Annotated in this window: 40 protein-coding genes (2 of these 40 cut by a window edge); 27 read left to right on the forward strand and 13 right to left on the reverse strand. The window is 47.2% G+C overall.

The annotated features are described in order from the left end of the window. From iglH to CWB98_RS06465, 9 genes are all read left to right on the forward strand, one after another. Nucleotides 1-475: the 3' end of a type VI secretion system baseplate subunit TssF/IglH gene (iglH, locus tag CWB98_RS06425; RefSeq protein WP_138544097.1), read on the forward strand. It extends 1070 nt beyond the left edge of the window; the window shows 475 of its 1545 coding nt (coding positions 1071-1545); the start codon falls outside the window, past its left edge; the stop codon is at nt 473-475. A gap of 3 nt (nt 476-478) precedes the next feature. After that, a complete protein-coding gene (locus CWB98_RS06430; RefSeq protein WP_138544098.1) occupies nt 479-718 on the forward strand; it encodes a hypothetical protein in 240 nt (79 codons plus the stop codon). Next, nucleotides 711-1556: a type VI secretion system baseplate subunit TssG gene (locus tag CWB98_RS06435; protein WP_138544099.1), complete on the forward strand. Its 846-nt coding sequence runs from the start codon at nt 711-713 to the stop codon at nt 1554-1556. Before CWB98_RS06430 ends, CWB98_RS06435 begins: the two co-directional genes overlap by 8 nt. Continuing rightward, on the forward strand, nt 1543-2601 hold the full coding sequence (locus tag CWB98_RS06440) for a type VI secretion system protein IglI family protein (protein WP_138544100.1): 1059 nt from the start codon (nt 1543-1545) through the stop codon (nt 2599-2601). The genes CWB98_RS06435 and CWB98_RS06440 overlap by 14 nt, the downstream gene beginning before the upstream one ends. Before the next feature lie 5 nt (nt 2602-2606). Continuing rightward, on the forward strand, nt 2607-4202 hold the full coding sequence (locus CWB98_RS06445) for a hypothetical protein (protein WP_138544101.1): 1596 nt from the start codon (nt 2607-2609) through the stop codon (nt 4200-4202). A gap of 2 nt (nt 4203-4204) precedes the next feature. Continuing rightward, on the forward strand, nt 4205-4594 hold the full coding sequence (locus tag CWB98_RS06450; protein ID WP_138544102.1) for a DUF4280 domain-containing protein: 390 nt from the start codon (nt 4205-4207) through the stop codon (nt 4592-4594). 84 nt (nt 4595-4678) lie between these two features. Further along, complete coding sequence (locus CWB98_RS06455) at nt 4679-5245, forward strand: hypothetical protein (protein ID WP_138544103.1); 567 nt, start codon at nt 4679-4681, stop codon at nt 5243-5245. 42 nt (nt 5246-5287) lie between these two features. Next, entirely contained in the window at nt 5288-6034 is a 747-nt protein-coding gene (locus CWB98_RS06460) for a hypothetical protein (RefSeq protein WP_138544104.1), read from the forward strand. 225 nt (nt 6035-6259) lie between these two features. Continuing rightward, nucleotides 6260-7750, forward strand: a complete 1491-nt coding sequence (locus tag CWB98_RS06465) for a hypothetical protein (RefSeq protein ID WP_138544105.1) — start codon at nt 6260-6262, stop codon at nt 7748-7750. Here CWB98_RS06465 and CWB98_RS06470 read toward each other — a convergent pair. Further along, complete coding sequence (locus CWB98_RS06470) at nt 7747-8484, reverse strand: AraC family transcriptional regulator (RefSeq protein ID WP_138544106.1); 738 nt, start codon at nt 8482-8484, stop codon at nt 7747-7749. The genes CWB98_RS06465 and CWB98_RS06470 overlap by 4 nt on opposite strands. Nucleotides 8485-9263: 779 nt before the next feature. On the opposite strand from CWB98_RS06470, the gene CWB98_RS06475 reads away from it, so the two are divergent. Beyond that, nucleotides 9264-10133 carry a PhzF family phenazine biosynthesis protein gene (locus tag CWB98_RS06475; protein ID WP_138544107.1) on the forward strand — a complete coding sequence of 290 codons (870 nt, stop codon included), beginning with the start codon at nt 9264-9266 and terminating at the stop codon, nt 10131-10133. A gap of 130 nt (nt 10134-10263) precedes the next feature. Next, entirely contained in the window at nt 10264-12165 is a 1902-nt protein-coding gene (locus CWB98_RS06480; protein ID WP_138544108.1) for a S9 family peptidase, read from the forward strand. A 276-nt stretch (nt 12166-12441) separates the two neighbouring features. Here the strand turns inward: CWB98_RS06480 and aroQ are convergent, their stop codons facing one another. Both aroQ and CWB98_RS06490 read right to left on the reverse strand, forming a co-directional pair. Then, nucleotides 12442-13644, reverse strand: a complete 1203-nt coding sequence (gene aroQ, locus CWB98_RS06485; RefSeq protein WP_249364626.1) for a gamma subclass chorismate mutase AroQ — start codon at nt 13642-13644, stop codon at nt 12442-12444. 315 nt (nt 13645-13959) lie between these two features. Beyond that, nucleotides 13960-15132, reverse strand: a complete 1173-nt coding sequence (locus tag CWB98_RS06490) for a LamG domain-containing protein (RefSeq protein ID WP_171045597.1) — start codon at nt 15130-15132, stop codon at nt 13960-13962. A 462-nt stretch (nt 15133-15594) separates the two neighbouring features. Between CWB98_RS06490 and CWB98_RS06495 the strand changes: the two genes are divergently transcribed. After that, nucleotides 15595-18099, forward strand: a complete 2505-nt coding sequence (locus CWB98_RS06495) for a serine protease (protein WP_138544110.1) — start codon at nt 15595-15597, stop codon at nt 18097-18099. A gap of 218 nt (nt 18100-18317) precedes the next feature. Here the strand turns inward: CWB98_RS06495 and CWB98_RS06500 are convergent, their stop codons facing one another. Continuing rightward, nucleotides 18318-22256, reverse strand: a complete 3939-nt coding sequence (locus CWB98_RS06500; protein WP_138544111.1) for a non-ribosomal peptide synthetase — start codon at nt 22254-22256, stop codon at nt 18318-18320. A gap of 424 nt (nt 22257-22680) precedes the next feature. Here CWB98_RS06500 and CWB98_RS06505 point away from each other — a divergent pair, with 424 nt between their 5' ends. Beyond that, on the forward strand, nt 22681-26727 hold the full coding sequence (locus tag CWB98_RS06505) for a hypothetical protein (RefSeq protein WP_138544112.1): 4047 nt from the start codon (nt 22681-22683) through the stop codon (nt 26725-26727). Nucleotides 26728-26806: 79 nt separating this feature from the next. Here CWB98_RS06505 and CWB98_RS06510 read toward each other — a convergent pair whose 3' ends face one another. Both CWB98_RS06510 and CWB98_RS06515 read right to left on the reverse strand, forming a co-directional pair. Then, nucleotides 26807-28444 (reverse strand): Na/Pi cotransporter family protein, encoded by a 1638-nt coding sequence (locus tag CWB98_RS06510; protein WP_138544195.1) that lies wholly within the window; start codon nt 28442-28444, stop codon nt 26807-26809. 176 nt (nt 28445-28620) lie between these two features. After that, on the reverse strand, nt 28621-29466 hold the full coding sequence (locus CWB98_RS06515; protein ID WP_138544113.1) for a DUF2306 domain-containing protein: 846 nt from the start codon (nt 29464-29466) through the stop codon (nt 28621-28623). Nucleotides 29467-29678: 212 nt separating this feature from the next. Between CWB98_RS06515 and CWB98_RS06520 the strand changes: the two genes are divergently transcribed. Beyond that, entirely contained in the window at nt 29679-30773 is a 1095-nt protein-coding gene (locus CWB98_RS06520; RefSeq protein ID WP_138544114.1) for a helix-turn-helix domain-containing protein, read from the forward strand. A gap of 321 nt (nt 30774-31094) precedes the next feature. Here CWB98_RS06520 and CWB98_RS06525 read toward each other — a convergent pair whose 3' ends face one another. Beyond that, nucleotides 31095-32270 carry a right-handed parallel beta-helix repeat-containing protein gene (locus CWB98_RS06525; RefSeq protein WP_171045598.1) on the reverse strand — a complete coding sequence of 392 codons (1176 nt, stop codon included), beginning with the start codon at nt 32268-32270 and terminating at the stop codon, nt 31095-31097. Nucleotides 32271-32554: 284 nt separating this feature from the next. Beyond that, nucleotides 32555-33517, reverse strand: coding sequence for an endonuclease/exonuclease/phosphatase family protein (locus tag CWB98_RS06530; protein ID WP_138544116.1), 963 nt, complete (start codon nt 33515-33517; stop codon nt 32555-32557). A gap of 147 nt (nt 33518-33664) precedes the next feature. Between CWB98_RS06530 and CWB98_RS06535 the strand changes: the two genes are divergently transcribed. Genes CWB98_RS06535 through CWB98_RS06550 form a run of 4 tightly spaced genes read left to right on the forward strand, consistent with a single transcriptional unit; the run spans nt 33665 to nt 37868 of the window. Beyond that, nucleotides 33665-34135: a CreA family protein gene (locus CWB98_RS06535; RefSeq protein WP_138544117.1), complete on the forward strand. Its 471-nt coding sequence runs from the start codon at nt 33665-33667 to the stop codon at nt 34133-34135. A 27-nt stretch (nt 34136-34162) separates the two neighbouring features. Beyond that, nucleotides 34163-36184 (forward strand): DUF3857 domain-containing protein, encoded by a 2022-nt coding sequence (locus CWB98_RS06540; protein ID WP_138544118.1) that lies wholly within the window; start codon nt 34163-34165, stop codon nt 36182-36184. Further along, on the forward strand, nt 36181-37260 hold the full coding sequence (locus CWB98_RS06545) for a hypothetical protein (protein ID WP_138544119.1): 1080 nt from the start codon (nt 36181-36183) through the stop codon (nt 37258-37260). The genes CWB98_RS06540 and CWB98_RS06545 overlap by 4 nt, the downstream gene beginning before the upstream one ends. Before the next feature lie 23 nt (nt 37261-37283). Then, on the forward strand, nt 37284-37868 hold the full coding sequence (locus CWB98_RS06550) for a GNAT family N-acetyltransferase (protein WP_138544120.1): 585 nt from the start codon (nt 37284-37286) through the stop codon (nt 37866-37868). On the opposite strand, the gene CWB98_RS06555 is transcribed toward CWB98_RS06550, so the two are convergent. After that, a complete protein-coding gene (locus tag CWB98_RS06555) occupies nt 37865-39568 on the reverse strand; it encodes a DUF4153 domain-containing protein (protein WP_138544121.1) in 1704 nt (567 codons plus the stop codon). The two genes, CWB98_RS06550 and CWB98_RS06555, sit on opposite strands and share 4 nt — an antisense overlap. A gap of 423 nt (nt 39569-39991) precedes the next feature. On the opposite strand from CWB98_RS06555, the gene CWB98_RS06560 reads away from it, so the two are divergent. From CWB98_RS06560 to CWB98_RS06570, 3 genes are all read left to right on the forward strand, one after another. Continuing rightward, nucleotides 39992-40606 carry an OB-fold-containig protein gene (locus tag CWB98_RS06560; protein ID WP_138544122.1) on the forward strand — a complete coding sequence of 205 codons (615 nt, stop codon included), beginning with the start codon at nt 39992-39994 and terminating at the stop codon, nt 40604-40606. 67 nt (nt 40607-40673) lie between these two features. Then, nucleotides 40674-42767, forward strand: coding sequence for a flotillin family protein (locus CWB98_RS06565; RefSeq protein WP_138544123.1), 2094 nt, complete (start codon nt 40674-40676; stop codon nt 42765-42767). 89 nt (nt 42768-42856) lie between these two features. Further along, entirely contained in the window at nt 42857-48640 is a 5784-nt protein-coding gene (locus CWB98_RS06570) for a DNA repair ATPase (protein WP_138544124.1), read from the forward strand. A 30-nt stretch (nt 48641-48670) separates the two neighbouring features. Here CWB98_RS06570 and yiaA read toward each other — a convergent pair whose 3' ends face one another. The 3 genes from yiaA to CWB98_RS06585 are packed head-to-tail and all read right to left on the reverse strand — an operon-like array spanning nt 48671 to nt 50291. Then, nucleotides 48671-49117 carry an inner membrane protein YiaA gene (yiaA, locus tag CWB98_RS06575; protein ID WP_138544125.1) on the reverse strand — a complete coding sequence of 149 codons (447 nt, stop codon included), beginning with the start codon at nt 49115-49117 and terminating at the stop codon, nt 48671-48673. An 11-nt stretch (nt 49118-49128) separates the two neighbouring features. Continuing rightward, complete coding sequence (locus CWB98_RS06580; protein WP_138544126.1) at nt 49129-49941, reverse strand: DUF2145 domain-containing protein; 813 nt, start codon at nt 49939-49941, stop codon at nt 49129-49131. Beyond that, nucleotides 49941-50291 carry a hypothetical protein gene (locus tag CWB98_RS06585; RefSeq protein ID WP_138544127.1) on the reverse strand — a complete coding sequence of 117 codons (351 nt, stop codon included), beginning with the start codon at nt 50289-50291 and terminating at the stop codon, nt 49941-49943. Before CWB98_RS06585 ends, CWB98_RS06580 begins: the two co-directional genes overlap by 1 nt. Before the next feature lie 133 nt (nt 50292-50424). Here CWB98_RS06585 and CWB98_RS06590 point away from each other — a divergent pair, with 133 nt between their 5' ends. From CWB98_RS06590 to CWB98_RS06615, 6 genes are all read left to right on the forward strand, one after another. Beyond that, the gene (locus CWB98_RS06590; RefSeq protein WP_138544128.1) at nt 50425-51162 is read left to right on the forward strand and encodes a helix-turn-helix domain-containing protein; all 738 of its coding nucleotides are present in this window, start codon (nt 50425-50427) and stop codon (nt 51160-51162) included. Nucleotides 51163-51544: 382 nt separating this feature from the next. Then, on the forward strand, nt 51545-52588 hold the full coding sequence (locus CWB98_RS06595) for a GGDEF domain-containing protein (RefSeq protein WP_138544129.1): 1044 nt from the start codon (nt 51545-51547) through the stop codon (nt 52586-52588). Between the two features lie 309 nt (nt 52589-52897). After that, nucleotides 52898-53959, forward strand: coding sequence for a hypothetical protein (locus CWB98_RS06600; RefSeq protein WP_138544130.1), 1062 nt, complete (start codon nt 52898-52900; stop codon nt 53957-53959). Between the two features lie 11 nt (nt 53960-53970). Continuing rightward, nucleotides 53971-55026 carry a hypothetical protein gene (locus CWB98_RS06605; protein ID WP_138544131.1) on the forward strand — a complete coding sequence of 352 codons (1056 nt, stop codon included), beginning with the start codon at nt 53971-53973 and terminating at the stop codon, nt 55024-55026. Between the two features lie 294 nt (nt 55027-55320). Continuing rightward, nucleotides 55321-55797, forward strand: coding sequence for a GNAT family N-acetyltransferase (locus CWB98_RS06610; RefSeq protein WP_138544132.1), 477 nt, complete (start codon nt 55321-55323; stop codon nt 55795-55797). Between the two features lie 24 nt (nt 55798-55821). Beyond that, a complete protein-coding gene (locus CWB98_RS06615; RefSeq protein ID WP_138544133.1) occupies nt 55822-56247 on the forward strand; it encodes a hypothetical protein in 426 nt (141 codons plus the stop codon). 38 nt (nt 56248-56285) lie between these two features. On the opposite strand, the gene CWB98_RS06620 is transcribed toward CWB98_RS06615, so the two are convergent. Further along, nucleotides 56286-57671: the 3' portion of a discoidin domain-containing protein gene (locus CWB98_RS06620; RefSeq protein WP_138544134.1), read on the reverse strand. 564 nt of this gene lie beyond the right edge of the window; only the last 1386 of its 1950 coding nucleotides appear in the window; its start codon lies off the right edge, out of view; its stop codon occupies nt 56286-56288.

Raw genomic sequence — 57671 nt, forward strand, 5'->3', positions numbered from 1 at the left:
TTTCGCCGAGCCGCGCACAGTCAGCATTCAGGCCAACGGACACAACCCGGCGTTTAGCCCCTGGCTGTGGCATAAGCTGACGGCAACACCGAATAAAATGGAACTTCCCGGCGTAACCTGGTCACTAAACGAAGCCCGACAGACCTGCGCTTTGGCCCATAAAAACAGCGCCTTACCACCTATGTCTTTGCTGGCTATTGGTGGCAACGAGGTGGTTACGGCAAAGCACCTGACTGAGCTTTTTTATGTCTTTGCCACGCAGCTGGCGCGCGAGTTTGACGTGATTGCACACGGATTCAGAGGGGTTGAAGCAACCTCAGATCCGGCGCACTTTACGATGGTCATCCGCTATGTGGATACCAGTGAGCTGACCGTTCGTCTGTTTATCCGGATATTTGAAATGGGGGTTAATCACTGGTTTGGGGTTCAGCACATTCGTTTAAACCTGCAACAGGCAAACCGCGGGGGAATGTAGAGTATGACTGCGCCCGTGCACGATGAAGCGCTGCTAACACAGCTTATTGGCCAGCTTCAACAAGATATCAGCGAACTGGATTATCCCCTGGAGCCTGCGCATGAAGCCTGCTTGGTGATGCTAAGCGCTCAGCTGCTTGAGTCGTCCCTCGGAGGCGCTGATCAGACAGAGCTGTTAGAGCAACTACAGCTGCTAGAGGATTTTCTGGATGTTTGTGTACTAAGGCAAGTGACCCATGGATAAAACAGCACAACAGATCAAAGACAATATTCAGCATTTTGACTTACTTGCGTTATTGCGATTACTCAGGCATCTGGGTTACAGCAACATCTGGTTTGCCAGTCACGACAGCCTTATCTCTGAACAGCGCATTGTAGAAGCGATTGAATTTACCCCAGATGCCGTGGTGATCAGTCTGAATCTGGGGTTGCTGAGCCCGCAAAGCCCGCTGCCTGGATATATTTTGCAATTGAGAGACACTCTGATGGACCGCGCTGACGAGTTCAGGCACTTTATTGGCTACTTTGATCACATTATATTGCAACAGCTGGTGCACAGTCTGTTCCCTGAGTTCAATCATAGTGCATTTGGTCACTGGCACAATTATCAGTCTCATGCGCTGGCACTGACCAACCTCAAGTCAGTGCGCACTATCCAGAGTGTGTTTGATTACATTTATCCTGAATACCACATACACACTCAACCCAACCACAAAATTAAAGTACAGCAGCTTGCCAGAACCCCGTTAGGTCAGGTCGTGACCGGCAGCCATTACTTACTGGGTGATACCGACTTTGTCAAAGAAGAAGGGATTGTTGTGACTTTGTTTGAGCAGCACAGGCATTTTGACATAGCGCAGCTACAGCAGCGGCTCCAGCAACACATTCTGCCTTTGCTAGCGCCTTTATCATTACATCTGGAAGTGCGGATCCAGGGCCGGCTGAGACCGTTAAAAACCGGCAATGCGGGCGTTGCCACCCCACTTGGTTTTCATGCTCTGGGCAGCACACAACAGGCGGGCAAAGTAACGCTGTTTTACGGGCAAACCCATGGCTACGGGAGGTCGGGTGAACAATCATAATCAAAACCACTTAAGCGCTCTGGCAGAGGGCATGGGAGAGCGGCAAGTCTACGCTGCGGTCTATGAGTCGTTACAAGTGTCTTACCCTTACCCTGATGATTTTGACCAGGCGGTTTTAGCGCCAATTGATGAACACATGCGCGTTCGGGCATTACCAGCGGTCACTCAAACTTGTTTGACGTTATTTTCTCAGGGATGCAGCGATATCAGGGTGATTTGCCTGTATTTGTATGCCAGTGACGTGTGGCTGACCCGAGAGGGAATGTGCGCTTTGCTTCCCTTACTGGCAGAGTTACTAACAGAACACCGCCATCAATTACTGCCACAAACGTTTAATGCGGATGCCGAACTTGCGGAAATTGACCTTAATCTGGCACTGCTATTTAAAAAAATTACCCGCAAACTAGGGTTTCAGCTCTCGCAAAGTGGTGCGACGTTACAACAGCTTGTTGATGACCTGGATACGGATACGCAAAGTGCACATCTGGAAGAAATCGAGGACTTTACGCAAGGGCTGCTACACCAGCTGGATGGCACTGAACTGAGCTCTGTCATGTACCTGAAAATGTATCAGGAAAAAATTGCGCTGTTAGACGTATCACCAGGTATGGTTGAGGCGCTTCACTCGGCGCCTGTCCCCGAGGATGAGTACGAGCAGGACCTTGAGCCAGCGAGTACAGAGTCCCGAGTCGATAGCGACTTGCCAGAGCAGAACAATTCATTTGCACAGCCCGAAACATCGCATGCTCTGGCATTGCTGCTCAAAAAAATGACCGTGTTTCAAAACTTGCTACAGCAACAGGATTATCTTAAAGCGGCCATCATCAAAGAAGACATAGCGCACATTATCGAAAACTTTGATCCGCGTCTTTATTTTCCAGCGCTATTCGGTCCTTATGTACATGCGCAAATCAGTCATGGTGAGGCCTTGATGGAAGCGCAGATGGCGCTGTCTCAACAAGCGAGTATTGATGCACTGAACGAGTTGTACCAGATGGATCTGGATGCCTTTATTGCGTTGGAACTCAGTTCTTTCTACGAGTAATCACCATGTTTACTGACAAAGCAGCGCTTACGCTGACACTCACAGTTAACCACCAAACCCACACGGTGGCCGGCGGCAACATAAAATTCTGTCAGCTTCATCTGGATAAACAAGGGTTTAACGGAGAAGTACATTTTTGGCTGTCGGATGAGTTGGGCAGTGACACCCTCATCGGTGACTTTACCAGCGAGCAGTTGATTGACCTGACATTGGGGTTGACCCAGGATTCGACCAATCCGGACAAAGACACGCTGACGCTGAAGGCGCTGGTGGCTGAGCGCTCCGTATACGAGCAGACCTTTATGGATGTAAAGGGCAACAGGGTGCTATATCGCAAATATCAGTGTCGCTTTTTTGATGCTGCACAGTTTTTGTGGCAACAGCATTTTCCGTGTGAACTGTACGTGGGTAAGTCCATGAAAGAGGTGATCAGCACCCAGGCAACCGATGCGTTTAGCATCCAGTTTGGCAGCAACGTATTAGAGCAAGTTCAGCCACTCATTTGCCTGTCGATGGGTGCAACGGGACAAAGCTTCTACCAGTTTGTTGTGAGCTATCTGAAACAGCAGGGCGTGTTCTGGCGCTATGATTATAAAAAGAATAGTTACACCATTACCGATGACAAGGTGCGCCCGGCACAAAACCAGGATTTACTTCCGGCCGACAAGCCGAGGTTTAAGCTCCATTACTCCAAAGTAGATATTCAGTCGCAAAACCTGCTGAATGCGAATAGTGCGCAGGCAAAAATCATTCCGCTGTCGCAGAACCCGCTTGTTCAGGGTATTAAAAATGACCGGCTAATGCGCAGCCCATTTACTGATACTGAAAATACGCAAAAGAAATTACAGCTTAGTCATAGCGCACCTAAGATGGCAAAGCTTCAGTTTACATTGCGTACGATACCGGTTAATCAGCTCTATCCCGGTGTGGGATTAGAGCTTAAACACCCAGGCTGGAGTAAAGTCTCGCTGGCCTATCAGCAACCCTATCAGGGAGTCAAAACCGGGATTAAGCTCACAGCCACCCGGCAAAACGCACCGGATGACCTTAATATGCCAGCGACTCAATATCAGTGTGAGTATCAGGGGATATTTGAACATCAACAAGACCACAGCAGCGATGGTGATGCTCAGTTACCTGAGCCGTGTTTTGCTGAAGGGGTGATCCTTTCAGAGCCAGGTGCTGACGAGGACAAAAGCTACCAGTATGCACAGGATGAGAGTACCAAACAAAACCAGTACCGTGTTCATATTCCGCTTTGGGATCAGGAGATTAAGCTATTATTCCGGCCAGATTTCTTGCCCCCTCATTTTTATTTTCCATTGTATAAAGGGTGCCGGGTACTGCTGGAAATAAGCTTATTTGAAGCGCGAGTCTGCCGGGTACTGGACTGGGGCGCTTCAGTTTTTCTGGAGCAGAACACCCAGGGGAATCATTTGCTGCTGGGTAATAATGACAAAGATCAGACTGCGATTAGACATGAATATCAGGACGACAAGCCTGTATTCAGTATCAAGCGGACTAAAGATAAAGACACAGAACTAATGCAGTGGCAGGACGGAAAAATCACCATTCAGACACAAGAAGCAGACGGAGACTAACCATGGCACAGGCCGTAGCAATGGGAGCAGTACTGCAATGTTCATGCGGTATGGCACCTTCAACCCTGATAGTGACACCAGAAAACAAGGTCATGCAAAACACCCCGATGGCCAATATTATGGACTACATTCCCTTTAAGAATATTCTGCCCTTTGGTATGTGTAACTCGCTTGCCAATCCTGCGGTGGCTGCTGCAACAGCCGCTGCATTTGGGGTACTCACCCCCATGCCCTGTGTGCCTTCGATACCTGCGCCCTGGATCCCCAGCGCACCAACGATTTTACTCGCCAATAAGCCTATATTAACCGACAGCTGCAAGTTGATGTGCATGTGGGCGGGCGTGATCAGCGTTACCAGCCCGGGCCAGATCCCTGTGCAGATAAAGGGATGATCATGCTCACACAGCAAGTAGCATTCACTGGCTCTTTAAATTCTTAGTAAAACAATCTGATTATAACTATCACCGGAGAAAAATATGGGAAAACGACATGATGATGATGATGATGAATGGCTTCCATCAGGTGGAAGAAGACAAGCGCTCATACCTAGCCACTCTTCCAGCCTGACAAGTCGATTAGGTTTAGCTGTACTGGAACGCTATGCCAAAGCAAAAAAAGCACGCTATCAGGGGCAGTTTTTAGAAAAGCCCACAGCGGTTCAATTGCGTGACTCTGGAAACTGGGAGGTATTAGCTAAAACAGGAGATTCTCACCGTGGCTGGATAGAACTAACCGACACTTATCAGTCAAAAAACTCTGGCCGCAGAATAAGAAAAATCCACTTAGGACATAAGCTATCCGCTGCGGAATTTTACGATAAAGGCCCCAAAAGCTATATCGAAAGAAGAATTAAAAACCTGCCAGATGACGAGAAAACAAAAAAGGAAAGGGAGCTATGGCTGCGGTTTAAGAACCGTAAAGAGGCCGGCAAAAAAATGCGCTTTGAACAGCGTAGAATCATAAATGAAGCCAGAAATATCCGGTTTGAACATTATTCATATAATACGAGCCATGGTGGGGATGGTCATAATTATATGAAATAAGAGTTTGAGAGTTTAATTTTTTAAAGCTAAATGGTGAAAAGAATGAGTTTGAGTTTAAATGATAGTGTAACAAGGTTCTACCTCGAGAAAGCTGAGTTTTATAAAGGCAAGTATGGCGATGTTTATAATCCTGAAGTAACTTTCTTTAAAAAAATGAAGGCGCCAATCAACAAGGTAACCTCCACTAAGTACTACGATAAATACAAAGTTGGTTCGTTGTTTCTCTATGCATTGTCAAAAATACCCGTTTTTACTTACCTATCCGACTTTATAAAGTTCGCTGGGAGTATCAGCGGGAAATTATCCAAGTCAAGCGGTGACAGACTCCCTTATGTCGAAACCTACACTCATGATTGCTTGAAGAACATAGATAAGTATTTATATCCAACGGGCAATGGAGAGCATGCAAAGAATATATCTCAGGCAATAAAAGATTATGGTTTTGCTTCATTGAATATGGCTATTACCTTAGCCCAGATGGATAGGATCCACTATTTACTGCATTTCTGTGATCAGCAAATAAATGAAAGGATAAGTAAAATTGGAAATATAAAGTGGGGGCCTAAAAAGCTTGCGAGCTTTATCGTAGATTGGGAAAGGCACAGTGACCTTTCCCGGTCAGACTTTAAAGACGGATTGACTTTGAGGTCTCACTTAAAAAGAGACATGGAACTTATGAATTCCATAGACAGAACGATAGTCGAACAAGCACTTGATATAGCGAGAGTGGAATATAGAAGACAAATCAATTCCAAGTTTGTTGAAAATAAAATGATGTTTTTTAGATAAATTCTCGCTAAATCGAAGGGCAAAGATTAAAGCGTATCGCTGCAGCGGCGTTAGCCCACAGGGAATAATTAAAGTCGTTTCTGAGAGGAAGATCAGACTAGGGAACTATTCAATTTTGACCTTACCTAGTGCATTGGCTCCATTTGTTAGGGGCCGAGTGCTATCGCTAATGCGTTACGCACTTTAATCACGAATGCATCTCCACCACTCAAATTGATAATGTGTATGCTAATAAATAAACGTATTGATGAACTCAACACGATACTCCGCTACGCCAGTATGCAGGGTATCGCGGTTAAACCCGAAACCAATGCCTTTCTCGCTGCTGTGACATGCAAGCAGCAAAATGGTGAGGGGTTATCAGAGCAAGACATTGCGCTGCTTGAGCAAACGCACAAGCAGCTTACTGGGTTGATAGCCCCGGCAAAACCTGACTGTATTCAGCTGATCCAGGCGCATGAAAACAGCCGTTTGAGGTTTTTAGGGGCAATCCCACTGGTACGCCGGTTACTTCTGGTACTACTGGTTTGTTTACTCAGTGTCGGCGTGCTGGCAATGTCACCTTATGTCACCAGTGCGACATTAAACCAAACGCTGTCCAGTTTATATGGCTGGCCACGGATAGCTAACTTTATGCTTTACCTGTGCGCTGCCGGCTGTGGGGCTGCGGCCATCAGCCGGGCAATTGCTGGGCACTATCTGAAAAGTATGCGTTTCCTTGGCGAGTTTACCTCCTGTTATTGGGTAAAACTGAGTATCGGCACGAGCTGTGGGTTTCTGTTATCTTCCTATCTGCCGATTGAGCGCTTGCATGGCATAAAGAGTCAAATCATTCTGGATATTGATAAACCATTGCTGGCCTGCCTGGGCGGCGCTGCAACGGTTTTACTGATTCATTTTATGGTAAAAGGGTTAAAGCGCCTGAGTGGCGCACTACAGGTTATTCGTAATCGTGTGGTCAAGCGCATTCAGGCATTGGGCTTGCTTCGGTCGAAAGACAACTCAGGTCAAACTCGGTCACATGAGCAGACACAAATAGAGCCCGCTATGCCTGATATGGAAGAAATTGATGCACCGGCACCATCAGTGCAGCCCGAGATTTACACGACCACTTCACCCAGTGAGTTTACCTGGTGGCAGGAACATACCCGCAAGGCTTGTTGCCAAAAAGGCGTTTTGTGCGCGCCGGGCGACAACGCCGGGCTGATACTGGTGAGAGGTTATGACTGTAAGGACCGCTCTGCTGAGCAGATCATTTATGATTTATCTCGAGCCGGATTAGATTTTGCCACGACCTGTGTGCTGGCTAAAGCAGCGGGTTTAGCAGGCGAAGACGTGAAACGTTTTATCCTGGTCGAGCAGTTATCTCAGCTCAGGCTGAGTATGCAAGTACAGCAAAATCTATTTGAGGTGGTCTGGCGCTCTGTTGAAGGGGACGTACAAAGCATTTGCGCCAAATCTGACTGTGTGGCGGCCTATGGCAAGGTAAACTGGCCTGCACTGGATAGCAAGATTAAAGCAATGGTGGGTGATTTACACTTTTGCGGGCACTATACACCACTCAGTCGTAAAGTGATCCAGGAGTACATAGTCAATAATGACCTGAGCGGCTTTACGCAGGCTTTATGCAACGCAGATTACTGGCCGTATGTACCAGCAGCACGCTTTGAGGCGCGCAGACAGTTTTTGCAATCAATACCTGCGGCGGTACATTAAAGGCTCAATCGGTTTATGCTATTTTTTCCATACAGCGCCGTGGCACTGCGTTGACGCGCTTTGCGATAGTTCAAAGGTGACATATTAAACTGTTTTTTGAACGCGGTAGAAAAATTATTGCCATCGGTATACCCCACACGCTCTGCAATCTGAACCACACTCAACGACGTTTCGGCCAGTAATTGTGCGCCTTTGAGCATCCGTTGCTCTCTCAGCCAGTTAAAAATCGATGTATTCATATGTGTTTTAAATGCTTCGGCCAGGGTATTTCTGTTCGTTGAAAGGGCCGCACTCAGCTCAGCCAAAGTGATATTCTCAGACAACCGGGCGCGCAAAATCTCAACCGCGTCGTTCGCCAGACGTGCTTTTTTATTCCCCAGATCTTTGCTATTTAATCCGCTACCCTGTTTAAAGGCCAGTATGTGTTTCAGACAGTTGAGCCGATGTAGTAGTTCTGCGGGAATTAAAGGGTAGCTCACGTAGTCCAGCGCGCCTCGCTCAAACAGCACCTGTTTATGTCCGCATGACTCGCTGACTATAGCTATTACAGGTACAAGAAAGCCAAATTTTTTTTGAATACCCTCGACTACCTTATCCAGCATAGCACTGGCGACGATCTTGGTTTTTGCAACAACATCAATTAAAAATGCCACGGGTGTCACAGTAAAGCTTTTTTGGCTAAATTCCTTATCACTGATATGCACAGTACTAAACCCTTGTGGTGATACCAACATGTTAATATCCCTGTGTGCTTTGATATTACAGTTAATCAGGCATATATTGGATTCTGCATTGTGGGTATACACCTTTTCCTCTCAACATGACCCGTACTTCCCGCTCTGTCTTGCTTTATTACAATCCAGGTAACTCAATTAGCAGAAAAAGACTGCACATTTTATCTTATGAGTTCGCTGATATTAACTCTGTTTAAGCCAGGTATACTCGATTTAATACTCATATCGAGTATATATCGATTGACTTAATTTTGTGCAACGTCGCGGTGGCAAAAGTAACGATTTAAACAGGCTTTCTAGTCTATTTTGTTAAAAACCCAACATCAATTACACGTTATTACAAACTTGATGGTAAGAATAAATGATTGGTTGGATGTCAACTATTCAGAATATAGCAAGAAAGTGGTGTGATTCGTCAGTTTATCTCAGTTCCGTTGAGTGTATAAAAAGCCATGGCGCTGGGTGTTTAATGAACGAATCGTATCGTATTTATATTATGTAGCCGTCGTAACCGATATCCAGGGTTATGGAATTATGCCATTATCGGTGGCAACATGGTTCTGCTGGCGATCTTATCTTATTCACCCCCCTGTACTTTTAACGGCTTTTTCTTGGCTGCTTCCTGGGCTGGTACCGATGGAGAGTTTTGTGCAGGGGTGTGCATGGTGATAGCAAGTTCTTTACTTTGCTGATAGGTTACCAGAGCATAGTTTAATAACTAAGTAACGGGGCTGCACAGAGTAAAGCCGTGTCTGTGCTAAAAATGAGGGAGAAGTCGATTGCATCAACTTAAAGTATATTTGGTTAATGCCTTTACAGAGCAAGGCACAGGGGGAAACCCAGCTGGCGTGGTACTTCAGGCCGATGGACTGACAGACGAGCAAAAGTTGGCCATCGCACAGTCTGTGGGTTTTTCAGAAACCGCCTTTGTGTCTGCAGCCAGCGACGCCGATTTCGCAGTGTCTTTTTTTACTCCAACAGCTGAAGTCGATTTTTGTGGTCACGCAACTGTGGCTGCGTTCTCTGTCATGTTTGAACAGGGCCTGATCACTCAGGGACATTACGAACAAAGTACCAAAGCGGGTCGGCTTGGTGTAACAATAGAGGCAGATGGACACATTGTGATGGCGCAAAATTTGCCGCAGTATATTAAGCGCTTTGACTATGCCGAAATATCAGTCTTAATCGGACTTGATACGTCTATATTAGCGTCGACCCAGTTACCTATTGAAGCTATTTCAACCGGCTTGGCGGATATGATTGTGCCTGTGCCTAAAGGGTACCTCGATAAGCTTAAGGTCAATGACACAGCGCTGAGCGATTTTTCTCGTCAGCATAACGTCATTGGCTTGCATGCGTTTGAGTTGAGCGCTCAGGGTGAGGCGTTCACAGCACGCTGTCGTAATTTTGCACCCTTATTTGGGATACCTGAAGAGTCTGCTACTGGCAGTGCCAGTGGGGCCCTTGCGTGCTATCTGACTCAATATGTTTTTCCTTGTCAGTCTAATCACTTTACCTTTGAACAAGGTCGGGAGATGGGATGTCCCTCGCGCATTACGGCATCGGTTGAGTCAGATAAGCAGAAGATATCTAAAGTATTTGTTGGTGGCTATGCGCAGATAGCAGGTAAAGAAATACTCTCAATATAGCCAGGTTGCCATATTTTGTGTTTTCCAGAATCATTGGCTGTTGTAGCGAGTGCCGCTTATCGCTATCCCTTTTAAGTTGCTGTTTATTTAGGTAGTCTACATCGGATTCAATTTTGGGAGGTGTGTCGCGATGAAGCGAATTCTTGTATGTGCTGGCCTGGGGCTGGCAGTAACGACCGGTGTTGCCGCCAAAGAGGTGATGACGCCGGAAAAACTCTGGCAAGTTAAACGTGTCAGTGCATTGGGTCTCAACAAAGATAAAACGCATGTTATTTATAAAGTGACAATGCCCAGTGTTGAGCAGAATAATTTTGCCAGCAAAGTTTATCAGGTGCCGTTAAACGGGGGCGCCTCTCAGCTTTTAGACGCCTATCAGGGGTTGTTGTCAGATGACAAAATCTCTCCTGATGGCAGTAAAAAGTTGTTCCACGAAGTGGTTGAAGTGGAAGCCGTACTGGCAAGCGACAGGCACAAAGCGCTCACTCAGGCAAATGCTTACGTGTTTGACGATTTGAACTATCGTCACTGGGACACCTGGAAAGATGGTAGCTATAAGCATGTTTTCTATCAGGATTTAAAAACTGAGCAGAAAGTCGACATCATGAAAGGGAAGCCCTTTGACAGTCCGACTTCACCATTTGGCGGTGCGAAGGACTACATCTGGGGCCCTAAAGGCGAAAATATCTATTATGTGAGCAAAAAGCTCACCGGCGCTGAGTATGTTGCCAGCACCAATACCGACATTTATCGTTACAATCTGGCCAGTCAAAAGACCACTAATCTGACTAAAGACAACCCTGGTTATGACAAATACCCGGCTTTCTCGCCAAAAGGCCACCTCGCCTGGTTACAAATGACCACACCGGGGTATGAAGCGGATAAGAATGACATCATCGTCAGAGTTAACAATAGAGATATTAATCTGACCAGACATTGGGATGGCACAGTAAACAGCTTTAAATGGAGTCACGACGGCAAGCATATCTACTTTGTGGCGCCAACCGATGGCACCATTCAGTTATTCCGGGTTTCAGTGACCACCAATCCTAAAGCCAGACCTGCCATTAAACAGCTCACCAAAGGTCAGTTCGATGTTAACGGCATTGTAGCAGCACTGGATAAGCAGCTAGTGGTAACGCGCAATAGCATGAACAAAGCGAAAGAAATCTATCGCTTTGATCTGAAGAGCGAAAAGTTAACCGCATTGACCAAAGTGAACGACGCGTTTTATGCGGGTCTGGATCTGCCAACGGTTAAAAAGCAGATGGTTAAGACAAAAGATGGCCAGGATATGCTGACCTGGGTTATCTATCCGCCAAACTTTGATGAATCCAAGAAGTACCCGACTTTACTGTATCTGCAAGGTGGCCCACAGTCTGCGCTGTCGCAGTTTTACTCTTTCCGCTGGAATTTTCAGGTCATGGCGTCACAAGGTTATATTGTGGTTGCACCAAACCGCCGTGGTATGCCAGGTCATGGTGTTAAATGGAATGAAGACATCACCCAGGACTGGGGTGGCAAAGTAATGCAGGATTATCTTGATGCCATTGATGAAGTAGCAAAAGCGTCTTATGTAGATAAAAAACGCATTGCTGCAGTGGGTGCCAGCTTCGGTGGCTACTCGGCATTTTATTTAGCCGGTAATCACGAGGGTCGTTTCAAATCATTTATTGCACACTGCGGTATTTTTGACTTACGCAGCATGTATGGCAGTACAGAAGAAGTGTTCTTCGTTGATCACGAATTCGGTGGTGCATACTGGGATAAAAACGCCGCAACTGATCTAACTTACGGTGCATTTAATCCAATCAGCTATGTAGATAAGTGGGACGCTCCTATGTTTGTTATCCACGGCGGTAAAGACTACCGTGTACCGCTGGAGCAAGGGATCCAGGCATTCCAGGCTGCGAAATTGCGTGGTCTGAAAAGCCGCTTCCTGTACTTCCCGGAAGAAAACCATTGGGTCCTGTCACCACAAAATGGCATTGTCTGGCAGCGTGAATTCTTCAAATGGCTGGATGATACACTCTAATTAGCCCCTCACAGGCCCGTTAATCGGGCCTGTAGAAGATAAAATCGCTTTCAGGATATATCAATTTGCTTCGTTAAGTGTTCTATTTTGAGGCGAGAAAATAGAGTAGATAGCACCGCTTCCGCGTCCTGCTACCGCTGAGGCACCTACATTCACATAGGCGAGGCAAAAATTTGTGGCCCGTATTTAAGATTTAGGCCCTCAATGAGCAACTTTTAACACCGTTAGCATCATAGTTGCTCCTTCAAATTGAGCTGATATTAAGTAAAAATGGTATTAGCCCGTAGCCTGACAATGCTCACTTCTGCGCACGCTTTGCAGTGCATTGTAGAGCTTTCGTTTATCCTTTTCGGTGAGGTTAGCTGTAACCAGCTCTGTATTAAATATCGGCCCCAGCTCCGGAGTGAGGTTGCCGTGCTGAGCAAGATGATGAGTCAGCACTTCAAGTATGGCTGCACCTAACTGATTGAGTGTGTTTCTCAGTTGGACCAGATCAGCGTCTTTATCTGGCACGCCCTCAGCAAGCCATTGCGCTCGGTATCTGTACTGAATGGCCTTGGCAGCGTCCATTTGTGCCTGGAAAAAGGCCTCCACGCTGGCAGTATCCAGGCATTGCTGACGCGCTTGTTCCAGCGCTTTTGAAAGTACCACGGCTTCTCGAGATAAATCTTCAATGGGTCTGTGTTTGTGCGCTTTAAACAGTGCTACGCTCTGCATCTGAGCGAGGCGCTGATTGATATGTGAGAACAGCACTTGTGCAGAGTCGGCCCGTGTTTTTACCTGTATATTGGCCTGCTTAACGACTTGTGCCAAAGCTGTACGCGCTTGGTCCTCGCTGATTTGCTCAGGCCTTTTTTCTACCTTCATCAGTGCAAATAATGTGTGATTGTCCGCGTTGTCCTGAACACCCACTTCGCGCAGTGTCAGCTCAGGGTAGACCGATTTGAGTGCGCAACTGCCCACAGCCACAGTACCTTGCTGAAACTGACCTTGTGCCAGCAAGCGAGCTGCTTCGTTGGTGCCTTTGGGCACGGGAATGGTTAGTAGTTGATGTGTGTTAAGCCATAGGCCAATTTGTTTCAGGGCGGCAGGGTGAGAAGCTGCATGTGTGATTGTACTTGTCTGGTCTACGCCAAAGACACACATTTCAATGGGCATGCGCACCGCCGCGCCGAGTTCGGTAACCTTGTAGTTGCGCATTGCATTAACAATGGCCGGGACCAGCTGTCCATCGATGGTTGAATTGGCCAACGCACTGAAGGCCCAGGTCGTTTCCTTTATTGCAGTGGCATAGGTCTTTTCTGGCGTGCCGGAGTACTGGCGTTGGTAGGTGCTATTCTGGCGGCTTTCAAGTAAATCGAGTGCGGCGTGATTAAAGCTACCTGGCCCAGCCTGAACATAGACGGGGGCGGCATGACCAGCAAACGTAAATAGCAACGTTAATAATGCAATCAGGCGAGATACAAATGGCAATTTCAAAGGCTTTTTCCAGTGGTTATGCAGGCAGGGCAACATCCTAGCAAAACCATTACTCTCTGTCTCGAAAAGCATGTTTTAGCCTATAAGCCTGATCATGCTGCGTCGTTCAATGGATATCATGTTATGTAATGGGGAATCTCAACCAACTGCCTGTTATAACGCTTAACAGGGCCGTGCGCAAAATCGCAAGATAAAGAGTAAAATCATGTCGAATCAAGCGTCATAAAACGGGAAGGACTGCAAGCTTTGAGAAATGCATGGTAAGTGTCCATCAGGATAAAGCCCAGCTACCAGACTGGGCTCAGGTTTATATCATCACTCGACGGCGTAATCTACCCGGATCACGCCATAGCGGATCCAGGAATCGCCAGTAAAAGGTTCGTGATAGCAGGTTAAAACGAGCGCATTATGCGGGTGGCCATTGTTATACCCTGTTTCCGAGCCCAGGTCTTCGTACACCCAGACATCTACGACCCCACCGTCTTTTGTCAGTGTCATTGCATTCGTATTTTGTGCAGTTGTGGCATAGGAAGCATGCATAAAGCCGACTCGGCATAGTTTACTGGCCATCTCGTGAGGGTTGTGGTCCAGCACTATTCGCTCGACAAACTTGCCTGGGTTAACAGGTAAAACGCAGGACATAGTGCTGCCACGTTGTACTTTATAGCTGCCACGATAAGCATGGGCGATAGGCGTTACAGCTTCATATTCCATATCACAATTGGATGCCGCTGGATAATAGTGTGAGGTGGTATTGGGTTCTGGCTGCCATGAAACAGGGTCTGCGGGGTATGGGTTAGCAAGTGAATCAATCTCTGTCTCGTTTAGCGCTCTATGATAAACGCGTACTTCATCCATTTTTCCGTGGAACATGTCGCCAGCATGTGCGGTGACACCATCTCTGTCCATAACCGCCCCCATTAGCAGAGCGGTTGCTGAGTTATTCATCATTGCGCCTGCGTTAGTCACGCTGGTATCTGCAACGCCATCGATGTAAAGCGTTGCGACGCCATTTTCACGAACAAGCGTAATGAGCTGCCATTGATTCAGTGCAATGGCGCGATTGGATGTCAGGCTAAAGGCACCTTTGGCAGAAAACGTCAGCTTGCTATTGTGGATATACATTTCCCAGGCTCGGTTGCTTCCTCCGTTCCACTGCCACTGCGTTAAAACACGCGTGTACTCTGAATTATAGGCATAAGGGTTAAGCCAAAAGCTGATCGTAAAGTCATGGTCTGCAAAGTGCCAGGCATCACTGTCTTCGATTCTGACGTGGCCGTTTACACCGTCAAAATAGAAGCCCATGCCATATTTACCAGCCTGAAAAGCGCTACCACCTTGCAGATAGGCGTAGTGATTGTTAACTGAGGCGTCGTTCCCAGTCGTACCTGGCCAGTAGGCGACGAGCCCACTTGAGCTCACATTGGCCAGTGCACTATTGGCCATAAACAGTAACACTAAACACAGATGTCGTGTGATTTGTTGCATTTTATCTATTCCTTTAATTAATGAGAAAGTACCCGTCACGGTTAACTGAGTAACCCTGTTGCATAGGGCTGTATACCCATTAGAAGTTTTACGAGACTCATTTTGGTAGCTTGAGGTATACAAAGTGAAGCAAAATAATAACATGAAAAGCTCAACTTTCGCGTTTTGACATAAAGTTTCTGGTCGTGTCTGCCGTGATGCCATTTACACTGTTTGCTGAATGAGAGCAAAAAGTTGAGTCAATGGTAGAGAGTTATACCTAACGAGGTGAAGTTGATACGAGTTAAAGTCTGTCGTTTTCAATCGTGGGTTGCGAGTATGGTCGATGTAGTGGGTGTTTTTTAAGCTGGCTAGATACGGGGATGCATTTTGTGTTAGATTTAGGGACTTTTTATGATAGTTTGTCTAAAGATAGACTTTAAGTAATAAGAAGTTTCAATTCAGGAAAACAGGAAAACTTGCATGGAATCGATAATCAAAAAAGTACTCCTAGTCACGTTAGCGTCAGCAACATTTAGTGGGGTTGCTGCTGATAAGGAAAAACAGCCTCTCCAACAGCGTGGTGCAAACAATGATATTCGGATCGTCGGCGGTGGGGAAACAACACCATTTGCTTACCCTTTTATGGGCAGTTTGCAGCTTTATGGTGGTCATCACTGTGGTTCATCTTTAATCGCGCCAAATAAAGTACTAACTGCAGCACACTGTGTTGAGTATTGGAGTACCGAGAATTTTACAGTCAAATTTGGAGGTCATGACCTCACAGTTGATGGCCAATGGCAGACCTATCAAGTTATCGATATTGTGATGCATGAGCAGTATCGCGATACTTACACTTACAACAATGACATTGCGATACTGACCCTTGAGAATCCAGTTCAGGGGATCGAGCCGATCCAGCTGGCTGATGATGCGCTGAAAGAAAGTTATGTCGTAGGCGAGAATTTTAAAGTAATGGGCTGGGGAGCCTTGCACTCTGGCGGCCCGTCGCCAGAGCAATTGCATGAAGTGGATGTCGCTTATATCTCAAACGAGATATGTAATGACGCCCAGCATTATAATGGCGGTATTTCTGAGAGTATGATTTGTGCCGGATTTGATGAAGGTGGCAAAGATTCCTGTCAGGGTGATAGTGGCGGTCCGCTCATCGTTAACCGCAACAATCAGTGGATTCAGGTGGGAGTCGTCAGCTGGGGCGAAGGGTGTGCTGCTCCAAATAAGCCGGGTGTATACGCTGATGTAGCAGTACTAAATAGTTGGGTAGGCCGGAACCAGCAATATGTAGGGCTTGGATCAGCTCAGACAATGATAGCGGATAAACCGGATGCTTCAGTGTCAGTTAGCTTAAGAAACATGTCGCAGAGCCCTGTGCAAATTACCGGTTTTCAGCTCACTGACCATTCTGCCGGAGTGTTTATTGGATCAGAAAATTGCACAACAGAGTTGGTAGAACCAGGCCAGCAATGTAGTGTGTCTATAATGGCATCGGACAGCACTGAAGAAGGTCAGTTCACATTGGTCGCGGAGCTGGCAAGCCAGGATATTCCATCGCGAAGCAGCACCTTTAATTACATGAAAGTACCAGCAAGCGATGCCGATGTTAATGCACATATGTCTTCTGAACCCACTATTGAGTGGTACAGTGGCGGTGATGTACCTTGGTTGCTAGACGAATACGTTGCTGAGGGGGACATCAAAATACCACTTTTAGTCAGTGGTGACATTACAGACCAAGAAGAAAACCCCGACTTGACTGAGTCGTTTCAAAAGTCAATCTTGATGGCCGAAATTGACCATGGATTAGCATTAGGTATTGATTTTGAATACCTATTGTCGTCGGAGTATGGTTATGATTTTTTCAATGTCTATCTTAACGGAAAGAGAGTCTTGGAGAAGTCTGGTGAATACGTTGAATTTGAGAAAGCGTCTTTTGACCTAGATGAAGGTCTTAACACAGTCGTATTTGAGTACATTAAAGATTCTATCGTTAGCTCAGGTAACGATAATGTGGCGCTTAAAGCATTCAATGTCAAAATGCGTGAAAACCTGAGCCCGTCTATCAAACTGGCACAAACCAGTTTCAGGGTAAGAAGTGGGATGAGCATGGACTTTAATGCAACTGGGACAGTGGACCCTGAGGGGCATAGCTATACCCTGACCTGGACTGACACGACCGCACCAGACAGTGTATTGAGTACAGACGAAGTGTTTAAGGCTATCGCGCCAGTTGTAAGTGAGACGCAGACTCGCACTTATCAAGTAACCGCCACCGATCAGTATGGTGCGACCTCAAAACAAAGTATTACCGTAGTTATTGATGAAAACAAGCAGCCTGTACTTAACGTAGCACAAGCGAAATTCGATGTAAGAGGTGGGCTTGAGTTTACCTTAGATGCAAGCGGTACGACTGATCCTGAAGGCGATACCCTAACTTACACTTGGTTGAGACGCACAGGGGGTGAGCCAATCAACGTTGGTGAGACAGCCATTGTGAAGCTCAAGGCTGATAAAGCCAATATTGGGAAAACTTTTATCTATGAACTCGTTGTCGAAGATGCGCTGGGTGCTGAGTCCAGACGCCGCGTTGCTGTTGCATTTGTTGAAAACCAAGCGCCGCAGATCACATTAACAGCCGAGTCTAACTTTGTTGCACCGGGACAGAATATTGTACTTAACGCAGCTACGGTCGATCCTGAAGGGGACGAGTTAACATATCGCTGGGAGCAGGTATCAGGTAAAAATGTCAGTGTATCGAGCAGTAATGCACAACTGAGCGTCACGGCACCTTCAGTTAATCAGAACGAAGTGCTTGAATTTGCAGTTACCGTTACGGATTCTTTCGGTGCATCATCAACGGAAAACATCACAGTGAAAGTTAATCAGCCAGAAAAAGACAGTGGTTCGGTAGGCGCTTTTGCACTTATGCTAATGTCTTTGGTGTTGTTCACCCGTCGTGTAAAGAAGTAGCTTGCAAGGGAGTATATTTTCCCCAGCATAGTATGCAAACACCGCCATCCTGCATATGATGGCGGTGTTTTTTATGGCAGCTCTGTGCTGTTTCAGACAAAGTGCGTAAGCGATGTACCATACAGTCAGAGCCATAATTGCAAGCTCTTGTCTATTACAACTGGACTTTTACTGCGCTAGTAATCAAAGCCAATAGTCACTCTGCAGCCTCTGAACAGCTAGATGGTTGGGCTTATCGTCTGCTCTGAGGTGAGTTGACAAATATTCTGTAACTTTTCTACGAAGCCGAGGTCTGGTTCATTGATGAAGTAATGCCCACCTTGCTCTAGTTCAACTATATGATAATCATCGGCAAATTGCTTCCAGATTGAATTGTTATCCAAATAGCCCTCAGTTAAGGGGTCATCTTTTGCCAATATGTTGAAAACAGGCAAGGTTAATCTGTTATTCAGGTAGTGCGACAAATACACACGGCGGCACCATTCGGCCAACTGGGCATCGCGACGAAAGCGCTGGATGATGCTATCCCATTGTTCATTTGTAAATGGGTGTTGATTAGTTTGCAGCCCTGCACTGAGCAGCAGGCCCTTAATGGTGTCGTGGTCCAGAGGAAGCCCGTTCTCAGCGTCCGTATCTGTTTCGGGTAAATCTTGTTCAGACAAAGTAAAAGCGTTAACGATCAGCGCATTAACGTCTATGTTCTTCGCTATCATGGCCTGTGTTAACAGCATAGCAACGGCACCGCCGAGGCAGTGCCCCATCACCACTATTGGCAATGATATGCGTGCCTGAATATCAAGAATACACTGTGCAAAGTAGTCCTGATAGTCTTCACTGGAAGCCTCGGGGTAGGACAAAGTGTAAAGGGCTATCGACGGTGGCAGTTGCCCTGTCAGCGGCCTGTATATAAGGCCATCAGCGCCGGCATAGGGCAAACAGATCAACGCAATTTCAGCTTTGTTATCGTCACTTAGCAGATGAAGGTAATCGCTCACCTCACCGGGATTATCTGAGGTCGCAGTTCTTATCAGTTTTGCCATTTCAGTCAGTGTACTGTTGTTGAATAGCATCATAACGCTCAACTCGACCTGAAAAGTCTTTCTGATTCGGGCGCTGAGTTGGATCAACGATAGGGAGCTGCCACCCAGAGACAAAAAATTGTCGGTAAGCCCGATCCGATCGCGTTGCAGGATGTCTTGCCAAAGTAAAGCCAGAGTTCGTTCCAGCGAGCTAACCGGTGCCACGTAAGATTTACCTGTATCAGAAGTTGGTTCAGGTAACGCAGTCAGGTCAACTTTGCCATTGATGGTCAGTGGTATGCCTGTTAACTGTGTATAGCTATGTGGGAGCATGTACATCGGGAGCGAAGCCTGCATTTTTAGCGCTAAATCCGTTGAGCAAAAAGTCTGACCCGGATGAACGACAACATAGGCTGCCAGTTGAGGGTTGCACGAGTTTCCCCATGTGATGACAACGGCTTGCTTTACTCCTTCTATATCACACATGACGCGTTCTATTTCACCGAGCTCAATACGATGACCACGAATTTTAAGTTGGCTGTCTTTTCTGTGTAGATAAATTAACTCGCCTGAGGGTAACTGTCTGACCCAGTCTCCTGTTTTATATAGACGGGGTGTTACAGTGGCGTCAGGCAAGCCGGCATAAAAAGGATTCTCGATAAACCGTTGCGCAGTTAGCTCTGGTTGTCCTAGGTAGCCTCTGGCCAGTCCTGGACCGCTTATGTGTAACTCACCGGGGCTACCTGTCAGCACAGGATACCCGTGGCGATCCAGCACATAAATACTACAATGAGCTAGCGGCTTTCCGATATTTCCCGGGCAAATTTGATAGTGCTTATCGCATCGGTGCATGCTGGTCCAGACGCTGTTTTCGGTGGGGCCATACTCATTGTATAGTGCAACATTAGGTAACAGTGTCTGATGTTGTTGGTGAATGTCTATACTGAGCGTTTCGCCAGCAAGTATAACTGCCTGTATGTGTAACAGTGGCGCAATTTCGGCGATACTTTCAATGAGTACCTGATAAAGTGACGGTGTCATCAGTGTATGGGTTATATGGTGCTCATGCAGCAGAACTTGTACTGTGGCAGGATTGTGATTTGGACTAATCACGAGCATACCTCCACTACACAAGGTTCCAAATATCCCTGCGATGGCACTGTCGAACGCGTACTGGGAGACAAGTAAAAATGCTTGGTATTGACCATACGAGGAGACTCTGTACTGCGTTGAGTACACGATACTGGCGTGTTCAATCATCACCCCTTTAGGCTTACCGCTGGTCCCTGAGGTATATATTACATAAGCAAGATCAGTATGTTTACTATATGACGGCAGCGGTGTTGCTGAATGTTTTTGCGCACAATCCGTGGTGAGTATTAACGGTGGCGAAGGGAGCGTCTGAATAATGTTTGAGAGTGCGTCGCACAACAATTTGTGTGTAAGTACCAACTTAGATTCTGTGTCTTTTATAATATGAACGGAACGTGTATGAGGGTTCCTTGGTGAGATTGGAACATAGGCGCCGCCAGCCTTCAATACTGCGAGTTTAGCGATGACCATTTCAATACATGGTTCATAATACAAGGCAACCAGAAAACCAGGCTGAGGGCATGATTGTGTATCTAAGTTCACCTCTTGCCTTATCGCGCGTGCCAGGCGATTGGCCCTTTCATCAAGCGCTCTGTAGCTCAGCCTGTCCTGCTGATATACTACCGCAATATCGTCTGGGGTTTGCTGCGCCTGTTGCTCAAACAAGCCATGCAACGTGTCCTGATTGTTATTTCGGACTGGGCACAAAGTTTGTTTGTCAGCCGGCAGCTGCTGTTCATCAGTTAATTTTCCGAGCAGCTCAACGGCACTCAGATGAGAGGCGTGTGTGCCAAATTCCATTATCGCAAGCAGACGTTTTGAAAACTGTTTTGCTTCTTTTGCTGACAAGTACGCTCTGGAATAAATGACTTTAAGGATCAAGTTATCATTGAAGTCGAAGTCAAGCAGGCGTACTGCAAGCGGCTGGGCTTGTTGTTGGTTGCTTAATAAAAAGGACTGAGCTTTGGTATCCTGCTCCAGATTTTCGTGGTCATAGTGCTCGTAGCCAATGATCACGTCGGCCAGTCGCTCTGTAGTGAGCTCAAGTAACCGTGCCAGATGAGAAGAAGGGTATTTGTGGTGTCGAAATGCACTTGCCAGTGCCTGAGAAGCCTGTTCAGCGAGTGCCATAAATGAAAGCTGGCTGTTTGTCTCACACGTGATACAGGTTGTCTGCGCGAACATGCCAACGATTTGCTTTTCACTTTTTGTGCTACGCCCATGTACAGCAATGCCGAGGTCAACTTTGTCGTTATCAGTCATTTGTGCCAGTAAAATAGAGAGTGCCGCACTCATGACAGCCAATGGACTCAGGTTATGGTTTTGAGCTAGCTTCTGCATTTGCTGGTTTAAATCGGGACTTAAGGGCAGATTAATTTCACCGCTACCAGATTGTGTATAGTAGGCGGGTAAACGCATGACACTCCTTCCAGAAAATTGCTTTTTCCAATATTCCTGATCCTTAGTGTACCGTCGGCTACTAAGGTATCTGTGAGCATTTAGAACGCTGCTATGATATTGCGGAATGTCATGTAACCAATCTATACTTTGGTTCTGTGTCAGGCAATGATAAAGCTTGTGCCAATATTCTACCAGCCGATACCCTCCCATACCGTCAATTATGAAGTGATGAAATTGTACGAACAAAAAGCAGTTCTGCTCGCCCAGTTTGAGCAGGCAAGCTTCAGAGGTATTATTGTTCATTAACGACATGGGTCGAGCATTACGTTGGCGGATCCAATCCAGTGCTTGTTGCTCCGGAGAGCCAAGATGAGAAAAATCTTCGAAGGCGAGTGCGACTCGCTTATCATCTGCTATGCGCTGCTTAGGAAGACCATCCGGTTGTTCTATGATTTCTATTCTAAGTGCATCCAAGTGCTTGTGTAACAGTTGCCAGCATAGTTGCATTGTTGAGAAGTCCAAATCATATGTCAGCTTCTGATAACAAGCGACATTATATGATGGTTCATCCGGATAAAGCAGTTGATCGAGGTAAATGTTTTCCTGAGAAGGGTGCAAGGGTAACAGGTTTGTATGGCTGTCCACTGTATAACTCCGTTTTGTTCAGTGTAAAAGACGAGGGTAAGCGCCGTCAGTGTATTTATAGGGTACAGACAGGATGTTAAAATGATGTTGTCTGCGCTATTTGGCCCTGAAATTACAACATTTGCAAATGAATAATATTATACAGCTATGAGGGGGTCTGTTCTGATGTTCATTTATGGTCAATAAGCACATTAAATACACCGAGTTGGCTTCCACAGGTAGTCTACATTTACATTCATTTACTGAGTTATTTTATTGATTTTATTCTTTTTTGTGTCTTTGGTGATTTGTTGAGCAAGAGACTAATAAAACGTCATTGAGATTGGGATAGGTAATGCGTAGAATCCGCGCATTTACAAAAGTTGAGATCTGTGGATTTGGTATCCTGTTACCTCTTCAGATTATTATTTAGCGGAGAACTGCATTGATTAAACTCAGGTTAAAATGGCTGTGGTTTGGGCTTTTGGTCCTGACCTCTGGTTGTGGTGGAGGAGGTGATGCAACACCGACTGTGCCAGAAGAATCTGGTAGTACGGAAGTGGTGCAACCTGATTCAGGCCAGGATATGAGTAACTCAGGCACTGTGGGGACCTCTGGCAATGAGCTACCTGAAATCAGTATCTCAGGAGTAGAGCAGACTCAAGAACGTAAGACGATCGTTTTGTCTGTCAAGGCAAGTGATGAGTTTGACCAAGCAATTCAGTATCACTGGCAGGCAAGCTCTGAGCTTGATGTGAAACTGGATGGAATTGATAGTGCTGAGCTTAAGGTCACATCACCTGATATCCGCAATGATACGAATGTCACGTTCACAGCGACTGTGACAGGAGCTTCCGGGGCTGTCAGTCAGGCAGAGCACACTGTCATGTTCCTGCGTAATGAGCGAGTACTGAATATAACCGGGATGGTAACGGATAAACCCATAGCGAATGCGCATGTAGTGGCTCAGGTAGGTGATGAACGGTTTGAAACTCAGGCCAATCAGGAGGGGGTTTATCATCTGGAAGTCAGAGCTGATGAGGCCAGTGAACAGGCACTAGTACGACTTAGCGCAACAGGTGTCGGAGCTCAGGAAAAAGTTCAGTTTATTTCGCAAATGGATACGTTGGCGAGCCTGATCCAAGCTGCGGGTAATGACGCATTACTCGAATTCAGTGAGTTGTCTGATGTAAACGTAACCAATGTCACTACAGCAGAATTTGCGCAATTGCAAGCTATGAAAGGTGCGTTAGACTCAGCAGAACAGTTTCGGGCAGCTAAGAAAAATATCGATACGAATAAAAAGTATCAGCTGGCTACCCTGTTAAAGGTCATTGTTGATCACGACATGACGTTACTGCCAGACAACATGAGCTCTACTTTGGCCTTAGCTGAAAATACATTCATTAACGAGCGTCTATACTCTGAGATCTCAGCGAATGACGAATCTTTGGTAGCACAGATAAAAACAGCTCTCTTTGGCGATCCGATGCTTACCTCGGGCTCAAAACACAAGTTGAAAGGGGTTTACTATCTTTTTAACCCCGATGTTTTCGATGGTTTGCTTGTTCGTTTGACATTTAACGCAGATGGAACGGGTATATTATATGCTTGGCAGGAGGTCCCTTTTAGTTGGAAACAAGAAGGGAAAAAGGTTGAGCTCACATTGGGAACATCACCCCAGATCGGTCAGCAGGATTGGGCTACTTTTTCTTTAAATAGCTTTACGCTGACAATGCTCAATGATCGCGGCCCTTACACCGAAGTCGTTTCTGAGTTCGACTATACGATGGCATTTAGCTACTCGGATGACGAGAAGAATATCAAGGTAGAAGCATACAGCCAGCTAATACCGGAGAGTGAACTACCTGAACTGCCGAGTTCGGCCCTGACTGGAACATGGTACATTCAGCACTTTGGCTTTTCGCACGATATGAGCCAGCCTATCCAGTTTGAGTTTTCTGCAGATGGGCAAGCCATACAAGTTGCTACAAACAAAATATGGCATTGGCAATTCGCTGATAATGAGTTGATTATTTCTGATGGTGTGGAGTCGGTGCGACTATCGTTACTGCGACAGGCCGCGTATGGACTGAGATTTGCGGCATCCGGCACATTCACTTCAGCGCCTTTGTGGGGAGACAAAACCCCGCTAAATCACACTCTGTTTGTTAAACCGCAAGAGGTGAGCTTTGACCAAAGTGATTTTTCCAGTCAGTGGCAACAGGCTAACCAGTTTCATAATTATAACCAATACAACTTTTTAGCAGATAACACCGTTGTCGAGGGTCTGTCTGCTCCTAAGCTGTGGTCGCTTTCTGAGGGTAAAGTAAGCGTTAAGGAATATCATTGGTTTGGAGCATGGGTGTCAGAATGTGATGTTTCTCATCCATCTTGTGTGCTCAAAACGTCGGCTGAATACGAGCTGCTTGCGACCTGGCAAAACAAAATATTGGTTCGCAGTGCATACTCCAATATGCCCTGGTCGATGCACAGTGATGTCCCCAGATACAAGCTAGAAGTATATGCCTTGAACCAGGCAGATATGCAAACTGCACTGGATCCATTTGTGCAGTCTAGTGATATTATGTTGTATGGCCTGGAAACTGGCAGCTCTGTGAAGTTTCGCAGTTGGTATGATTGCTCGCAAAGTGCGTTTTGCGTTCCTACTGTTGCGTACAATGACCGCACATACACAGCACAAAGGTTGGGGCAGTCAGTTATATTGACTGATATACAAAGCAGCGAAAGATTCATACTGAACATTAGGATGGCGTCTGCCAATGAGTTTGACGTGTGCGTTCGTCAGTTTAATGGTGTTTGCAACGATACGAATACAAATAGGTACTTGAATGTTGCCCCTGTAATACAGCTGGATATAGACATTGAGGGGCAAGGCCAGCTTGTTGCTCACGGTGAACTGAGGTACCTGGACAACTTTGCTCTAAGTGTTGAGCCGGATGAGGGCTATGTTATTGCAGAGATCAGTGGATGTGGCGGGTTTTATGACGAGGCGAATAAGGCATACTATGTAAACAGTGCGCCGCGTATATGCGAAATAAAGGCGAAATTTATCAAGGACAATGGCTTTCTTGGAGAGTTCAACCTGCTGGATAACCGATATTATGCACCAAGAACCCTCCAATTTGATATCCAGGCATCAGGGAAAGGTAGACTCACCTCAGGCGGCCTTTACCCCAATGACTTTGATTGGCAGTCAAAGGACGATGGATTAACAGCTGTTCTGGGTGAGGGCTACCTTGTTGATACACGCTACACTATGGAGAATGGCAATGAGATTAAAGAAGAGCATTACCTGATTGGGTTTGAATTACAACCAGGGAAAAGCCCTGAAGTAGAATTGCTCTGGCACATTGAAACTCGTCGTGAACAACAAGCTTTTGAGACCTACACTCAGCTGTCTATTGTACATGATCAGCGAAAAATAAAGCCCGTTGGTATCGAGAACCCGGTGGGTACCTGGATCCTGGTTAACGGCGATGCTGGCAGCCTGTTTTCGCATGACCCTTATGATTCAGATATGCTCAATTCTCATCTGCAGCCATACCGGCTTGTGTTACAACCTGACGGAACTGCTTGGTATCAGAATTGGGAGGATAACGGTAGCGCCAGTGTGACTTTCCACTGGGAACAAAATGAAGGTGGTGTGTTGTTTACTGATATGTCGGGTACAAGCATCGACTTTCAGATGAATATGGCCCAAACGATCGAAGGCGGATATCGATACAACCTTGATTACAAGCGCGGTGGCCAAGATCGTCCGTTTATGACAGACGCCGGCTTTATTATCAAGCAACAAGACGAGCCATTACATGTCAGTCAATATCAAGGGGCGTGGCGGTTTGTCAGCGGTCCTGAGCGTACTGCTCTTGAAGGTCTGGAGCTCTATCCAAGTGGCACTGTGAACAGCAGTGCATCGACTGAGCTTTATCATTCAACCTATTCACCGGGTCAAGTGCTTTTGGAAAGTTATCGAAACGAAGACACTGGGTTGCAGGATCCGAGTTGCTCTAGCCATAATTCGCATTGTGTGTTTCAACGCGGTGTGAAACATGAGTTCATCGCCAGTGCACCGGGCAGACTTTATAGTGTGATGACAACAGCCTATTCAGAGGGCGAATATGCCTACCCTGTTTTTCGTATGATAGAGCACAAAGAAATCGCTGAATTGACACGTTTTGAACCTTACATGCTGTTTGGGCTTAGACTGTTTGAATACACGGATAGTGGGAAAGTCTATGACTGGTCCACGCCCGGGTACTATACGGGGTCTACTTCCCTATACATTGATTTTAACGTCTATCAGGTCATTTTGAATGAACAAGGTAAGTTGGAATACACCGACAACGGACTGACCTATTATGTTGAACTGGTCTCAGTCAGTGAGGAAGGGTTGCTGGTATGCCAATATTCGCAAAATGAACAGTGTGATATCTCAACACAAAAGTTGTTAAGGTATCGGCGGATTTAATCAGGCGGTATCATTTCATCTTACTGATAAAGCCGGAATTATCCGGCTTTATCAACCCTTTACATTAAAAACCATTCCCCTATGTTGTGCTACTATGTCGAGTGTCGGGGCTCAGCTGAGCATCAATCAGATATATCAGTAACATAGCTTTTTGCCATTGCTGTGTCAGCTGCCACATATCAGACAGGCCATTGATATTTATGACCATATTGTCTATCGGCAGGGTTGCATTGGTTCCGGCAAGGATGAGATCGTCTTTAACGTCGTCATGGAGTTGTTGTAGTTGATTAAGTTGGGCGTCTAACATGCTTTCACTCACCACCTCGGCTGCCAGACTGGTTTTCATAAAATACCCCAGTTGCGACTGATATTCCTGGAGCTGGGCGTGTAATTCAGGGTGTTCGGCCAATTGTTTTTGTGGCTGCAGATGAGCGAGCTTTTCAATACAGTGACTGCAGGTAAACAGGTAGTGCTCAACGCGCATCAGCTTTGCGAGCAGATCAGTGGTCTCCTTTGAGAGGGCTGACTGCTCCACGGTGACAATAAAGTTGCCAATATGCTGACAGAGCTTCTGAATGGTCTGGATTGCTTGTTCAATGGCCAGGCTGTCCAGAGGTTGACGGGACTTTTCATACTGCGCCAGTATTTTATCGGCAACTAACTTGGTTTCGAGCAACAGTGCGTTGGTTGCCAGGGCGGGGGTTTGTGCAATGGTTTTATCCAAAAACCGTGGCCGGGAGGCGGTTTCTTCGGCGCTGCAAAAGCGCTTCATTAAAAAGCCTGCCAGGCGGTTATTGAGTGGAAAGATCAGCAGCACGCCCAGCACGTTAAACAGAGTATGGAACAGCGCCAGTGACAGCGCCGGATCGGCGGTCAGATTGAAAAAGCCAGTGATCTCGGTGATCAGATAAAACAGCACAGGTAAAATGGCAAAGGCCACCGCAGCGGTCAGCGCGTTAAATATAATTTGTGCCGCGGCGACGCGCTTGGCGTTGGATGTGGCGCCAATGGCAGCGAGCATTGAGGTAGAGGTAGTGCCGATATTGGCTCCGATTACCATGGCGCCGGCCGCATACAGGCCAATCATGCCACTGGCTGCTGCCGTAATTGTTAGTGCGATGGACGCGCTGGATGACTGAGTCAGGGTGGTCATGACAATACCAACCAGTAAAAATGTCAGCATGCCAGTCAGCCCCGCGGCGGTGAATTGGCTTAAATCAAAAGCGGCGACGACATGTTCAAACGCGCCTTTGAGTATGTCGATGCCAATGAAAAACAGACCAAAGCCAACCAGCGCCAGACCTGCTGATGCCAGTCGGGATTGCGGGCGTAATAACTTCATCAGTGCACCTATGCCAATCAGCGGCAGAGCAATGGCCTGAATATTGAATTTAAAGCCAATCGCGGCAACCAGCCAGCCAGTGATGGTTGTGCCGACATTGGCACCATACACTATGCCCAGCGCCTGATGCATGGTGATCAGGCCCGCATTAACAAAGCCCAGCGAGGCAACGGTTACCGCACTTGACGATTGCACCAGTGCTGTCATGCAAAAACCCGAGGCAATGCCGCGTTGCGGGGTTTGAGTCCAGGTTGCCAGCACTTTACGCAGCGACGCGCCGGCAGCGAGTTTCAATCCATCTGTCATCATGCTGATGGCGACCAGGAAAATCCCCAGGCCGCCAAGCAAGCTACCTATTAGTTGCAGTGTATCCATCATACTCAATCCCATTGCAGTGGCACAGTACATTCAGGCCACTTTGTTATAGCGCCTAAAAAGTACCATGATTGCTAAAAAAGGCGTTGTCTGAGGTCAACTTTTTGAACGCTAACATATATTTAGGGATATAAGCAGAACCGGGTAAAGTCAAGTTACCCGGTTTAAGCCGGTTGTCAGAACAGGCTATTGAAAATCATCATGACTCGGGGGCTCCACATCATTATGGTCGCAGCACCCACGCCAATCAGAGTTATGACAGCAGCAATGCTAATAGCACCCGTGGCAAGCCATTTGGCTGTGTCTGTGCGGCGTTTTTTGGCCCAGAAATAGAGCTCTGCAATGAACATGGGTAACAGGTAACACAGAAACGACAAGGTGATATCCGCCGGGCCATCAAGGTTCCGGGTGTTACCGTTGGAACCCTGATTGATCATATACCAGCCCATCAGAAACAGGCGAAATGCCCATACACCGTTGACCAGAATAAAACTATGGACAGCCCAGCGCTGGTGCGCTGCAAATTGTTTGTTTACTGCACTGCGCCAGGCGAGCAGGATAAATACAGGTATCAACAGGCCATTGAGTGTGACGCCCATAGCGCCTATATCACTGAGGCGGATACCCACTCCCCAGGAAAGATATAAACCAGTCAGTGCACCACATAAACCGAAGAACAAGAACATTCGGCCATTATAGCGGTGAAAGCGAGGGTATTTTTTGCGCATGCCGGGAGAAAGCTGAAAAATACCACTGATGGCCATAAATGCCGCAGGAATGATATGGCCAAAGAACATGAAAGAGTTAAAACTACCAGTACTGTCAAACCCCTGGGTCGGAGAAACTTTGTCGGCTTGTTCTGCTGCCCCAATGAGCAAAGGAAGTGCATAAAGGCTGAGAATATAAATGGCAAAGGCCCACTGGCCGAGAAGCGCAATCACAATCCAGGTTTTGAGTGACCCCTGAAGGGCGTTATCCGCTGAAAGTAACGGCGATGATTGTTGTTTTAATAAGGTTAGCATTGTAGTCACCACAATTTAACTGTTTGATTTAAATGCTAATGTGGCATGTTATTCGTAAATCGTCGCACCGTATTTGAAAGTCGGCACAGGGTTTTGACTTATTTGCCGAAGTTTAAACATGTACTTTGTAATGTTTTCTTACAACCGCACATTGAAGCAAGTTGGTGAAGTAATTATGATCACCAAAGCGCACCAAATTGAGAATTTCATTTATGACCCTGGTTTCTTTTCATTATCTGGCACTTGCAATTTGTCTGGCTTGCCTGCTGATGCAACTGCGGGTTAAACATAAACAAACGGCCCATATACTGTTTGCTATATTTTGTGGTTCGCTGGCGATGATTGCCGCGAAGAAAATTACCGGCCATTCGGTCGGTGCCTACCAATATCTCATCGGCATGGGAGCGTGCGCAACATGTAACTGCTATTGGTTGCTGGCCCGCAGCATGTTTCGTAAACATCAGCCGATAGCGCTGGTCCATATCGCTGTGGCTGTTGTCATTGCGTTGCTGGTGGTGATTAAGCAGGGCTACTTGTTTGCCAATGCGCAATGGATGTCTGCTGATAACCGTTTCACCTTGCTGACGGGGGTGTTGTCTGAGCTCACAACGTTGCTTTCATCTTGCGTACTGGTACTGACTTTCTGGGAGGGGTGCAGGGGCTTTAATGATTGCACCAGAATTGAAAAGTCACAGCGTGTGTTATTTTTGGCCACTTTTGGCCTGGCCGTGGGGATTAGTAAATCGATGCAGCCATACTTTATTCAATCGCCGGAGTTAAAAGACTGGACTGTCTCAATCATTACCCTGTTTGTGCTTGTTAGCACGCAAGTTCAGTTGTTGTGGCGTTTTGGTTTTTCAGGTAAACACGCAAATTCTGGTTCAGCGCCAGCGTCTCGCGCTGTATCCAATACAGAGTCGGTAACTTGTAGCGACGACGGTGGCCCGCTACTTGAGGCGCTTAACAGGCTTATTCATGAGGAGCAGTTCTACTTGCAACCTAACCTGAAAGTTGCTGATTTGGCCAGAGCGCTTGATGTGCCGGAGTACAGGGTGAGCCGTGCACTTAAACCACAGCTAAAAGAAGCCAACTTTAACCAGTTCATTAACCGGTTACGTATAGAGTATGCGCAGAAACTGTTGCAGGACCCCAAAAATCAACATTGGCCGGTACTGGTGATCGGACTGGAAAGTGGGTTTGCTTCAGTTGGACCCTTCACCAGAGCCTTTAAATCCGTGACGGGAACGACTCCAAATCAATATCGCAAGCAGGTGCAGAAAAATGAACATGCAGCGACTTTTCAGTAAATAGAAGCTTTTTTAAGGTGTATTAACAGGCTTGTCAGTTTACACGCTTTAGTGGTCAGTGCAGAGCCTCTGCAGGCAAGCCTTTGTGAATCGCTTGCGCCTTTATCATAATTATCTCTTATCAGGTGAAGCCTTTGCTTTGCCCTCAGGCACTGAGCTGGCAGTGACCAATGGATGAGTATCGCGTCAGTTCACTCTTTGGTGATGTATCGACATTTCGCAACCACAAGCTTCATAGTGGAGTAGATCTGGTTGCTGAAAAAGCACTCCACTTTTAAAAAGTAGAGCATAGGAGATGCTCTACTTTTTGGAACTGATAGATTATTGCTCAACCACGTAATGGCGATTGTTCAGCTCTTGTCTGAGCACGTTATTGTTCAGGTAAGAGTAAGTCATCGGGCGGTTGGCCGCATCGACCTGACCGTGGTTCTCGACGGTATTTTCTTTGATCAGGTTCGGGGTTTGCGTGTTCGTTGCATACAATTTGATGCCATAACTGCCAGGATGGACTATCAGGTTTTCACTGTATACGTGTGCATCACCACCGCTTACAGTGCTGTCTTGCTGAGCTGGGTTACGAGCAAAAATACCATTTTCTCCGGCATACAGAATACGGTTATCATGGATTGTCAGACCATCACCATCTAGCATCATACCGTTACCACCGCTGCGATAGATCAGGTTACCCGTCACCGCTACATGGTCACCGCCAACCTGAATGCCGGTATTCTGATATTTAGGGTCAAACGGGCTGACGCCGGTACGGTAGATCTTGTTATTGCGGATTGTTGCATCACTTGCCACCGAGTTGAGCTGAATACCATCGGCACCAATGTTTTCCAGAGTATTGTTGTAAATGTCCACATCAGTCAACTTATGTGGATAGACAGTAGTGGCAACACCATCACACTCCAGCTTGCGGCTCTTCCCTGTATAGCCTATGTACATGCCTTCGCCTGTTTCAGTGTCATGAATATAGTTGTGGTGAACGCGCAGTCCACGCATGGTGAAATTTTCCTGCCAGGTAGCCGGGTCACAGGTTGGATCGGTTTTAATCAATAATCCGGCAAACCGTGCGCGATAAATTTCAAGATTGTCTATCTCAATGTATTCGCTTAGCCCACCAATTCCGACTGTGCCGCCAAGGCGCATACCGTAGCCAGCCTCATCCCGGCTACCGGTAATGCGCAGCTGAGATGATTTCTCAACGGCGATGCTATACTCGTATGGACGCGTTGTGACGGTGCCATTTTCATTGCGAAACACCACGGGCTTGCCTGCTTCCCCATGTACATTTCGAATGCGCAGCGGGCCGCGTTCACCGGCAGCTAAACAAACCGTATCTCCGGCAACAATACCAAGTGTGTCACCGTCCACCAAATGATGGCTTGAAGGAATGACGACGTCACATTGTTCAGCAGCAAGTACCTGAGGGATGTTACATAGCGCCAGTGCGCCCGAGATCAGAGTTAACGTGAAGGTTTTCGTGTTATTCATTGCTTCTTCCTTATTGAAGTCATCGTTACACTTATAATTGATTAACGAAAATATCATAACAAAATGCGTTAATATCCTGCCTGTTTGGGGGGGGCGATGCCACCTGTACCAAAAATACGCTGTTCGGCACCTTAACTGTAAACCGGTATTGGCACAATTTATTGCGTCATCGACAGTGTTCCACACCTCAAAGCTGGCTATGCTATTAAGCAGACGGGTATCATTCGTTAAAATGCATTGTGCTATTAAATGAAATACTTGTCTATTATTCAGGTAATATTGTATTACTTATTTTGGATTAGGTGATCCAGTATTGCTAATTCATTATTGGTATTTATCTGTACCCAAAGTGGAAAGTGATCACTCAGTTCATAGGTCCACTTGCTCTCGGGAATGCCACTGTCATCAAATAACGCAGCCATCAGACCGTTGGCGGCAAAGTCAATCACGCCACCTTTGTCGGCATAGCTAAAGGCCAGTCTGGCACGATGTAAAATCTGATCATAGCGTTTATTTCCTGCGCTTGCGGCGGTGTCATGGATGTCGGCCAGAGCCAGCGGCATCTGGAGTCCGCTTGACTGAGTCAGTGCCTGATAAAAGCGGTCGCCAATGCGGGGAATGTTGAAATCGCCCACTACAATGAGATCTTCATCGAATACGCTGTCGGCGTTATCGACCCAGCGACTTTTGATCCACTCAGCAAAGCTTGCCAGCTCTTGCTCCCGGCCAGGACGCGTTCCCCAACGCGCATGCATAGCCAGCATCACAAAATCAAAATTGCCCGCTTTGAAAGAGGCCATATAAGGCGCACGCCACCAGGATTGCTCGCTGATATATTGGCCCTCGATTTTCTGCCGGTCGGGCTGTGCCTCAGCCGCCAGGCCGGTAAACTGTACCATGCGTTTGTCGAATACGAAGGCGGTGCGCTCCCAGTTGCCACCAAAGTCACTTTGCCAGTCACTGATCACAAATTGCCAGTCAGGTCCTAGCAAACGCATCACCCGTTTAAAATCTGTTAAGTCGTCTCTGAGCTCTGTGATTGCAATTAAATCAAATTGATACAAAGTACGCGCTATAAGTGAAATCGCCAGCTCACTACGTGGTCGCTTTCCAAAATCACGAATATTCCAGGTTGCGATGTTAAGGGTTTCGTCCAACATTGATGGTGGAATATCGCTCTGCTCAATACGTTCTACGAGTAATTTGAGCTTTTTTGCGATACCTTTCGAGAGGGTTGTCAGTTCCATGGTTTACCTTGAACTATGATGAATAGATTCATAAAGTTAGACCAGTATTGGGTAAATACCAGTACATTTAAATCCGAGTGATATTTTTGATAGCAGGTTTGTGCAACAATGGTAAACTTTAGAAACACACACGTCTCAGGAAAGATGATGAAAAAAAGACTACTGTTGCTTCCTCTAATTACCTTGCTAGGCGCCTGCTCTGACAGCGAAGTCGGCGATGTATCCCTTGGTTTGTTTACGCTCAAAGACATCAAATTACACTCCATGACAGACCCGATTGTTACCGGGGTTACTTGCCACGTCGCCAGTGTTGAAGCCGATCTTAGTCTGTCGGACCCAAGCGATAGCTCCATTGCTTGTCGTCAGACTGGGGAGATTACACCGCAAATGATAGCGCAAATAGATAAGAGCAAATCTGGTGAAGTGGTGTTCAAACAGTCTAAAAGCGTGTTTTTCAAATCCATGAAGGTCAGACGGATTTATGATGCTGAGCATCAAACCCTGATGTACCTGTCATATACAACCAAAGAAACCTCGGGAAGTTTTAAACACAGTTTATCGACTGTGCCACTGTGGGGCACTCAGGCCTATTCAGAAAACCTTGTTAGTCAAAAGTAATTAATTTAAATACATAAGTTGAGTATTATGAAGCAGCTATTTACCATCCTGGCTATCATTTTGATGGTGTGGATTAGTCCTGTCCGGGCGTTGGGTGAACGCCCGGATGTAACCATCATGCCTGCACCTGACTGGGTCGAAACGCAAACACTGGCAAAATTACCCGTTACCCTGCACAAACCACTTCATTATCGGCTGGTGGACAAGCAGGTGAGTGATGTGACTGAGCAAACGTCTTTTTCTCATAATCGTTATGTATTTACTGACGCGGCAGGTGTTCAGGAAGGGAGCACCGTACGAGTGCGGTTTAACCCTGCGTTTCAGCAACTGGTGTTTCACAACGTCACGATATTACGAGAGGGGGAGGCGGTTTATCAGCTAAGTCAGCAAGACATTAAGGTGATCAACGCGGAAGATGATCAGCAAAACAATATGTATTCAGGCTTGTTTGATGCACTGATTTTGCTTCAGGATGTGCGCGTTGGTGACGAACTGGATGTGAGTTATAGTTTGTCTGGTACTAACCCGGTGCTGGGAGAGCGCTTCAGTTACTTTGATAATCTGGGGTGGCGTGTCGCTGTGGATTTACTGACCTTTAAGCTGACGCTGCCCGGAGATAAAAAAGTAGCGTATAAAGTGTTCGGCGACTCAAATGCTCAGGTGCAACACCAACAAAGCGATACCATGCAAACCTACACGGTGCGTGTGGAGAACAGCGTAGCGCATACAGTAGAGCACGAGCTTCCTGGCTGGTTTAGCCCTTTTCCCTATATTCAGTTTACTGAGTTCAATTCCTGGCTTGAAGTACAAGCCTGGGCGGCTGAGCTGTTCAAAGTAGATTCAGAGCTGAGCCCGGCGTTACAGGCGTATATTAATGAACTAAAAGCACTGCCTCAAGATCAGGCCATTGAGCAGGCGATTACGTTTGTTCAGGATGAAATCCGATATCTTGGCTTAGAGCTTGGTGTGAACTCGCATCAGCCTAATATGCCACATCAGGTTTATGAGAAACGTTTTGGTGACTGTAAAGACAAAACCCTGTTGCTGAACACCCTGCTTAAGGCACTTGAAATCGAAGCGCAACCTGCATTGGTATCTACCGAAAAGCGAGACTACATCAATGAGTTTTTACCGACGCATAGCGCGTTTAACCATGTCATTACTTATTTTACTCTGGACGGACAGGAGTTTTGGGTAGACCCGACAATTAGCTATCAGGGAAACAGTCTGAACGCTTTATATCAGCCCGATTACGGAAGGGCTTTGTTAGTCGATGCGCAATCTGGTGCTTTGAAAGAAGTTGAGGTTAAAGTGGCACGCCATGGTATCGACATCAATGAAATGATCATTGCCCCCGATTATGTTTCGCCAGTGCAATGGCGTATTGAGTCACAGTATTATGGTTGGCAAGCCGAGCGTCTGCGTTATCAGCTGGCCTCGTCGCAAAAGAAGCAATTTCAGGAACACTCGCTGAATTACTACGCGCAGTTTTATCCTGGGGTTCAGGTTAAAACCCCCATTACCTTTTCGGACAATCGCCGCGACAATGTGATCACGGTTGTTGAGTCTTACTGGGTGCCCGATTTCTGGCAATCAGGAGATGCCGGCGCTGTTGAGTTTTATCTTGGTGCAGGCAATGTCAGCCAGTATGTCAAATTACCTCAGACGGTTCGGCGCAAGCAACCGCTGGCAAAAGTATACCCAATGACAACGTCTCAACGGGTTACTTTGCTGATGCCTATGGACGTTGATTTTAGTGCCCTGGCTTATCAAAAGTCTTTCACCGACCCCTATATGCGTATTGACAGTGCAATGGAATATGATCGCCGTCGTGTGACCTTTCACAGCCAGTATGAGGCACTTGCAGAATATGTGCCGGTTGAAGCGGTGCCTGCTCACCTGAGTAAATTAAAACAAGCTAGTAAGTTCACTGGATTTGGCGGCTCGGTATCTGAGGTGACGACCAACCCGAATCACACCGTATTCAAAGAATTCGTGGAACAAATGGAACGTACGACTAAGATGAAGTTTGTTGGAGAGTCATTATGATGCGTTTAATTGGAACATTATTGCTGATCCTGATTACGTCCGGATGTGCATCAACCAAAAAAACGGTGCTACTTAACGACACTCAGTCTATTTATGATGCAAATAAAACGCTGGAATACGTGCTAAATGATCCCGACCCCCGCATGCTGTTCGACTTGATAGACAAAGAAGCCAGTGAAACCTATGCCAAAGATGAGATAGGCATTAGCGAGGAAGACTTTGCACTGAACAGCGCCATTGTCACGGTTGGTGCGCTGAAGGGCTTGAGTCGTTTTGATCATGTTGCCTACTCACATAGCCAGGCAAAAGGGAACTACTGGTACAGTCATTATATCTTTTCCAATAACAACGGCAGTTATGCTCTGGTAGATCTGGTTTTAACCAAGCAGGGCAAGAAACTGGTGGATGTTCACAACCATGTGTTCCGTTCCAGTGTCGTCAATTATCTGGGCGAATATGAACAACTGATTGAGCAAAAAGGATATGGTGACGCACTTACAAAAATAGAAGAGCAGGTTGAGAATGATGATCCTCAGTCAGCACTGGAACATTATCTGGCCTTGCCCGAAGAGGTGCGTATGCTTGGGATCGTACATGAATCTTTGTTTCGCTTTATTAAGCGTTGCAACGCAGAGGCGTATCAAGCATTTTGCAACCGCGTTTTATCGGACAGCCAGCATGAATACCAGGGCCTGCTAAGAGCAAACATGTACAGCAACCTCAACGAATATGACAAGGCTTTGTCTGAGTACGAGCAAGTGCCCGAAGCAATACGTAGCAGCGCGCCAATTTTAATGGAAGCGGCCGTTTTACAGGCCCGTCAAGGGAATAAGCAGGAGGGCTTTGCCCTGGCGCTTGATGCCTTATACCGAGCGTCGGGCCACTCTTATGGATACTTGATGTTACTACAGGTTTCTTTGTTCTCAGGTGAGCATGAGTTCTCGGCAGAGCTACTTTCTTTTATTAAGAAGACCTTTGAAATCCAATTTACCGAGCAGGAACTGGCAGATTTTAGTGGTGATAGTGGGTTTATTCAGTCTGAGCAATACGCGCAGCTTAAGCTGAGCTATTTTTAACCTAATTGAAAAAGGAGTAGATAATGTGGATTAAGAATACGCCGCTGGAAGGCCAGTACATCAGGCTTGAGCCCCTGGCTCTTGAGCATGTTGATGAGCTTAAAGAAGCTGTTGAGGATGGCCAAAGCTGGAAGCTCTGGTATGCAAATGTGCCGTCACCCCAACAGATGCAACAGTATGTCGAAAAAGCGTTAAGTAAGGTTGCTGAGGATCAGGTGACCTTCGTTGTAAGATCGATAGCAAGCGGGCACATTGTTGGTACTACCCGCTATTACGATATTAAGCCCGAGCACAAACGCGCTTCGATTGGTTATACCTGGTATAGCGCAGCGGTTAGGCGGACACCGGTCAACACGGAGGCAAAACTCTTGTTGATGGCAAACTTGTTTGAAACGTGTGGTGCGTTATCACTGGAATTCAAGACGCACTTTTTTAATCACCCGTCACGACAAGCAATCGAGCGTTTAGGGGCCAAATTGGATGGCGTACTCAGAAGTCATCAGATTTTGGCGGATGGCTCTGTTCGTGATACCGCCGTGTATTCCATTCTGGCCTCTGAGTGGCCAGCGGTTCGCAACCATCTTAAAGCAAAACTCACAGCCCGTTAAAACGGGCTGTGAAGCTCAAAGCGATGCTCACCAATCTGGATGTCCTTAAATCTGGGCTCTACAATCTCAAAGTTACCTGACTTGATGGTATCCATCAGGTCATCCGGCTGCTCACCATAGACTTTCTGATCCAGATAGCCTGTTTGCCAGCCTTGTACACCCTTTACAGTGCCCAGATAGAACACTCTGAGCTCAACTCTGCGCTGAGTCTTGGCAATGAACAAATATTCAGGTTCAGGTGTATTATCGAGCTCAATGGTGCGCAGCATTAGCGCTGAGACGTCGTCAAACAAATGGGTGTTGTGTCTGGCAAAAGTCTCCAGAGTGGTCACTAAATCCTCTGGTAGTGACTGTTTATCTTGTTCAGGCATTTCAATCAGATCCAATAAGGTTTGCGTCGTCAGTGGTTGTGTTTCCAGGGTCAGTGCAGTTTGGATCCGCCGCTTTAGTTGCTCGTCGCTGACTTCATGCAGTAGCGACTCGAGTGCCTTCAGACCTTTTCGCCCCAGCTCATTGACCAGGTAGCGAGGGTCGAAGTCCTCGGGCTGGGTAATCCCGGCATTGAGGCGGTTTATCTGAGCGTTAACACTCAGACCTCGAAAATCCAGCAATGGCGTTTGGGTCGTTATTAGCAGTCCAAACAAGCACAAAGCCAGCGGTCGATTAACCGCGCCCAATTGCTTGTGCCAGCTGGCTTTGTGAGCTGCGAGTTGCCACACATAACCAAGACAAACAGCCATGCTAACGCCTGCAATCAGTACCGCCCAAAGTCGTGCCAGGCTCAGGCCGTATTGATCGATTCTGAGGTATAACCCCCAGCCGCTGAACGCCAGATAGCAGGGCAGCAGGAGCAGGCCTATTGCAATGAAATGGCGATACCACAGGCGCTGAGTTAACGCGTCCCCCGACAGGTTTAAGCACAATACGATGGCCCCGACCAGCACAAAGATCAGGGCACTGCCGCCGTTGTGCCAGAGTGTGTCTAACTCACTGAATAACACAGCCACGAAAAACAGCATGGCCACAGTGACCAGTACAGGTAATAACAAGGTGGCAAAGTTTCGGCAAATGGCGAATAGCTGATTGGCGAAGTGGCTGCGACTGCGCGCCTGGATAACGCCAATGGCCTGGCTTAGTGTAATGGCTGGGTAGAAAAACCAGGGCTCAGAAAACAAATCGGTGAAAAACCCGATTTCAATCACTTCAAACAAGCTGGCCCACAACATTAACAACATCAGTACAGACAGCGTAAATAATTGCGCCGCGCCGAAAACCAATAAAAAGCGACCCAGCGAGATGCTTAGTATCTCGTAGCCGGGCAACCAGTTTGCTCGACTGTTTTGGGTTATCCATGGCACCAGTAATACAGAGGCCAGAAATACGATCAGTGGGTAAGGCCAGGCCTGAGAAGGCAAAGGTGCGCGTTCAGGAAGCAGCTGGCTGCCCAGATAAAAGCCACACAGAGTGAATATCAGTGCATAGAGCCCCAGCTGGACATAAAACGACGCTCTAAGCTGAGTAAAGCTTGAGAAAACCAGGGTTGAGGGCAGAAATATAATCAACGAATAGGCGGCAAACAGCCACTGTGGTGATTGTCCCGGCCAAAATTCGAAGTCGACAGATTGATGCAGGATGATCAGAAAAAAGCTTTGCAGTAGTGCGACCAATAGCAGTTTACGGCCAGCCAGCAATGGTTCCATAAGTCTCTCACAATATCAGTTCCTTGTTCCTGTCATTTAAACTTAACAGGGCTGAAATGCAAGTAAAAGAATGAAGAGGAGCGAGTCATATCTCTGAATTATGCAACAAAGAATTTGACATATTATGTCTTGCTGTGGCAGATTGACTGTGTGGTAAACAGACATCATTGGTGTTTGAACTTGTCAAATAAGTGCCTGAAGATTCTAGCTTAATTGGTGCGAAAGAATCTTCCCATGGTTAGGTATGCTGTTTGTAATTGGGCATATGGTATCCCATTCTCACATGCGCTATCTGGCGATTTAAAGCGGCGCTTTTTACGTTTGTTTACCAAGCTGGCGTTTAGCAGGTGTTATGATTGCCATTACCACGCTATGCTCCTTTCGTTTTTATAAACGCAATAATTGCCCGTGTAAGGAGGAAATATGGACTTTTTAAACACGGCCTTCACTTTTCCCACGGTGGTCTACTCTACATTACTGCTGATAGTACTGCTGTTTTGGCTGATTTCTCTGGCAGGCTTTGCCGACCCCGATATGCTCGACGGCGATGCCGATATCGAAGTTGAGGGCGGTGCTGACGGCGGCTCGTTGTGGCAAATGGGCTTTGGCGGTGTGCCTTTAACTGTGTCAATCAGTCTAATCGTTGCACTGAGCTGGGTGGTTAGCTTTTATGCCCAAAAGCTATTTGCGTACCTGCTTGGTGATGGTGTGATGTTTTACCTGACAGGCGGCGCCTTTATGCTGGGTAGCTTGTTCGTGGCATTGCCGTTGGCTGCAGCAGCAGTGCGACCCCTGCGTGGCGTATTTGATAGTCAGCAAACAAGCAGTAAAGACGCGTTAGTCGGACTGGAATGTGTGATTGCCACCGGAAAAGTCACCGCAACATTTGGCCAGGCGCGCGTTTCCCATGAGGGCAGCGAGCAGTTAGTCGAAGTCAGATGTGATGAAGAAAATACGTTTACTCAGGGTGATAAAGCACTGCTGATTGAACACAACACAACAACCCATAGCTATACAATCGTCACCAACCCCTGGTGACAGCTCAACTTTAAACGGCGTCGGATAAGCGCCCGGGAATAACTAATAAAACTAATCAGGAAGAAATATGGAATTTTTAAATAACCTTGGCCCAGTTTTGACCATAGTCGGCACTGCGATTGTCGTCATTTTTGCTGTTATTTTATTGATCGGTAAATTCTATCGAAAGGTGGAGCAGGGGCATGCCCTGATCATCAATAAAATGAAAAATGAACCTGATGTCACCACCACGGGCGGCATTGTTTATCCGGTGATCCACAAGATGGAAGTGATGGATATTTCCACTAAACGCATGGTGCTGGAGCGCCGCGACAGCAGTGGCTTGATCTGTAAAGACAATATCCGTGCTGATATTGCTATCACTTTTTATATCCGCGTAAACGAAAATAAAGAAGACATACTGCGGGTTGCCAAACAAGTGGGCTGTGCGCGCGCATCTGAGCCGGAAACGCTACAAGAGCTGTTTGAAGCTAAGTTCTCAGAAGCACTGAAAACTGTGGGTAAGCAGATGAACTTTGAGGAGCTGTTCACACACCGTAATGAGTTCCGCGACAGCATCAAAGAAGTGATTGGTCAGGACCTGTCGGGCTATACATTAGAAGATGTGGCGATTGACTATCTGGAACAAACCTCAATCCACAAGCTGGATGCAAGCAATATTCTCGATGCGGAAGGTATTCGCCGTATCACTGAAAAAACCGCAGCGCAAAACGTTGAAACCAACCAGTTAAAGTGTGACGAGCAGGCGCAAATCGAGATCCAGAATCAGGCAGCTCTGGAAAAAACGCTGGAAATTGAGCGCCAGAAAGAAGATGCCAAGGCGAAGCAAAAGCGTGAGATTGAAACCGTTCAGGCACGCGAAGAAGCCGAAGCTGAGCGCGTGAAGCAAGAAGAGCGCCTGAAGTCTGAAGAAGCGCGTCTCAAAGCCGATGAAGCAATCCAGATTGCAGAGCAGAACAGGCAGCGTGAAGTCGATATTGCTGAGCAAAATCGTCTGCGCGTGCTGGCCATTGAAGAAGAAAAAGTCGCCCGTTCGCGTGAAATTGAAGTCATTGAGCGTGAAAAAGAAACCGAGATCCTGCGCATTAACAAAGAAAAAGCGCTGGAAGTGGAGCGCAAAGAGATTGCTGACGTGCAACGTGACCGTGTTGCGGTTGAGAAAACCGTAGCCCAAGAGCAAGAGCGTATTAAAGACGTGCAGACACTGGCGGCTGCCGAGCGTGACAAGCAAGCCATTGTGATCCGTGCCCAGGCTGAAGCAGAGGAAGCTTTGGTGAAAGACATTGAAGCGGCAAAAGCACAAGAGCAGGCAGCTGATTTTAAAGCCCGTGAAATGGAAAAAATGGCTGAAGCTGAGCTGCGTATTGCAAACCAGCAAGCTGAGTCGAAGAAAATTCTGGCAGAGGCAATGCAGGTTGAAGCGGCTGCTTCAGGTCTGGCGGAAGCCGATGTGATCAAGGCAAAAGCACAAGCCAATGCATTGCAGGGTGAAACAGACGCCAAAGTACTACAGCAGAAGATGGAAGCAGAAGCGCACGGTAAGCGCGATATTGGCCTGGCAGATGCCGAAGTTCAAACTGCCATGGCAGAAGCCATGGAGAAACAGGGTGAAGCGGAAGCGATTAACCTTGAGCGCAGAATGTCAGCCGAAGCCAAAGGTCTGGAAGAGAAGCTACAGGCACTGAATGCTATGGATAAAGATGCCCGTGACTACGAAGGCTTTACACTGCAACTGAACCAGCAAAAAGAGTTGACGCTGGCACAGCTGGAAGCGAACAAAGAAATTGCAGCTCACCAGGCACAAGTGCTGGCTAAAGCACTGAGCGATGCAGACATTAACTTCATGGGGGGAGACGGTCAGTTCTTCAACCAGTTTATGAACGCCATCACACTGGGTAAATCCATCGATGGTTTGGTTAATGAAAGCCAGACAATGCAGACCGTGTTTAAAGACCACCTTAACGGTGAGCGGAATCTGATGGATGACCTCAAAGGCGTGCTGGCAGGTGCCAATGCTTCGTCTGAGACACTGAAGAACATTAATATGAGTAAGTTTTTCCAGCAATTGAGCAATACTTCAGATGCTGAAAAACAGCAATTGCTCAGCCTGCTTGGCAATTCACTGAACGGTAATTCAGCTAAAAACACAACACAGGATTAACCCCTGCGCCGGGGCGCTGCCCCAATGTTTTTTAAGGTGCGTGATAGCGAACCGGTATTGCGCACCGGATATGATTACAGGAAAGTGATATGACGGAACCAACAAGCCAGGACACTGCATCACACAGCGCGCTGGAGCAGGGCTCCTATCAACTGATAAAGCGCCGTCTGAGTAACTTTGGTAGTGAGCTACGCACTCAGGTGGATGACCTCAATGGCCAGCGTATTGACGCGTTTGGCAGCACTGAGCTGAAAGTTCAGGGTCGTGCCCGGGTTCGCACTGAGCATAATTGTATTCCCAGAGATATAGTTCTGATCGGTGATAAACTGATCTTTGCATACAACGTCTTTATGGGCCTCAAGCAAAGCACCCACGTCAGTGATGTATTCAGTGTGCAAAAGCTGGTGCAGCAGGATGACCACTATGAAGTTGAGTCTTACCCTTCAGAGACCAAGTTTCTGACCGATGCCCGCTTTTTGCGAGACTTTGAAGAGCTTTATACCTATTACAAAGAAACCCGTTTGCAGCATCTGTTTGTACAGGGCGGCAAGCTGTTTGCGCTGTTCCAGATTGGCGACAGGCTGAGCGATGTCAGGGTATTCCGCTGGCAAATTGCCGCAGACAATACGCTCGACTATATCGACAACCGTGGTGAGCGCGACATCTCAGCGCACAGCGGTTTTGATTTTGAATGGACCAAGACCGACCGTGCCCAGCATGAGGAAGGCCGACATCCGCACATTAATGTGCTCGACAAAGTGTTTGTCGAAACCGTTGGTGGCGACCTGACCATCAAAATAGAGAACAATACGGGAACTGGCGAAGGCATCTACAGCGAGCCGGTGGAAGACAGCAATCAGTCATTGGCAGACTGTGAATTGTATTATGCTCAGGTGGGGGAATTGATCCTCCTAAGGGTATTACCCTATCGTGAAAAGCAGTGGCGTTACTTTATCTACAATTGCCGCAGCCAACAGGTAATGAGACAGGATGCCATCGGTCAGGCATGTGTTCAGTTGCCTGAAGACCACGGTATTATTTTCCCGGGTGGCTATTATTTGCAATCCGGTCAGACGCGCTATTTTGAAGATAAAATAGAGGATTTGGAGTTTCATCGTCAGCTGAAATCACCTAATGGTGAAGACGTGCTGTACGTTTTTTATGAGCCTACCGAAGGTCGCTATGCGCTGTTTGCCTACAACATCATCGAAAAGAACCTGCAAAACCCCATTTATTGCCATGGCTATGGCATTTATGAAGACGGTTTAACGCTGACGTTTAAAGCGGAGCAGGAAGAAGCTGAGCGGGTTCATCCCATCCAGATCTGGCAAAGCCCCTTTTGTTCAGCAGAGTTTGCAGCCAATGCGCCGGCACCCACAAGCGGCCTTGGCCGGATAGGCAATCCGGATCTGGTCAGAGCTATCTCCGATTTATACAGCGTCTGTAAGGCCATCAGTGAACAAAACCCCAGTGTCTTTCATTACGAAGATCTGATCTCTCATACCCGTGGCATACTTGACCGTTACCACTGGCTGGCCGAAGCGGATTTCAGCACCATTAATTCGCAGCTGCATGACATCTTTGAAACCTCAGAGCAGGTACTGGATGAGTTTGAAAAAGTCAGCCAGATCCAGCAAAGTGCCCGACAGGCCGAAGCGGATATTGAACAGGAAAGCCATCAGGTACTGCGTGAGGTACGCCCCGATAGCTTTAAACTGGCCAGCGAGTTTGTGGCCAGTCTGGATGCGCTGAAACTGCTCAAAGGGAAAGTGATCAGTCTGGAGGAAGTGAAATACATTAATCTGGATGTACTCAGTACCATTCAAAGCAATATTGATGAGCAGACTCGCATACTCAGCCATGCCACGGCGACTTTCCTGCAGCAGGATAAAGCACTGGCGCCGTATCATGAGCAGTTGCAGGAGATCAATGAGAAAAGTGAGCAAAGCGACAGTGTCACTGAGCTCAAAGGGTATCTCGGCTCTCTGGAAACGCTGGGTGGCGAGCTGGATCTGCTCAACCACACTATGCTGGATCTGGAGATTGAAGACAGCCGGGTAAGGACCCAAATTCTTGAAGACGTGAGCGGCGTCTATGCGCTGGTTAACCGTGCTAAAGCGGCCGTCGAGATCCGCCGTAAAAGCCTCGGGAGTGTTGAGGCCAAGGCCGAGTTTGCCGCGCGCTTTAAGCTGTTCAGTCAGAGTATCACCAGTGCCCTGAGCGCCGCTAAAACGCCTGAACAATGTGACGAGCAGCTATCTCGGTTGCTAATACAACTTGAGGAGCTGGAGTCTCAGTTCAGTGAGTACGATGAGTTTCTGGGTGAGATCCTGGCAAAGCGGGATGATGTTTACGAAAGCTTTGAAGCGCATAAACAGCAGTTGATTGACGAACGCCAACGTCGGGCACTGAATCTGGCAACCGCAGCCGAGCGGATTTTACAGGGGGTAAGCCGGCGCACCCACAGCTTTACCGAGCTGGACCAGATAAACAGTTATTTTGCCTCTGATCCTATGATCAGTAAATTACGCAGTCTGACTCAGGAGCTAAAAGAGCTTGGCGATGAGGTTAAAGCAGATGACATTGCCGCTAAGCTCAAAGCCAGTAAAGATCAGGGGATCCGCTCGCTCAGAGATAAACAGGATATCTATAGCGATGGCGGCAAAACCGTCAAAATCGGCAAGCATGGCTTTAGTGTTAATAAACAGGTGCTGGACCTGACGTTGTTGCCTCGTGATGACGAGTTAATGCTGCACCTGACCGGTACCGAGTACTTCGATGTGATTCCTGATCAGCAAGCCCGTTCACAGTTGGCACAGGCCGCGGATTACTGGGCGCAAACCTTGCCTTCCGAAAGTGCAGAGATTTATCGCGGTGAGTTTTTGGCTGCGCAGATCCTGCGTGCGGCGCAACGAGGTGAGTCCGACTTGTCGATGGAACAGCTGCAGCGTGCACTGCAAGATGACTCGTTACTAACCTTAGTGCAAGCGTTTGCTGAGCCAAGATATCAGGAAGGCTATGAAAAAGGCATTCATGACTTTGATGCGACCCAGATCCTGAGTGTGTTACTGAAACAGAAAAGCGAGCTGGGGTTGTTGATCTATCCGGCCAGCTGCCGGGTGATGGCGCAGCTGTTTGTCTCTGCGTTAGAGCGTGAGAAATTACAACCGTTGCAGCAACAAGCCACTCAGGCGCAACTAATGGCCACGACGCTCAGCGATCCACGCTTTAACCAGTTACTGATTGGTGAGCTAAGTGAGCAGATTAGTGATTTTGCAGCGCAGCTGGGTGATTACACCACGAGTCTGGCACAGTATTCTGCGCAGCTGAGCGCTGAATATCTCATCCAAGTGTTGGCAAGCAGTAACAGCCTGCCACAGTTTGAAGTGCAGGCAGAGGCACGTAAACTGACGGAGCAGTTCCAGAGTATGGCTAAAGCCAAAGGCTTCTGGCAGACGCTGCAAGAGACCTTTGCTGAGTTAACCAGCTTGTCAGAAAAATGCCGTCTGGCTTCCGGCTGGCTGAGCGCTTATGGCGAGCAACACAATGCGAGCCTCGATTGTCAGATTGAAGCGGCGAGTTACCTGTTGCTGGTGGAACACCAGGCACTCAGTTATCAGGTACAGGATGTTCAGACGCAGACGCACGTATCCGGTCTAATGGGGCAACATCTGCGTATTGAGGAGCAGACTCTGACGCTTGATTATGCTGAGTTTTTGGCCCGGACCAGTGCTTACATTGAGCAGGCTTTACCTGCATATCAGCGCTATCAGCAGTTAAAAGCGGATGTGCTGCAGGCGCAAAAAGCGCGCCTGCAACTGGAAGAGTTTAAGCCCAGACCGCTGAGCTCATTTGTGCGTAACCAGCTCATTGATAAGGTCTATTTTCCAATCATTGGCGATAACCTGGCCAAGCAAATCGGTGCCTCAGGCAGTGCTAAGCGTACCGACTTAATGGGCATGTTGTTGCTGATCTCGCCGCCGGGATACGGTAAAACCACTTTGATTGAATATGTGGCAAACCGGCTGGGGCTGACCTTTGTTAAAGTGAACTGTCCGTCTATTGGTCATGATCAGGTCTCTTTAGACCCGTCGCAGGCAATCAATGCGACCGCCGCCAAAGAGATAGATAAGATCAACCAGAGCTTCGAAATGGGCAATAACGTAATGCTCTATCTGGATGACATTCAGCATACCAACCCGGAGTTTTTACAGAAGTTTATTTCGCTGTGTGACGGCTCACGACGCATTGACGGGGTATGGAATGGTAAGAGTAAAACCTACGACCTGCGTGGTAAAAAGTTTGCCGTAGTGATGGCGGGTAACCCGTATACCGAATCGGGTGAAAGCTTTAAGATCCCGGATATGCTGGCGAACCGGGCTGACATTTACAACCTGGGCGATACACTGGCCGGGTGTGAGCAAGAGTTTGCCATGAGCTTTGTGGAGAATGCACTTACTTCCAATGCTGTGCTGGCGCCACTGGCAAACCGCAATATGGCTGATTTGTACAAGCTGGTCCGAATTGCGCAAGGGGAAGACATTTCTCTGAACGAGCTGGAATATGGCTACTCTCAGGCCCAGGCGAATGAAATTACAGCGGTACTTCAGAAGCTGCTGGTCATTCGCGAAACCGTGCTTAAAGTAAACGCCCAATATATTGCCTCGGCTGCGCAGGACGATAATTATCGTACTGAGCCACCATTTAAGTTGCAGGGCAGTTACCGCAACATGAACAAGATGGCCGAAAAGGTAGTTGCCGCCATGAATCAGGAAGAACTGGAAAACCTGATCCAGGATCACTATCGGGGTGAAGCGCAAACACTGAGTAAGGGCAGTGAGGAAAACCTGCTTAAACTGGGGGAATTGCGCAATACCCTGACAGCACAGGAAAATGAGCGCTGGGCTCAGATCAAGGCGGACTATGCGCGCCTTCATCGGGCTAATGACGCGGGAAGTCCGGCATTGCTGGCGGTTGAGCAGTTAGCTGAAGTAAGCGGTGCGTTGTCACAGATAGCGTCTCGTCTGGATAAAACGCAGTTAAGTCACAATTACAGTGAGCAATTTGAAGGGTTGCGAGCCATTCTTGGTGAACAGGGCGTGACCGCACAGCTGCAACAACTGACCCGACAGGCTGAGCAGCCAGCCATCCTGACGGCGTTGGAGCAACTTGCTGAACAGCACATGACGCAAAACCAGCAATTACCGCACTGGCTGGAGACCATCACTGAGGCAATAAACTCGGCGGCGCAAAACAGTGACAGTGCCACTCGTCAGGGGCAGGCTGAGCTCAAAGAAGTGCTCGAAGTGCTGGTGGCTTATCAACAGTCAGGGCAAAGTGAGCTGGTGCAGACACTGAGCGAGACAGTTGGTCAGGCGTTGGCTCAAAGCGATAAGCTTGCTGCCAGCAATCAGGCAACGCTGCGATCCGCGCTGGACTCAGTGCTCAGGCAGCAGCAAACCAACATGTCGGCTCAGGCTCAGGATGTATCGAATGCACTGGCGCAGTCCGTTGCAGGGTTAGCACATCATCAAAACGCGCTGGATAACGTGCTGGCATCGCTGAGCAGTCAGCAACAGTCTGAACAGAGAAAGCAAAGTGATGCCCAGCAAGCACTGATTGGCGAATTAACCGCGCAGCTGGCACGCATTCAGTCGGCTAATGTACAGGTAGATAACTACAGTGATGATGCCAGTGCCCAGGCGTTAGCAGCGGTCACTGAGTTACTGAGCCAAATGCATCAGGCGTCGCAGCAGGGTAATGATGCGGGGTTGCGGGCGCAACTCACAGAGATCCTTGATAAGCTTGATAATTTGCAGCTGGCGCCTGCTGACAGTAATGAACCAAGAGGAGACAATCCTTATATGTTATAAGGCCGCACAGTGCGGCCTTATAATCTCTGCTTACTCCTCGCCCTCCGTACTATTCGCGGTTGGTGCAGGAGTATCTGACACTAAGCCCTGACTATCTCTGACGTTCTTTTGAACGGCAATAGCGGCATACAGGCTCATCAAATACGCGATACCATAAAAGCCCTTTTCACTGAGCAGTAGCTCGGCGCGCCACAGGGCAAATACCAGCAGTACTATGGCCAGAAGGGTGGAAGCCAGGCTCAAGACATAATACATGTTTGAGGTTGGGATTTGCTCCTGCCGATCGCGAATACACTTTTGCAGTGATACCGCAGAAAACAGACCATACAAGAGGGCTATCAGGTAATATCCTTTTTCATTTAATGCCATTTGTGCGTTGAACAGGCCAATCAGGTAACAGGCAATACCAATTAGCAGGGCTACCACAGAGGCTAGTTTAAAAGCGTTACTTGGTGCATATGGGGTTGAATGCGTCATAATCTTTTCTCCTAAAGCGGGTATTTCAATTCAACCGGACCATTCGGTGTCAGCACGGTACTGTGGGCCAGCAACTGATTGTTTTTTAGATATCGGGCAATAGAGGTAAAAGTGGTGGTTTTCACCTTACCCTGGTGATCACTACTGTCGATCCCATCGTTAAAGAACGAGCCCAGCGCCAGTTTAAAGCGGCTGACATTGAGTGTTTGCGGCTCAAAATAGGCCCGCGTATTCACTTTAAGCTGTGCCATGTCCGTGGTGTTATATAAAGCCGCGTTGATCACATTCAGTGTATGCTCGGTGCAATTTTGCTTCTGGTTATTAAATGGGTTGGCTACCACCGAGTAGCGCGGGTTATGGACCTTGGCAGGTACTCCCTGCGCAAACGCATCCAACAACTTTTGTTGTAATGCCTGCGTGGGTATTGCAATGGCCGCTTTGAGGTCATGCACTGACCAGAAAAAGTCTGTGGGGTAATCTACTATCAGCTGACTGGTGCCGGGGTCGTCGCTCAACTGATATAAATTATGAATGGCATAACCCTGCTTTTTCTCACCCTCTGTGGTCGTGAGCTCTGAGTAGACCGCCAGTGCGACATGGGTAAATTCTATGCCCTCAGGTAAGTCATTCTCGGGACGACCGACCCGGCCGATAACAAAGACATGTGCGCCTTGTTGTGCGCTGTAGCGCTCAACCTGTTTGGCAAACTGAGCAATCTGGTTAGCTTCAAAGCGGGCTTCACCACTGTTTTGGCTGCCTGCAATCGTATGTGTGCTGGCACATATTGCTGCGGCCACGCACAATCCTTGTATCCAATTCATCATTACAGCTCCTCGTTAAGGGCTTGTGAAGGTGCAGGTCCTGCGATTAATACATCGTCACAAATGGGCAAAGGTTTTGGACTGGCAGCGTCAGATAAGCCGGTCGCGGCCTGGGTACTGGCAATACCTACTGAAATGGCACTGAATCCTATTATTGCGACGGGGATGGCAACAGCTACCATAGACACTGTTGCACCTTCAACGGCGCTTTCACCAACGCTAAGTGCACTGTACTTACTGGCCTGGCTACCATGATGGCTTGCCTGTGATGCATGGCTGTCATTGGCTGCTGCCTGCGTACAAACCATACTTAATAGTGCTGTGCATAAAGCTGAACGAAGTAAGTGAGTCATATCTTTCCCTCCTGGTAAGCAAACCATGTGGTTTGCGTTGACTTGCTTTCCAATTTACCGGAGGGATTGAATTTGTATACTCAAAATTAATATGTATAGTAATTAGAGACTATAAGTATAGGAATTTAATACTTTGAGCCAGATCCCATTAATCACTTCAATGCTTAAACAGCTATTGAAGCAACACAAACTGACCTATAAAGAGGTTGCTAATGCACTGGATATGAGCGAGGCCAATGTGAAGCGGGTCTTTGCCAGCGAGCAGTTTAGCTTGCAGCGACTTGAGCAGATCTGTGATCTGATGCAATTGTCTTTGGCGGATTTGTTTGCACTTGGAGAGCAAAAGCAATCACTTATCAGCCAGCTCACGCAGGCGCAGGAGCAGGAGTTGATGGAGAATCCAAAGCTCTTTTTAGTGGCTGTGTGCGTGCGTGATGGCTGGCAGTTTGAAGACATCATTGCTCGGTATCAGATAGATGAACTGGAGTGTATCCGCTTGCTGGCGCGCTTAGATAACCTGAATATGATCCAGCTGTTGCCTAACAATCGCTATAAATCATTAGTAGCCCAGGATTTTCGCTGGATCCCCGGCGGCCCGCTTGAGCGGTTTATCGAACAGCAGGTGTTGACCAAGTTTTTACAGGGAGATTTTAACCGTGAGGATAGCTTTCGGTTTTATTTACGTGGAAGCTACAGTGATGCCACCATCAGTGTGGTACGGCGTCGTCTTGAGCAGCTCACCAAAGAGGTTGCTCAGCTTAACCAACAGGATGCACGGTTACCTCTGAACAAGCGTCAGAGTGTGGGGCTGTTTATGGCAATGCGCCCATGGCAACTGGGGCTATTTAATGACCTCAGACGGGATGATTAAAGACATACCTCTACTAGTTAAGCCGACGCAAGGTTTCTTTGTTGTTATGAAATAGGCACTTTGTTTATTGCGTTATCAGCACGATTAGTGTTGAGTAAGTGAAGATTCATTATATGGTAATAAGCAACAATTAAGGTTGGGGTGTTCCCTAATTAAATACATTTTGTCTACTTTATCTGGGGCGGCGAATAATATATTTCCTGAATCTAATTGCGAGAATACTTTATGTTTTAGAAAGGGTAACATGAATTTAATTGTAAATGACACGATATCATTGATTAATTTTTTCTAATTATTTAGTATTGCATTCGCTTGGCTCCAAAAGTAGAACAATAATTAAACAATAAAACATTGCCCTGACAATGTGGCTTTACGGACCTATATGGAATTTGAAACAACACTGACGCGCTCTGCACATTACCTGAAACAGGCTTTGCCGATCATGATCCGTTATCGGATCCCGCTGACTCCGTTAAATTATTCGATTTGCTATTGCTACGTCGTCGGCTCACAACCTGAATTGAATGTAGAGCTAGATCAGATCTTGGCGCGTTATCAAAGTTGTCCTCCTCATTTGGCCAGAGAGTTGTTTGATAAGTATCTTTCTCAGCAAGATTTGGCATTGTTTCATGAAATATCTCATTCATTTCAGGGCACCATAGATCAAGTTCAGAGTGAAATTTCGCAAACGCTGGAGACGTCACAGGATTTTTCAGCGTTTTTATCTGAGTGCCACTATGGATTGCACAATTTGAAAAGGCAGGGCTCTGAGCAGGATCCTCGTGCTTACGACGAAGTACTGGAGTATGTATCCAGATTGACTCGAGAAGCGGTCATGATGCAGCAAAATGCATTAGGCTTTCAGAATAAGCTGGAGGTGGCCTATGACGAAATCAAATTGCTCAAAGAAGCACTTTTTGCATCGCAACGAGAGGCCAACACGGATAAACTCACCGGCCTGCTTAATCGTGGTAAATTTGACGAAGATATTGTCAATTTTTGTACTCATCCGATGAGTAAGCAAAAGGTCTTGGTGTTTGTTGATATTGATCACTTTAAGCAATTTAATGACGACTTTGGCCATCAAAAAGGTGACGATATTCTTCGTAAAGTGGCCGAAAAATTGGCGCACCATGCGCAGGGTCGCGGTGATGCTTATCGCTACGGCGGTGAAGAATTTTGTCTGACATTGTCACTCAGCAGTGTCAGTGAAGCAGTCAGCTTTGCTAATATGATCCGCCAGGATATTCGAAAACTCTCGGTAAAAGACAAGAAAACGGGTAACCCCATCAGACAAATCACTGCCAGTTTTGGTATTGCACTGTACAAAGAAGGCGCACCCTGGCAAACGCTTATTGAGCTAGCTGACAGAGCCCTGTATCTGGCCAAATCTCATGGCCGTGACAGGGTAGAGGTAGCCGGTTAGCCGGCTCAGCACACTGTGCTTGTGTAACGATTTCAGCCAATAAAAAATACATCAACTTTCCTCATATATATTATTCCCCATATTACATACGTTAACAAAAGTTTAATCTTTATTCATTTTGTGGTTGATTTTTGATCATATACTCATTAGCTTAATATTCGCTTTACCAAAAGGTCAGACGTCAGATGAGTGTCATATTTGTGCAATTACGCCAGTAGGTAGTGTCGTGGTATGGCAGATTGCCAGCGGATAGAAATCTGAAGGCTGGTCACAGAACACAATGATTTTAATAGGATTAAAGAGGAAATTATGCAGCACAAAATCAAATACTATCTGCGCCTGTCTTGGCTTTTCCTGCTGAGTTCGGTGGCATTTAATACGTTTGCAAGTGGTTATAAAGTCGTACTTATTCATGGTCTTCAGACCAGTCAAGTGACCTCAGGTTACCCAATTGATGTAACGGGCGATGGTGAGTCATACTGGTCAGAATTCTGGGGTCAACACGCCGATGTTCGCATTGACTGGCCTGCATTAGAGCGCATTGAAGGCAAGATAGCCAGTGATTATGTCTGGCCAAAACTAAAGCAAATGTCACAACAGGGAACCTGTCAGCCGGGTTGTATTCTTGTCACGCATTCAACGGGTGATTTAGTTGCGCGCTATTTACTGGATAATCAGGCTAACTGGCTGGAAAATGCCGGTCTTACACCGCTGAATATTGTTGCCACCTTTGACATTGCCGGAGCCGGTGGTGGTAGTGAACTGGCCGACCTCGCTGTCAGTGTCGCACAGGGAACTGCGGGTCTGAACCCACTTCTTGAAGCGGCGATCAGAGCCTGGTTGGGTGGCTCTGTAGAAGGCCGGTTAGGTGTACTGAATGACCTGAAAGTGAACAATGCCAGACAAATAGCTGCGCTGCCTGAAGCAAGAACACCAAGACTGCGTTTTGTTGCGGATGGCACATTGTTTCTGGGCGCGACTAAGCTTTTCCTTAAAGGAACAGACGATAGTGTTGTTGCAACACACTCTGCGTGTGGGGCAAGTCGTGCCGACGATTTTGGCAGCTGTAGCACAAGTATCGCAACCAGCGGAAAAATCGCGTCTCAAAGTGATGCTGTTAGTGGGTTCATGCCATATCATTACCCAATGTTGATGAGCGATAACTACGACCATTTCTCTGTGATCAATGACCGTGCAGAAGGCAAAGTGACTGCCGCTCAGACTAGCAGACAGCTGCTTGACGGTAACACAGTAAACTTCAATACATACACCGAAGAAACGGGTGCCTGGTTCTGGAAGAGTACTTATCGTTATGTTGAGAACTCAGGGAACAACAGCCTGTCTCGCCTAATGCTTAATGCGATGCAATAGGAGAGAAAGGTATGAAGCCCCGGATGTTCATTATTCTGATGTTTGTGGCAGTCGGGCTTGGTTACTGGTGGCTCAGCGGTGACGCTGAGCCCGTTCAGGTTCAAACCGACACTAACAAAAACACGCTTGCTAAAGCGCCCCTTGTTATAAAAGCGAACGCCACTGCTGAGGTAGCGCCACAAACAACACCCCTGCAAAAACGAGACAGACATATTCCCGTGCAAATGACGGAAGCCGCAGAACACATTGCTCAGCATTATGAACAGCAATTGCAGTTTGCGCCTTATTCGCAGCCATTGACAGCGGCAGATGCTGACAGACTCACGCCTAATCATTTTTATCCTGTCACTATCCCGACGCAAAATATAGACGAGGTATTGACACTCAAACTCAGTCAATATCGTTTCGTATACCCAGAGCCGATAGAGTTAGTGCTGACGGGCAGCGATATATACAGCGCCACAGTAACGGTCAGCGAAGTCGACAGCAATAAAGTGCTGACTACCCAAAGTCTGATAGAGCAAGAAGGCAGCTACACATCACGTATTAAGGGAAAGAAAACGTTTCCCCGGGAACTGCAACTGACTGTTCGTGCTCACGTCAGAGGAGACGAAATTCCGCTGGTGGCGCAGATCCACTATATGAAACCCAGTGCCGAATTACTTAACCTGGAACAGCCGCAGGTACAGGGGAGTGATCTGCTTGTATATGCCAGGCTTAAAGTTCAGGAGGCCGGGATCTATCGGTTCAGGGCCAATCTGTTTTCGGGCGATCAGCCATTGTCTCATGTTGTGGCGAGAAAACGCCTGAGTGAAGGAACGCAATTATTGCCACTTAAGATCCACCAGAGCGTCCTGCCGCAACATGCTTCGGCACTCAAGCTGACAACCTTTGTAGTAGAGCGTATGTCTGGTTCGCCACAGGAGAAAGCCCGCTATGGCCGCAGTAACGTGGATGCCTATATGCTTGATGGCGTGGATCTATCTGAATTGAGCAGAGTGCCTTATACACCCACTGAACAGGAACGACAAAAACTGGCATTTCTGAAACAGTTGGGCGCTCAATAAGCTTAGATTGAAACGCAACATTCTCTTGTATACGTAACAAAACAAGGCAAATCTGCTGGTTGGTTTGTCGAGTGACCTGATAATCCGGGGTTAACGCACCCTGGTATAAGTCCACGAAGCCGGTTTGCCATTTCCGTCTAATTAAACCCATCGTATGATTCAGTGCTGTGTAAGTATGTAATGTTCAATCGTCCGTTTGCTTGATCTCTGAGCAATTGTTCGATACTGTTTTTGTTCCCAAATTGGTGTTGAATACACTTAGGACTGACAGGTCATAACGATAAAAGGATAGGTATGGTTGTCATTGAAAAATTGTCTCCATCACACATAGCTGATGTTAAAAAGATACAACTGGCACCAGAACAGATCCGTTTTGCAGGTACCTCAGATGAGTTTTTAGAAGACGAATGTGACACCACACACCGACATGTGATCAGGCGTGATGATACACTGATTGGTTACTTTAAGCTCGATTTGGCTTATGACAAAAAATATGAGTATTGCCCGGCTGGCGCTTTGGGGTTACGTGCATTTGTAATTGATAAAGAGTATCAGGGCAAAGGGCTGGGGACTGCGGCAGTAAAAGCGCTTCTGGCTTATCTGTCTGTCCACTATGCGTCATACCCATGGTTGTATTTGGGGGTTAATTGTCAAAATCTGGGGGCTCACACTTGTTATGTAAAAGCCGGGCTGACAGTGTGTGAAGATAAGTACTTAGGTGGACCTGCAGGGCCGCAGTACATTATGTATGGAAAAATTCCGTCCAGGTAAGTGTGATATATGAAAGGAAATCGAATGTCCGACAAACCCGTTGCCAAAAAGCTCTGTAATTTTTTGATTGAAAATGCTGCTGCAGATTTCAGACTGGCAGATGGCCTGACTTATCTTGAGGATATACACTTTGACGACTGGGCAGCAGAAACGGCGCTTAATAAGTACCGTAAAGCTCATCACGGGCTTTGGGTAGGAGGCGTTGTTCTGCTGACCCCGCACCATATCAAGTTCTCTCCCAACCTGCTAAATATACTTTTTCATAAAGGGGATTACTCATTGTCCATACCATTGTCACACATTATGGACATCAGTCTTGAGTCAGGTTTACTGACCAATATTATTGTGCTGACAACACCGTATGGCTTTTATCGTTTCCGCTGTTTTGGTGCGCGCGACTTTATGGCGGTCATACTCGCTCAGCTTCAGGGCGAACACCTTACCAGATAACCGGGGTTGTACCCCGGCGTAACTATAACGGCAGGTGCTTATTTCACATAGTAGAGCAGGGTATTTTGCTCCGCACCACTGTATACCCCACTGCTGTATGGCCAGAGGTCAAATTTTACATTGTGCTGGTACAAAGAAGCGCCGGCTCTTAGATATCCATCTCCCCGACTGGTCGATTTGGTACTCAGGCTGATAAATGAATAATCCAACCCTGAAAGGCTACAGCCCGTTCCTTCTTGCTGCCATAATACGCCAATATCATAGGGCACCTGTGGCTGAGTCAGGTCTGCAGTGTGTTGTACGGCCACACAATTTCCATTGGTCAGCTTTGATTTGCTGATTTGAGCTATTTTGGCATATTCATCTACGAACATCATTCCCGTGATCATACCTTGTTGGACTGCTTGCCATTGTTGGGCGGGGAGTGCACCAGTGTTGGCCGGAGTGACCGGGGTGGTTTCGGAAATTGTGTCTAAGCCGTCCTGATGGTGTGCAACCAGTGTCCAGCCCCCTCCATTTAAAGTCATCTCACAATGGGCATAAAAGGCAGGTGCGCCTTCGTTGCCGTCTGGGTCAATTTGGTACAAGCCGGTTGTGGCGTCAGGATGCTGCTGCTTGATGGTCGCGCAGGTCGTGCCGATAGTAGGTGTGGGGTCTTCTGGCGGTGTCACTGGATCATGAGAAACAAAGCCTCCGTAGTATTCCAATTCGCCGATCGCTCTGTAGCTGTGCCCCTGAGTGCTGGTTATCTTTAGTCGGATATACTTTCCAATCGCGGGCTCGGCCAGGGTCACGAGCTGGTCGAGGCTTTTTGCAAGTGAAAAAGACTCGTGGTCAACATAATTGATGTTGTCCTGAGACACTTGAAGCGTTACGTCCTTGACGCCCATACCTGGGTCCGATGCACCGGAATAGAGAAAAACCCGGAAAGAAGTAATATATGCCTGACGCTCAAAGGCGACCTGCAACCAGTGGTCTTGCGCATAAGTAGATAGCCAAATGCCGCGTTTAATTTTTGCGCCAGCATCAAGATTAATCTTGCTTGATGAGTTGTAGCCGTCAAAGGCACCAGCTGCACTATCCAGCCCGTAACTTTGACTGGCTGTGTAAGACGATTCTGTCAGTCCATTAGTACCAATTAAGGCGATATTACCATGCTGACCAGTGGCTTCACCCGGATCAATGGCAAATTCACTGCCAGTATCCAGGCGCAGAGCCATGGTGTCCTTACCATAATGGGTAATATCCTGGGCAAACAACTGGTTTTTGATTGACAAAAGATGAATAACTTCCAGTAAATGACTGGTTTCAGAGTCCTTAGACTGCTCTTCCTGTACGATTAGCTTACCATTGATAGTTTGAAAACCTTGCTGATTGACTGCTTGTTGAGTCAGGTTGTAAGCTTCACCCGTATCGGTCAATCC

Origin of the sequence: Pseudoalteromonas rubra, from assembly GCF_005887115.1 — a bacterium.
GTDB lineage: Bacteria > Pseudomonadota > Gammaproteobacteria > Enterobacterales > Alteromonadaceae > Pseudoalteromonas > Pseudoalteromonas rubra_F.

What these genes read in the sequence shown, in the direction of transcription:
- CWB98_RS06510 (WP_138544195.1), bottom strand. Translation starts at nt 28,444, where the DNA reads ATGGATACACTGCAACTAATAGGTAGCTTGCTTGGCGGCCTGGGGATT.
- CWB98_RS06450 (WP_138544102.1), top strand. Translation starts at nt 4,205, where the DNA reads ATGGCACAGGCCGTAGCAATGGGAGCAGTACTGCAATGTTCATGCGGT.
- CWB98_RS06585 (WP_138544127.1), bottom strand. Translation starts at nt 50,291, where the DNA reads ATGACTCACTTACTTCGTTCAGCTTTATGCACAGCACTATTAAGTATG.
- CWB98_RS06530 (WP_138544116.1), bottom strand. Translation starts at nt 33,517, where the DNA reads ATGGAACTGACAACCCTCTCGAAAGGTATCGCAAAAAAGCTCAAATTA.
- CWB98_RS06515 (WP_138544113.1), bottom strand. Translation starts at nt 29,466, where the DNA reads ATGCTAACCTTATTAAAACAACAATCATCGCCGTTACTTTCAGCGGAT.
- yiaA (WP_138544125.1), bottom strand. Translation starts at nt 49,117, where the DNA reads ATGACGCATTCAACCCCATATGCACCAAGTAACGCTTTTAAACTAGCC.
- CWB98_RS06435 (WP_138544099.1), top strand. Translation starts at nt 711, where the DNA reads ATGGATAAAACAGCACAACAGATCAAAGACAATATTCAGCATTTTGAC.
- CWB98_RS06460 (WP_138544104.1), top strand. Translation starts at nt 5,288, where the DNA reads ATGAGTTTGAGTTTAAATGATAGTGTAACAAGGTTCTACCTCGAGAAA.
- CWB98_RS06570 (WP_138544124.1), top strand. Translation starts at nt 42,857, where the DNA reads ATGACGGAACCAACAAGCCAGGACACTGCATCACACAGCGCGCTGGAG.
- CWB98_RS06535 (WP_138544117.1), top strand. Translation starts at nt 33,665, where the DNA reads ATGAAAAAAAGACTACTGTTGCTTCCTCTAATTACCTTGCTAGGCGCC.
- CWB98_RS06565 (WP_138544123.1), top strand. Translation starts at nt 40,674, where the DNA reads ATGGAATTTTTAAATAACCTTGGCCCAGTTTTGACCATAGTCGGCACT.
- CWB98_RS06520 (WP_138544114.1), top strand. Translation starts at nt 29,679, where the DNA reads ATGACCCTGGTTTCTTTTCATTATCTGGCACTTGCAATTTGTCTGGCT.
- CWB98_RS06600 (WP_138544130.1), top strand. Translation starts at nt 52,898, where the DNA reads ATGCAGCACAAAATCAAATACTATCTGCGCCTGTCTTGGCTTTTCCTG.
- CWB98_RS06550 (WP_138544120.1), top strand. Translation starts at nt 37,284, where the DNA reads ATGTGGATTAAGAATACGCCGCTGGAAGGCCAGTACATCAGGCTTGAG.
- CWB98_RS06430 (WP_138544098.1), top strand. Translation starts at nt 479, where the DNA reads ATGACTGCGCCCGTGCACGATGAAGCGCTGCTAACACAGCTTATTGGC.
- CWB98_RS06595 (WP_138544129.1), top strand. Translation starts at nt 51,545, where the DNA reads ATGGAATTTGAAACAACACTGACGCGCTCTGCACATTACCTGAAACAG.
- CWB98_RS06555 (WP_138544121.1), bottom strand. Translation starts at nt 39,568, where the DNA reads ATGGAACCATTGCTGGCTGGCCGTAAACTGCTATTGGTCGCACTACTG.
- CWB98_RS06545 (WP_138544119.1), top strand. Translation starts at nt 36,181, where the DNA reads ATGATGCGTTTAATTGGAACATTATTGCTGATCCTGATTACGTCCGGA.
- CWB98_RS06445 (WP_138544101.1), top strand. Translation starts at nt 2,607, where the DNA reads ATGTTTACTGACAAAGCAGCGCTTACGCTGACACTCACAGTTAACCAC.
- CWB98_RS06615 (WP_138544133.1), top strand. Translation starts at nt 55,822, where the DNA reads ATGTCCGACAAACCCGTTGCCAAAAAGCTCTGTAATTTTTTGATTGAA.
- CWB98_RS06465 (WP_138544105.1), top strand. Translation starts at nt 6,260, where the DNA reads ATGCTAATAAATAAACGTATTGATGAACTCAACACGATACTCCGCTAC.
- CWB98_RS06455 (WP_138544103.1), top strand. Translation starts at nt 4,679, where the DNA reads ATGGGAAAACGACATGATGATGATGATGATGAATGGCTTCCATCAGGT.
- CWB98_RS06490 (WP_171045597.1), bottom strand. Translation starts at nt 15,132, where the DNA reads ATGCAACAAATCACACGACATCTGTGTTTAGTGTTACTGTTTATGGCC.
- CWB98_RS06495 (WP_138544110.1), top strand. Translation starts at nt 15,595, where the DNA reads ATGGAATCGATAATCAAAAAAGTACTCCTAGTCACGTTAGCGTCAGCA.
- CWB98_RS06560 (WP_138544122.1), top strand. Translation starts at nt 39,992, where the DNA reads ATGGACTTTTTAAACACGGCCTTCACTTTTCCCACGGTGGTCTACTCT.
- CWB98_RS06540 (WP_138544118.1), top strand. Translation starts at nt 34,163, where the DNA reads ATGAAGCAGCTATTTACCATCCTGGCTATCATTTTGATGGTGTGGATT.
- CWB98_RS06580 (WP_138544126.1), bottom strand. Translation starts at nt 49,941, where the DNA reads ATGATGAATTGGATACAAGGATTGTGCGTGGCCGCAGCAATATGTGCC.
- CWB98_RS06605 (WP_138544131.1), top strand. Translation starts at nt 53,971, where the DNA reads ATGAAGCCCCGGATGTTCATTATTCTGATGTTTGTGGCAGTCGGGCTT.
- CWB98_RS06480 (WP_138544108.1), top strand. Translation starts at nt 10,264, where the DNA reads ATGAAGCGAATTCTTGTATGTGCTGGCCTGGGGCTGGCAGTAACGACC.
- CWB98_RS06470 (WP_138544106.1), bottom strand. Translation starts at nt 8,484, where the DNA reads ATGTTGGTATCACCACAAGGGTTTAGTACTGTGCATATCAGTGATAAG.
- CWB98_RS06610 (WP_138544132.1), top strand. Translation starts at nt 55,321, where the DNA reads ATGGTTGTCATTGAAAAATTGTCTCCATCACACATAGCTGATGTTAAA.
- CWB98_RS06525 (WP_171045598.1), bottom strand. Translation starts at nt 32,270, where the DNA reads ATGAATAACACGAAAACCTTCACGTTAACTCTGATCTCGGGCGCACTG.